Source organism: Cetobacterium sp. 2G large, from assembly GCF_014250655.1.
In the GTDB taxonomy this organism is placed as follows: domain Bacteria; phylum Fusobacteriota; class Fusobacteriia; order Fusobacteriales; family Fusobacteriaceae; genus Cetobacterium_A; species Cetobacterium_A somerae.
The window spans coordinates 173,015-230,685 of the sequence record NZ_JACHTH010000007.1; the positions used below are offsets into that span (position 1 = coordinate 173,015).

44 protein-coding genes and 2 riboswitches (2 of these 46 running past the window's edge) are annotated in these 57,671 nt (G+C 28.2%); of the genes, 22 read left to right on the forward strand and 22 right to left on the reverse strand.

Annotated elements, in window-relative coordinates; translation table 11 throughout:
- The 4 genes from murI to nagE all read right to left on the reverse strand — a co-directional run.
- Positions 1 to 629, reverse strand: the 5' portion of a protein-coding gene (murI, locus tag H5J23_RS11495; RefSeq protein WP_185892334.1) for a glutamate racemase. The gene continues 145 nt to the left of window position 1, outside the view; 629 of the gene's 774 nt are visible here — the first part of the coding sequence; it begins with the start codon at positions 627 to 629; its stop codon lies beyond the left edge, outside the window.
- Between the two features lie 19 nt (positions 630 to 648).
- Complete coding sequence (locus tag H5J23_RS11500) at positions 649 to 3,657, reverse strand: SbcC/MukB-like Walker B domain-containing protein (protein WP_185892336.1); 3,009 nt, start codon at positions 3,655 to 3,657, stop codon at positions 649 to 651.
- A complete protein-coding gene (locus H5J23_RS11505; RefSeq protein WP_023050311.1) occupies positions 3,644 to 4,819 on the reverse strand; it encodes an exonuclease subunit SbcD in 1,176 nt (391 codons plus the stop codon). The genes H5J23_RS11500 and H5J23_RS11505 overlap by 14 nt, the downstream gene beginning before the upstream one ends.
- A 117-nt stretch (positions 4,820 to 4,936) precedes the next feature.
- Positions 4,937 to 6,394 (reverse strand): N-acetylglucosamine-specific PTS transporter subunit IIBC, encoded by a 1,458-nt coding sequence (nagE, locus tag H5J23_RS11510; RefSeq protein ID WP_023050310.1) that lies wholly within the window; start codon positions 6,392 to 6,394, stop codon positions 4,937 to 4,939.
- A gap of 176 nt (positions 6,395 to 6,570) precedes the next feature.
- A riboswitch (Fluoride riboswitch) is annotated at positions 6,571 to 6,629 on the forward strand.
- Between the two features lie 39 nt (positions 6,630 to 6,668).
- On the opposite strand from nagE, the gene H5J23_RS11515 reads away from it, so the two are divergent.
- From H5J23_RS11515 to H5J23_RS11525, 3 genes are all read left to right on the forward strand, one after another.
- Positions 6,669 to 7,871, forward strand: coding sequence for a sodium:proton antiporter (locus H5J23_RS11515; RefSeq protein ID WP_185892338.1), 1,203 nt, complete (start codon positions 6,669 to 6,671; stop codon positions 7,869 to 7,871).
- A gap of 101 nt (positions 7,872 to 7,972) precedes the next feature.
- Positions 7,973 to 9,145, forward strand: a complete 1,173-nt coding sequence (locus tag H5J23_RS11520) for a betaine/proline/choline family ABC transporter ATP-binding protein (protein ID WP_185892340.1) — start codon at positions 7,973 to 7,975, stop codon at positions 9,143 to 9,145.
- On the forward strand, positions 9,142 to 10,695 hold the full coding sequence (locus H5J23_RS11525; protein WP_185892341.1) for a glycine betaine ABC transporter substrate-binding protein: 1,554 nt from the start codon (positions 9,142 to 9,144) through the stop codon (positions 10,693 to 10,695). Before H5J23_RS11520 ends, H5J23_RS11525 begins: the two co-directional genes overlap by 4 nt.
- A gap of 78 nt (positions 10,696 to 10,773) precedes the next feature.
- Here the strand turns inward: H5J23_RS11525 and H5J23_RS11530 are convergent, their stop codons facing one another.
- Positions 10,774 to 12,102 (reverse strand): NCS2 family permease, encoded by a 1,329-nt coding sequence (locus H5J23_RS11530; RefSeq protein ID WP_185892342.1) that lies wholly within the window; start codon positions 12,100 to 12,102, stop codon positions 10,774 to 10,776.
- A riboswitch (purine riboswitch) is annotated at positions 12,095 to 12,192 on the reverse strand. (Overlaps the previous gene by 8 nt.)
- A 294-nt stretch (positions 12,193 to 12,486) precedes the next feature.
- On the opposite strand from H5J23_RS11530, the gene H5J23_RS11535 reads away from it, so the two are divergent.
- Entirely contained in the window at positions 12,487 to 12,900 is a 414-nt protein-coding gene (locus H5J23_RS11535; RefSeq protein ID WP_185892343.1) for a hypothetical protein, read from the forward strand.
- A gap of 90 nt (positions 12,901 to 12,990) precedes the next feature.
- Here the strand turns inward: H5J23_RS11535 and H5J23_RS11540 are convergent, their stop codons facing one another.
- The 8 genes from H5J23_RS11540 to H5J23_RS11575 form a co-directional block, all read right to left on the reverse strand.
- Positions 12,991 to 14,388, reverse strand: coding sequence for a BatD family protein (locus H5J23_RS11540; RefSeq protein ID WP_185892344.1), 1,398 nt, complete (start codon positions 14,386 to 14,388; stop codon positions 12,991 to 12,993).
- A gap of 11 nt (positions 14,389 to 14,399) precedes the next feature.
- Positions 14,400 to 15,089, reverse strand: a complete 690-nt coding sequence (locus tag H5J23_RS11545) for a hypothetical protein (protein ID WP_185892345.1) — start codon at positions 15,087 to 15,089, stop codon at positions 14,400 to 14,402.
- Positions 15,082 to 16,044 carry a VWA domain-containing protein gene (locus H5J23_RS11550; protein ID WP_023050619.1) on the reverse strand — a complete coding sequence of 321 codons (963 nt, stop codon included), beginning with the start codon at positions 16,042 to 16,044 and terminating at the stop codon, positions 15,082 to 15,084. Before H5J23_RS11550 ends, H5J23_RS11545 begins: the two co-directional genes overlap by 8 nt.
- A gap of 11 nt (positions 16,045 to 16,055) precedes the next feature.
- On the reverse strand, positions 16,056 to 17,015 hold the full coding sequence (locus H5J23_RS11555; protein WP_185892346.1) for a VWA domain-containing protein: 960 nt from the start codon (positions 17,013 to 17,015) through the stop codon (positions 16,056 to 16,058).
- Entirely contained in the window at positions 17,008 to 17,715 is a 708-nt protein-coding gene (locus H5J23_RS11560) for a hypothetical protein (protein ID WP_185892347.1), read from the reverse strand. Before H5J23_RS11560 ends, H5J23_RS11555 begins: the two co-directional genes overlap by 8 nt.
- Entirely contained in the window at positions 17,712 to 18,542 is an 831-nt protein-coding gene (locus H5J23_RS11565) for a DUF58 domain-containing protein (protein ID WP_185892348.1), read from the reverse strand. The genes H5J23_RS11560 and H5J23_RS11565 overlap by 4 nt, the downstream gene beginning before the upstream one ends.
- A 9-nt stretch (positions 18,543 to 18,551) precedes the next feature.
- A complete protein-coding gene (locus H5J23_RS11570; protein ID WP_023050615.1) occupies positions 18,552 to 19,481 on the reverse strand; it encodes a MoxR family ATPase in 930 nt (309 codons plus the stop codon).
- 125 nt (positions 19,482 to 19,606) lie between these two features.
- Entirely contained in the window at positions 19,607 to 21,961 is a 2,355-nt protein-coding gene (locus H5J23_RS11575) for a bifunctional diguanylate cyclase/phosphodiesterase (protein WP_185892349.1), read from the reverse strand.
- 149 nt (positions 21,962 to 22,110) lie between these two features.
- Between H5J23_RS11575 and H5J23_RS11580 the strand changes: the two genes are divergently transcribed.
- Entirely contained in the window at positions 22,111 to 22,908 is a 798-nt protein-coding gene (locus H5J23_RS11580; RefSeq protein ID WP_185892350.1) for a Cof-type HAD-IIB family hydrolase, read from the forward strand.
- Between the two features lie 45 nt (positions 22,909 to 22,953).
- Here H5J23_RS11580 and H5J23_RS11585 read toward each other — a convergent pair whose 3' ends face one another.
- Together H5J23_RS11585 and H5J23_RS11590 are read right to left on the reverse strand one after the other, a co-directional pair.
- Entirely contained in the window at positions 22,954 to 23,457 is a 504-nt protein-coding gene (locus tag H5J23_RS11585) for an outer membrane beta-barrel protein (RefSeq protein ID WP_023050612.1), read from the reverse strand.
- 83 nt (positions 23,458 to 23,540) lie between these two features.
- Positions 23,541 to 24,812, reverse strand: a complete 1,272-nt coding sequence (locus H5J23_RS11590; protein ID WP_185892351.1) for an aldehyde dehydrogenase family protein — start codon at positions 24,810 to 24,812, stop codon at positions 23,541 to 23,543.
- Positions 24,813 to 24,952: 140 nt separating this feature from the next.
- On the opposite strand from H5J23_RS11590, the gene H5J23_RS11595 reads away from it, so the two are divergent.
- The 4 genes from H5J23_RS11595 (at position 24,953) to H5J23_RS11610 (ending at position 33,251) form a co-directional block, all read left to right on the forward strand.
- On the forward strand, positions 24,953 to 26,638 hold the full coding sequence (locus H5J23_RS11595; RefSeq protein ID WP_185892352.1) for a M3 family oligoendopeptidase: 1,686 nt from the start codon (positions 24,953 to 24,955) through the stop codon (positions 26,636 to 26,638).
- 116 nt (positions 26,639 to 26,754) lie between these two features.
- Positions 26,755 to 28,935: a TolC family protein gene (locus H5J23_RS11600; protein WP_185892354.1), complete on the forward strand. Its 2,181-nt coding sequence runs from the start codon at positions 26,755 to 26,757 to the stop codon at positions 28,933 to 28,935.
- Between the two features lie 12 nt (positions 28,936 to 28,947).
- On the forward strand, positions 28,948 to 30,033 hold the full coding sequence (locus tag H5J23_RS11605) for an efflux RND transporter periplasmic adaptor subunit (protein WP_023050608.1): 1,086 nt from the start codon (positions 28,948 to 28,950) through the stop codon (positions 30,031 to 30,033).
- 2 nt (positions 30,034 to 30,035) lie between these two features.
- On the forward strand, positions 30,036 to 33,251 hold the full coding sequence (locus tag H5J23_RS11610; RefSeq protein ID WP_185892356.1) for an efflux RND transporter permease subunit: 3,216 nt from the start codon (positions 30,036 to 30,038) through the stop codon (positions 33,249 to 33,251).
- A gap of 37 nt (positions 33,252 to 33,288) precedes the next feature.
- On the opposite strand, the gene H5J23_RS11615 is transcribed toward H5J23_RS11610, so the two are convergent.
- Both H5J23_RS11615 and H5J23_RS11620 read right to left on the reverse strand, forming a co-directional pair.
- Positions 33,289 to 33,954, reverse strand: coding sequence for a response regulator (locus H5J23_RS11615; RefSeq protein ID WP_023050606.1), 666 nt, complete (start codon positions 33,952 to 33,954; stop codon positions 33,289 to 33,291).
- A complete protein-coding gene (locus H5J23_RS11620) occupies positions 33,955 to 35,508 on the reverse strand; it encodes an ATP-binding protein (RefSeq protein WP_185892358.1) in 1,554 nt (517 codons plus the stop codon). It lies immediately after the preceding gene.
- 214 nt (positions 35,509 to 35,722) lie between these two features.
- On the opposite strand from H5J23_RS11620, the gene H5J23_RS11625 reads away from it, so the two are divergent.
- Together H5J23_RS11625 and H5J23_RS11630 are read left to right on the forward strand one after the other, a co-directional pair.
- Positions 35,723 to 36,766, forward strand: coding sequence for an AEC family transporter (locus H5J23_RS11625; protein ID WP_023050604.1), 1,044 nt, complete (start codon positions 35,723 to 35,725; stop codon positions 36,764 to 36,766).
- Positions 36,767 to 36,793: 27 nt separating this feature from the next.
- Positions 36,794 to 37,780 carry a 2-hydroxyacid dehydrogenase gene (locus tag H5J23_RS11630; RefSeq protein WP_023050603.1) on the forward strand — a complete coding sequence of 329 codons (987 nt, stop codon included), beginning with the start codon at positions 36,794 to 36,796 and terminating at the stop codon, positions 37,778 to 37,780.
- Between the two features lie 44 nt (positions 37,781 to 37,824).
- On the opposite strand, the gene dacB is transcribed toward H5J23_RS11630, so the two are convergent.
- Positions 37,825 to 39,309 (reverse strand): D-alanyl-D-alanine carboxypeptidase/D-alanyl-D-alanine-endopeptidase, encoded by a 1,485-nt coding sequence (gene dacB / locus H5J23_RS11635; RefSeq protein WP_255494414.1) that lies wholly within the window; start codon positions 39,307 to 39,309, stop codon positions 37,825 to 37,827.
- A 124-nt stretch (positions 39,310 to 39,433) separates the two neighbouring features.
- Positions 39,434 to 40,669: a serine/threonine transporter SstT gene (gene sstT / locus H5J23_RS11640; protein ID WP_185892360.1), complete on the reverse strand. Its 1,236-nt coding sequence runs from the start codon at positions 40,667 to 40,669 to the stop codon at positions 39,434 to 39,436.
- A gap of 154 nt (positions 40,670 to 40,823) precedes the next feature.
- On the opposite strand from sstT, the gene H5J23_RS11645 reads away from it, so the two are divergent.
- The 6 genes from H5J23_RS11645 to H5J23_RS11670 all read left to right on the forward strand — a co-directional run bounded on the left by H5J23_RS11645 (position 40,824) and on the right by H5J23_RS11670 (position 47,616).
- Complete coding sequence (locus H5J23_RS11645; protein WP_023050600.1) at positions 40,824 to 41,261, forward strand: ACT domain-containing protein; 438 nt, start codon at positions 40,824 to 40,826, stop codon at positions 41,259 to 41,261.
- A gap of 94 nt (positions 41,262 to 41,355) precedes the next feature.
- A complete protein-coding gene (locus H5J23_RS11650; RefSeq protein WP_185892362.1) occupies positions 41,356 to 42,318 on the forward strand; it encodes a biotin--[acetyl-CoA-carboxylase] ligase in 963 nt (320 codons plus the stop codon).
- Positions 42,312 to 43,622: a sodium:solute symporter gene (locus tag H5J23_RS11655; RefSeq protein ID WP_185892364.1), complete on the forward strand. Its 1,311-nt coding sequence runs from the start codon at positions 42,312 to 42,314 to the stop codon at positions 43,620 to 43,622. Before H5J23_RS11650 ends, H5J23_RS11655 begins: the two co-directional genes overlap by 7 nt.
- A 246-nt stretch (positions 43,623 to 43,868) precedes the next feature.
- Complete coding sequence (locus tag H5J23_RS11660; protein WP_185892366.1) at positions 43,869 to 44,594, forward strand: transporter substrate-binding domain-containing protein; 726 nt, start codon at positions 43,869 to 43,871, stop codon at positions 44,592 to 44,594.
- 328 nt (positions 44,595 to 44,922) lie between these two features.
- On the forward strand, positions 44,923 to 46,434 hold the full coding sequence (locus H5J23_RS11665; protein ID WP_185892368.1) for an ABC transporter substrate-binding protein: 1,512 nt from the start codon (positions 44,923 to 44,925) through the stop codon (positions 46,432 to 46,434).
- An 18-nt stretch (positions 46,435 to 46,452) separates the two neighbouring features.
- Positions 46,453 to 47,616 carry an amidohydrolase gene (locus H5J23_RS11670; RefSeq protein WP_023050595.1) on the forward strand — a complete coding sequence of 388 codons (1,164 nt, stop codon included), beginning with the start codon at positions 46,453 to 46,455 and terminating at the stop codon, positions 47,614 to 47,616.
- 37 nt (positions 47,617 to 47,653) lie between these two features.
- Here the strand turns inward: H5J23_RS11670 and H5J23_RS11675 are convergent, their stop codons facing one another.
- Complete coding sequence (locus tag H5J23_RS11675) at positions 47,654 to 49,711, reverse strand: BglG family transcription antiterminator (RefSeq protein WP_185892370.1); 2,058 nt, start codon at positions 49,709 to 49,711, stop codon at positions 47,654 to 47,656.
- Positions 49,712 to 49,875: 164 nt separating this feature from the next.
- On the opposite strand from H5J23_RS11675, the gene H5J23_RS11680 reads away from it, so the two are divergent.
- Entirely contained in the window at positions 49,876 to 51,774 is a 1,899-nt protein-coding gene (locus H5J23_RS11680; RefSeq protein ID WP_185892372.1) for a PTS fructose transporter subunit EIIC, read from the forward strand.
- A gap of 47 nt (positions 51,775 to 51,821) precedes the next feature.
- Here the strand turns inward: H5J23_RS11680 and H5J23_RS11685 are convergent, their stop codons facing one another.
- Positions 51,822 to 53,552, reverse strand: coding sequence for a solute:sodium symporter family transporter (locus H5J23_RS11685; protein WP_185892375.1), 1,731 nt, complete (start codon positions 53,550 to 53,552; stop codon positions 51,822 to 51,824).
- A 241-nt stretch (positions 53,553 to 53,793) separates the two neighbouring features.
- On the opposite strand from H5J23_RS11685, the gene H5J23_RS11690 reads away from it, so the two are divergent.
- The 4 genes from H5J23_RS11690 to H5J23_RS14230 all read left to right on the forward strand — a co-directional run bounded on the left by H5J23_RS11690 (position 53,794) and on the right by H5J23_RS14230 (position 56,720).
- Positions 53,794 to 54,513, forward strand: coding sequence for a GntR family transcriptional regulator (locus H5J23_RS11690; protein WP_185892377.1), 720 nt, complete (start codon positions 53,794 to 53,796; stop codon positions 54,511 to 54,513).
- A 17-nt stretch (positions 54,514 to 54,530) separates the two neighbouring features.
- On the forward strand, positions 54,531 to 55,982 hold the full coding sequence (locus H5J23_RS11695; RefSeq protein ID WP_185892378.1) for a sulfatase-like hydrolase/transferase: 1,452 nt from the start codon (positions 54,531 to 54,533) through the stop codon (positions 55,980 to 55,982).
- Positions 55,983 to 56,096: 114 nt separating this feature from the next.
- A complete protein-coding gene (locus H5J23_RS11700; protein WP_185892380.1) occupies positions 56,097 to 56,573 on the forward strand; it encodes a flavodoxin in 477 nt (158 codons plus the stop codon).
- An 18-nt stretch (positions 56,574 to 56,591) separates the two neighbouring features.
- Complete coding sequence (locus H5J23_RS14230; RefSeq protein WP_255494416.1) at positions 56,592 to 56,720, forward strand: hypothetical protein; 129 nt, start codon at positions 56,592 to 56,594, stop codon at positions 56,718 to 56,720.
- Between the two features lie 35 nt (positions 56,721 to 56,755).
- Here H5J23_RS14230 and H5J23_RS11705 read toward each other — a convergent pair whose 3' ends face one another.
- On the reverse strand, positions 56,756 to 57,671 hold the 3' portion of the coding sequence (locus H5J23_RS11705) for a 1-propanol dehydrogenase PduQ (RefSeq protein WP_185892381.1). The gene runs 203 nt beyond the window's last position; 916 of the gene's 1,119 nt are visible here — the last part of the coding sequence; its start codon lies off the right edge, out of view; the stop codon is at positions 56,756 to 56,758.

Here is a 57,671-nt window from a genome sequence, read left to right on the forward strand (position 1 = left end):
GATTTTGCAGTTTCTTTAGCTGGATCTACAATATTTCCAGTAAAATGCCTCTTTATATATTTTTCAATTAATGGATAATGAGTACATCCTAAAATAAGAGTATCAACATTTTCAGGGAGATTACTTAAATAACCTTTTATTAATTGATTACTCTCATTATTATCAATCCATCCTTTTTCAATCATTCCAACAAAAAGTGGACATTTAACTTGATAGATATTTAAATTTTTATCAATTCTATTAAACTCTTTTAAATAGATATCCATTTTAATTGTGGCAGGAGTAGCAATAACTCCTATATTTTTATTTTTTGTTACTCTTATTCCCTCTTTAACACCATTATTAACCACTCCCACAACAGGGATATGATATCTTTCCTTCATTATATACATAGCAGCTCCAGTAGCTGTATTACAAGCTATAACGATGGCATCAACTTTTTTTTCATAAACTAAGAAGTCTGAGACCTTTAGACAGAGCGCACGAATCTCTTCAATCTCTCTATCCCCATAAGGAGCATGTAAACTATCTCCAAAATAGATGATATTATCATAGGGAAACTCTTTTATAACCTCTTTTAATACTGAAACTCCCCCTACTCCAGAATCAAATACTCCAATTGTTCTCATTAAAACCTCACATTCATTTTTATATTAATTTTATTATACTACCTGATTCTCCAGGAATTGCTGGAGTAACTTCTAATCTTCTTGGAATTCTAATTTTTAAGTCTTCAACATGACTTATAATTCCTATTTTCATTGCATCTTTCCATCTAATCTCTTCTAGAATTTCAATAACCCTATCAAGAAGAGTGGCATCTAAAGTTCCAAATCCTTCATCTAAAAAGAAAAATTCAAGTTGTATTTTTCCTTTTAACTGCAGTTGGCTAGATAAAGCTAGTGCTAATACAAGAGATACAATAAAAGTTTCTCCCCCTGAAAGTGTTGAACACTCTCTAGTAAAGTTACTATTAAAAGCATCTACAATATTAAAATCACAGTTATTGTCAACTGTTAAAATATATCGACCTCTTGTAATTTTTTGTAATCTTTTAGATGCTTCATAAGCAATATAATCTAATTTTTTTCTAGCTAAAAATTTTACAAATTTTCTTCCTTCAAATTTTTTCTGAAGAATAATTATATCATCTTGTTTTAAAGTAAGTTTATCTATTTTTTCTAAAAGCTCTTTAGACTCTTGAGCTAGTTGTTCAAGTCTGTTTAAATCACCTTTGTGCTCTGTAATCTCTTTAAAAAGATTTTGCTCTTGAGTTGTTAAAGCTTCAAGTTTTTCTTCTAACTCATTCCATCTTTCTTTATTAAAAACTCTATTATCAATAGATTTTATTATCTCGTCTTTTAAACTTTGATATCTTATACTATCTATTTCATATAATGATATTTTATCCTTTAATATGTTTATTTTACTATCCTCTAAGATATGTTTTAATATGTCTTCAATAGACAAAAATCCATTTTTAGTAGCTTCTATTTTCAGCCACTCTTTTTTATCATTATAAGTATCTTTTAAATGATTATTCTTTTCTTCTAAACTAATTACTTCAAGAGAAAGAGTTTGAATAGTATTAAAATCCTTGAAGATATTATCTCTTACTTTTCGAAGAGATATATCTAAACTTTCCTTCTTATTAGAAACCTCACGATACTCTCTATCCATATTTTCTAGTAGGGTTTTTCTACTACTAATAAAATCTAAAGAATCACTTTCAAGTTTAAGTAAAGATATATTCTCTCTCTCCTCTAAAATTTCCTTTTCATATATAGTTAATTTTTCTTTAATCTTATTTAACTCACTTTCTTTTTGAGCTATATTAGATGAATAATTTTTTATATTCGATTTTAAAGTAGAAATTTTATTATTTAACTCTTTTTCATTTTCTAAAAGCTCTTTTTCTTTAACTTTTAAATCACCTATCATATTTTCTTTAATTTGAAGCTCATTTTTTAGATTATCTATATTATCTAATTCATTTAATTCACTTAATTTTTCAAGATGATAATTAAGTTTTGTATCTATTTCTACTATAGTTCGTTCTAACTGCTCCTTTGTTTTAGATAATTCATCTAAAATAGATGTGTCTATACTTTGAATCTCTTTAGCTGGATTTGGATGATCCTTTGATCCACAAACAGGACAAGATTCTCCATGGATAAGATTTTTAGATATTTCGAAAGCTTTACTTTCAAGATGCTGTTTGTTAATATTTTCTATTTTTTTCAAATAACTATCTAACTCTATTACTATTGAATCTTTTAAAGCCTTTTCTTTTTTAATCTCAGCCTCTAATTTATTTTTTTCTTTTAATTTTTCCTCTAATAATTTAATATCAGTGTTTAATTTTTTTATTTCATTTTCAAGAGAGATTAGCTTCTCTTTATCTATTTTCTCAAGATTTTGAAGATTATTATTTTCACTTTCCAGTGATACACTATCAATTTTTAATTTTTCATATAAAGATTTTAAATCAGAAGATATTGAGTCAGAATCCTTTAAAGTTTCTTCTAAAAGCTTTTCTTTAAACTTTAATGATCTAATATATTGATCTCCTTTACGTAAGTTATCAAGTTCAGTATAATCCACTTTTAAATTATCTAGTTCTAACATTAATTTGTCTAATTCAAGTTGTTTTTCTTTTTCTTGTTCTTTAAGAATTTCAAGAGCGGAGTTTAGATTCTCTAAAGTATTTTTTGATTTTAAAAGACTAGTCTGATTATTTAAAATACTTTCTTTAAGATTTGTTATTTCATCAATAATACTTTTGAAAGATTGTGCAACTTCGTGCTTACTTAAGATATTTTTACATAGATTAATATCCTCTTTGTCTAAATCTAATCTTTGAAGTTCATATATATATGACTCTAGTTTTTCAAATAAAACTTTTAGTTCTTTTAATTCATTATATTCCTGAGATAGTTCTTTTTTACTCGACAAAAGATTATTATATTCTTCCTCTTTAGTTGTTAAAGTGGTTTTAAGATTATTTATTGTTTCTAAGGAACAATCACCTTTTCCTTTAATTTGGTTTTCTAAAGAGGTGATCTCCTCTTTCAATTTATTATTTCTAATTTTTATTTTTTCAGACATTTTAGTTCCATATCTTTCTAAATCGAAGATATTTTCTAACATAGTCATTTTGTCAGCACCTTTTAATTTTAAAAACTCACTGAACTTACCCTGAGGTAAAACAACTGATCTCGTAAAATCATTTACATTTATACCAAAGAATTCATTTATTTTACTTTCTACATTTTTAACTGTATCAGCTATAACATCTCCATTTAAAATTAAAATGGGATTACTTTGTTCAAACTTCTCTTCACCCTTTCTAGAAAACTTTTTCTTATAACATCTAGTTATTTCAAAGATATCTTTTCCAAGTGCAAATTTAAAATAAACCTCTAAAGTATTACTATCTTGGTTTAAACATGGTCTTATATTTTTTCCTTTACTACCCATAGTTCTTGGTATTTCATCAAATATTGCAAAAATCATGGCATCTAATATTGTAGATTTTCCACTTCCAGTTTCACCAAAAATACCAAAAAGTCCAAGAGTTGTAAGGGCATCAAAGTCAACTACCTGCTTTTTAGAAAAGCTTTGCAATCCAGTTATTTCTAATCTAATTGGTCTCATTACTTTCTCCCTCCTCTAAAATTTCTAAGAAAAGTTTCGTTATGTTGTCATTTGGAGGTAATCCCATTGTTTCTTCTTTATAAAACTCAATAAAAGCCTCTTCAAGAGTTTGTTCGTTACAATTTGTAACTTCAATTTCTTTTGATTTTGTTTTTACGATTGGAACTATTTCTAAAATATTTTTATTAGATTTAATTTTTCTAATAACAGAATTTGTAAGAGGTTCTTCTAACTCTACATTTAAATAGATCCATTCGTTTTTATCGATAAGTTCTAGTGATTTATTGATAGCCTCATCTGCTCCAATTACATCATATTCTCTAATAGGCTTATAATTTTCTAAAGGTATTTCCTTTACAGTAGTTGAATCTTTTAATATATCAACTACAAAAACCTTTTTATCAAATTTATTTTCAGTTACCCTATACTCGATAGGAGAACCACAATAGTAAGCTTTTTTGTTTGCAAAGCACATTGGTTTATGAACATGTCCTAAAGCTATATAATCGACATCAGGTAAATCACTAGTAGAAATTGCACGTGAGCCTCCAAGTTCTAAAGCAACTTCACCCTCTCCCATAGATCCAGCCACATAGATATGAGTCATTACTACACTAGGTATATTTTCGTTATTGTAACGAACACCCTCTTCTAAAATCTCTTTGATTCTAGTATTGAACTTGACATCATCAAAAGTTTCATTTAAAGTAGCTTCACTTGGAAATGGAAGATTGTATATATATATTTTTTTATTGTTTTTTTCTATGAAAATTCCACCTGGAACAGAGTTGTAAATATTTAGAGTGCCGTATTTTCCGATATTAATTTCTTGAAATGCACTATCATAGATTATAACTCCATAGTCTTTAGCTAAGTGAGATACAGCAGTTAATCTTTGAGGATTATCATGATTTCCAGGAATTATAATAATTCCTACTTCACCATTTAAAGATAACTGTTTTATACTGTCAAAAAATAGCTTCTCAGCTTCAGCTGATGGATTATAAGTGTCGTATATGTCTCCCGCTAAAAGAATTAAATCAATGTTTTCCTCTTTTATAACTGTCTCTAGAGCATTAATAAATAGTTTTTGTTCTAATATTCTTGATTGTCCTTCAAGCTTTTTGCCTAAATGCCAATCAGAAGTGTGAAGTACTCTCATAAAAGCCCCTCCTAAATTATTTCTTCTTTAATACAGTGTATCACTGAATTTAGCAAAATTCAAATTTTAAGGTAAAATAAAAAAGGCTGTCTATAAGACAACCTTTTCATTTTAAAACTATTTTCCTGTCATTCTTTTTAAAGCATTAGCTACAAACTCAACTTGAGTTCCAACTATAATTTGAACAGAAGTTTTACTTGGTTTTAATACTCCAGCTACTCCTAATTTCTTAATTTCTACTTCATTTACTAATGAACTATCTTTAACATCAAGTCTTAATCTAGTGATACAGTTATCTATAGTCACTAAGTTATCAGTCCCACCTAAAAGTGGTAACATTCTTTCAGCTAACTCATCATTTGTAGAAGCTTTTGATGGAGCATTTTCCTCTTCAGAAGGATCAGCATCCTCTCTTCCAGGAGTCTTAAGATTAAATCTTGTAATGATAAAGTAGAAGATAAAGTAGTATAAGAAGAAGAATACAATACCTTGTATAACTAACATATACCATCCTGTAGCTAGTGGGTTTCTAGATGATAAAAGCATATCTATTAATCCAGCAGAGAATCCAAATCCAGCAATCCAGTGCATAGTAGCAGCTATAAATAAAGATATTCCAGTTAATATAGCATGAACTAAATATAATCCAGGTGCAACGAACATGAATGCAAACTCTAGTGGCTCAGTAACTCCTGTTAAGAAAGTTGCAAATCCAGCAGCAATCATGATAGATTTAATTTTATCTTTATTCTCTGGTTTAGCTGTTTTTACGAAAGCAACTGCTGCTCCTAAAAGACCAAACATCATAATTGGGAAGAATCCAGCTTGATACATTCCAGTAACTCCAGGGATTCCAGTTCCATTTGCAATTGATTGAGCTCCACCTAAGAATTTAGGGATATCATTGATTCCAGCAACGTCAAACCAGAATACTGAGTTTAAAGCATGGTGTAATCCAACAGGAATTAAAAGTCTGTTTAAGAATCCGTAGATTCCAGCTCCAACAGCTCCCATTCCACTGATTCCCTCTCCAAAGTTAACTAGCCCATCATAAATTGTTGGCCATACATACATTAAAAGGAAAGCAACTATAATCATAACAAATGATGTAATGATTGGAACTAATCTCTTTCCACTAAAGAATGATAAAGCCTTAGGTAACTCAACATCGCTAAATCTGTTATATAAAGCTGAAGAGATAACTCCAACTAAGATACCTATAAATTGGTTATTTATTTTACTAAATCCAACAGGTACATTGTCTATTTTCATAATTTGTCCAACAGCACCAGGTGATAATAATGTAGTAAGTACTAAGAAACCTACTAAACCTGTTAAAGCAGCAGAACCATTTTTGTCTTTAGACATTCCAAAGGCAACACCAACAGCAAATAATATAGGCATTTGATCTATTATCGCAGCCCCCGATTTAATTAAAAATGCAGCTAACGCACTATTTCCTCCCCAACCAGTTGGGTCAATAAAGTAACCTAATCCTAATAAAATTGCAGCAGCTGGTAAAACTGCAACAGGAACCATTAGTGCTTTACCTATTTTTTGTAAATAACTAAACATTTTTCCCTCCTAAATATATTTGTTTTTGAAATTTTATTTCTAACATATTTTATAATAAAAGAATTATTGTGTCAAGTACAATTCATATTTTAATAGAACATATTAGTTATATTGGATACAGTAAAATTATTTCTTTACTTTATTTGAAAATATGATATAATAATAAAAGATTAATTTAATAAATAGGCGATGGAGTTCGCCATTAAACGCGAAAGCTAATGACTCCTACTCTTTTTTAAGGGTAGGAGTCTTTTTTATTTCAAGGAGGAGAGAGATGAATTACTTTATTGTTTTACTTTTTTTTATTTTTTTAGCATTTTATTCAAATTATGTAGGGAAGATTTTTGAAAAGATTAAGTTCCCGTCTTTAATTGGAATGATGATTGCAGGAGTTTTAATTGGACCATATGGTTTAAATAAAACACCAGAGTTAGCTCTTGAATTAGCACCAATTTTAAAAGATATAGCTTTAATAATCGTTTTATTTATTGGGGGACTTGGTATAGGTGCAGATCAAATAAAAAAAATAGGTCGACCAGCTATATTGTTAAGTATTATTCCTGCAACTTTAGAAGGTTTTGCAATAGCATATTTATCAACTATTTTTTTAGGTTTTACTTTTATTCAAGGAGCTATTTTAGGGTTTATTATAGCTGCTGTTAGCCCAGCAGTTTTGATTCCATCTATGGTAAGTTTAATAGATAAAAATATTGGTCAAAAAAAATCTATTCCACAGTTATTATTAGTGGGAGCATCTGCAGATGATACAATAGCTATTACTCTATTTACATCTTTTTTAGCAATATATTTTCAAAAACTCGATGGTGGAACTTTTGATTTTAAAACTCAAATATTTCTTATACCAGTATCTATTATAGTTAGTTTAATAATCGGATGGTTAGTGGGATTAATTGGGAAATATAGTTATTTAAAAATAAATAATAATAAGATAAAAATAGCTATAGTCTTCATGCTTTGTTTAGCTCTTAGATTTATAGAAAATAAGTTTCATTTTTCATTATATAACTCATTATTGACAATAATGTCTCTAGGATTTTTTATTCGTTATTATGAAGAGGAAACGTATAAAGAGATTCATAAAGGGATGAATGAGATATGGAAATACGGAAAAATATATTTGTTTACTTTTGTTGGAATGGCTATAAATCCAGGATTAGTAGGTGGTTACTTTTTTATTGGATTAACAATTTTAACTTATTCTTTATCTATAAGATCAATTGGAGTTTTAATTGCTTTAATTGGTACAAATTTAACATACAGAGAGAGATTGTTTTGTGTTATTGCATATTTACCTAAAGCTACTGTTCAATCAGCAAAAGCTGGTATTCCACTTCAAATGGGAGTTGTTGGTGGAGAAGTAATGCAAGCTATAGCCATTTTAAGCGTTTTAATAACAGCTCCTTTAGGTGCTATAGGTATAAATTCTACATATAAAAAACTGTTAGAAAATTCTTAAATAAAAAAAACAAAAAAATAAAAAGGAAAAATAAGATTTTTAAGTACAAACACTGTATTAGGTTTTATTTTACAAAAATTTATATTTTGAGGTGATTGAGTATGATTGAGTTTAAAAAAGTTACAAAATCTTATGATAAAAGAACACTTATTTTAAAAAATATAGATTTTAAAATAAAAACTGGAGAGTTTGTCGTTTTAATTGGAGAATCTGGTTGTGGGAAAACAACAACAATGAAATTAATAAATAGACTTATTGATCCATCTAGTGGTGTTGTACTTATAGATGGAGAAGATATAAGTACAGTGGATCCAATAATTCTTAGAAGAAGAATTGGGTATGTTATACAAAAAGAGGGACTTATGCCTCATATGACTATTGGTGAGAATATAGAGCTCGTTCCTAAACTTTTAAAATGGGAAAAAGAAAGAAGAAAAAATAGAGCTTATGAATTATTAAATCTTTTAAATCTTGATCCTGAAATATACTATGAAAAATATCCTCATGAAGTATCGGGAGGTCAAAAGCAAAGAGTTGGAATAGCTAGAGCTTTGGCTACAAATCCTGATATAATTTTGATGGATGAACCATTTTCTGCATTAGATCCTATAACTAGAGAAAGTATTCAAGATGAAGTTTTAAAACTACAAAAAGAGTTAGGAAAAACTATTATATTTGTTACTCATGATATGGATGAAGCTATAAAATTAGGAGAGAGAATAGCGTTTCTAAAAGATGGAGAGATTTTGCAATTTGATACTCCAGATGAAATTTTAAAAAGGCCAGCTTCTGAGTATATAGAGCAGTTTATTGGAAAAGATAGAATTTGGAAAACTCCTAAAAAGTTACTTGTTTCAGATATAATGTCTAAACACTATTGGACAATTGAAAAAAGAAGTAATATCTCTAGAGCTTTTAATCTTTTAAAAACTCACGATACAGATTTTCTTATTGTTACTGAAACAGAGGGTGGAAGATATAGTGAACCTATTGGGATAATATTTAGAAAAAATTTGATTTATGCTATGGAAAATAATATTTTAAGAGTAAGAGATATTATGGATAAAGAGTTTACTACTATAGATAAAGATAGTAATTTACTGGATGTTTTAAATAAAATGTCTAGTATAAATGCAAAAGTTATACCTGTTGTTGATGATAGAAATAGATTAACGGGAGTTATAACAAATTTAGGACTGGTTAATGCTATTAGTAAAATAGCTCCATCTCCTGAAGTTGAAGAGGAATCTATAGGAGCGGGTGATGCTATATGAACTCATTTATAAAATATTTTATAGAAAAACTACCTGAGGTTCATGTTGCACTTATGCAGCATATAGAGATAACAGGTCTTGCTGTAGCTATAGCAATTATAATTGGGGTTCCAATAGGGATTTTTATAATTAGAAGTGAACGACTTTCTAAAGTAGTTTTAACTATAGCTGGAATATTTCAAACAATACCTAGTTTAGCATTATTTGGTCTGATAATTCCTATTATGGGAATCGGAATAAAGCCAGCAGTATTTGTACTTTTTTTATACTCGCTATTACCAATTATAACAAATACGTATATTGGAATAAAAGGTGTAGATAAATCTACAATTCAAGCTGCTATTGGTATGGGGATGACTAATTTCCAAGTTTTGACTAAGGTTAAATTACCAATTGCTGTAGCAGTTATAATGGGTGGAATTAGAATTTCAACTGTTGCTACAATAGGCACAGCTACAATTGCAGCACTAATTGGAGCTGGCGGATTAGGAGAACTTATATTTAGAGGAATATCTACAAGTAATAACAATTTGGTTTTAACAGGAGCTATTCCAACTGCTATTTTAGCTTTTGTAGCAAATTATTTTTTAGGAGTTTTGGAAAAAGTATTGACTCCTAGTGGAATGCTAACAAATCCGAAAGAAAAAAAGAAAAATATAAAAATTTTAAAAATAGTTTTAGCTATTTTAGTACTAGGAATTGGATTTAGAATATATGAAAATAATAAAAATAGAGGTATTCCAACAATTGTTGTGGGACATAAAAATTATAATGAGCAAAGAATTTTAGGTGTTATGATGTCTCAAGTAATAGAAGCTAAAACTAATTATAAAGTAAAAACAGTAGAGCTTGGAACAGGAACAGTTATATTTGAGGCTATTAAAAGTGGAGATATTGATGTGTACCCTGAATATACAGGTGTAGCATACGCAGCTTATTTAGGAAAGAAAGAGAAGGCAGATGCTAAAACTGTATTTGATATTATAAAATCTGAATATTTAGCAGATCACAATTTAGATATTAGAGAACCTATGGGATTTGAAAATACATATGCTTTTGCTATGAAACCAGAAGTAGCTCAAAAGTATGGAATAAAAACTATTAGTGATTTAAAAAGATATGCAAATAATATGGTTTTGAGTGGTCCTCATGAGTTTATGGAGAGAGAAGATGGACTTTTAGGAATACAAAAAGCTTACAATATAAGATTTAAAAGTATTTTGTCTATGGATCAGGGATTGGTTATTAACTCTTTAGTTTCAGATAAGATTGAGGTTGCTTTAGTTTATTCTACAGATGGATTGATAGCTAAACATAAGTTACTTCTTTTAGAGGATGATTTAAAGTTTTTTCCACCTTACGAAGTTGTAGTTACAATGAGAAAGGGGTTTGAAAATACAAAAGGAGATGTTATTGAAGCGTTAGACTCTCTTATAGAAGCTTTAAATGAAGATGAAATGCAAGAGTTGAATCTTTTAGCAATTGAAGGAAATGAACCTATTGAAAATATTATCAACAAATTTCTCCAAAATAAAGGTATTATAAAATAATAAAAATAAAAGAAAGCTGAAGAGTTTTAATTCTTCAGCTTTTGTAATTTTATTCAATCTGATATTTGATTAATTTTGTTATAAGAATATAAAATATCCTAATAGTGGTAGTGTTAAAATTAACACAGGTATATTTAATTCTTTATATCTTCCAGTTAATACCTTTATAATTACATGAGATATAATACCCATGCTCATTCCAGATGCCATGTTATCTGTAAATACAGTAAACATAATTGTAATAACAGCTGGAACAAATTCAGTCATATCGTCCATATCGATAAACTTCATACTTGTCATCATAAGGATACCTATAAAAATTAATGCTGGTGCTGTTGCAGCAGATGGAATTATATAAACAATTGGTGTTAAGAAAATTGTAAATATAAAGCAAATTCCTGTAGATATTGCAGTTAGACCTGTTCTTCCTCCCTCTTCAACTCCAGCTGCTGACTCTAAAAATGTTGTTATTGTTGTAGAACCAAATAATGCTCCAACAATAGTTGCTATAGAATCAACTAGGAAAGGTTTATCTACTTCTGGTAAATTACCATTTTCATCTAAAAGTCCAGCTTGTGCTGAAACTCCTAATAAAGTCCCTAGAGTACAGAAGAAATCTCCTACGAAAAATGTGAATATTAAAGGTAAAAATGCAAATTTTAATGCTCCCATTATATCAAGTTTAAAAGCTATACTAGATATTGATGGTGGCATAGAGAAAAAGCTCTCAGGTATTTGAGTTATCCCCATTGGAATTCCAAGTAGTGTAGTAATCACTATACCAATTAAAACTCCACCTCTAACTTTATTTAAAACAAGTGCAATTGTAATAAAAAGTCCGATTAAAGATAATATAGTATTTGGATTATAGATACTTCCCATAGATATAGTTCCATTAGAAATTGTCATTATTTGACCATTTTTAAATCCTACCATAGCTATAAAAAATCCAACAGCTACTCCTATAGCAAACTTTAAGTTTTTAGGAATTGCTTCTACAATAAGTCCTCTTAATCCGAAAACTGTAAGAACTAAAAAACCTATTCCAGATAAAAATACCATTCCCATAGCTGTTTGCCAATTAACCATTCCTCCAGCGACTAGAGTATAGGCGAAAAATGCATTTCCTCCCATAGCTGGTGCCATAGCAAATGGTCTATTTGTATAAAGACCCATAACGATAGAAAAAGCAGCTGATAGCAGAGCAGTTACAATAGTAACAGCTTTAACATCCATTCCAGCAGCACTCATAAATAAAGGCTGAACTATTAAGATGTATGCCATCGTCATAAAAGTTGTAATTCCAGCAGTTATTTCTGTTGAAATTGTAGTGTTATAATGGCTAAGTTGAAAGTAAGAATCAATAGCCCTTAGCACACCATTATTCTTTTGTTTAATGTTTTCCATTACTCCTCCTAATAATAAGCCATTTACGGTGGCTTGTAGAAACTCCTGACCTTATTACAGGATTATATCAGTGATAAAAATACAGACTATTGTACTATATTTCACAAAATTTGTCAACTTTTTTGTTTTTGAGTATTTAAAATATAAAAATATAAATAATAGTGAGTTGTTTTATTCGCTTATTTTTAATAAAATTAATGATAAGTAAAAATAATAATTACAATAAATTAAATCGCATTATAAAACTACATATAATGCCTCTTATCTGAAGTTTTATTAATTAAAAATAATTATTATTTTTAATAATATTGAAAATATTGTAAGTTTTTATAAAATATGAGATAATAATATGGTATAAAACATATAATAAGGAGGTTTTTAGCTATGTATAATGTTACAAGAGATATGTTAATTGAAATTTTAGAAGGATATATTAAATTAGCAAAAAAATTAGATGGAGAGTTAGTTGTACTAAATAAAGTTGACGATGAAGCTGATGAGTTTTTAATTGAAAATATAAAAGATTTTAATCTTATAAAAACAAAGAAAAACGATTTACTAGAGATTACTATTTACGTTGATGATGAAGATGAGGTATATGAAGAATTTGTTATTGGCGATGGAAGTGATTATTCAAAAGTACAAAAAAATATTTATGAAAAATTTCCTAAGTATTTCAAAGTAGGATCTTTAGAAAATAAGTCCGATTCAAAAAAATCTGGAAAAACAAAAGAAAACCAGGTTAATAAAGATTCTCAAAATAATCATTTTCAAAAATTTATGAAAAAAAATAAATAAGTTTATAATAAAAAGAGCAACTCCAATATTTTTTTACTTTGGAATTGCTCTTTCATTTTTTATAAAAAATTATTTTTTATAATTAATAATTTATCTTTTTTTAACGTTTTTATACTTCTTTCTGTCTAATACAAGGTATATTATTGTAATCAATTCTATCAAACATAGAAGAGAAACAATTCCAAAAGCTAATTTATAGATATTTTTAGCTGAAGTTTTCTCTGTTTCAAGAAGTTTTATATTAATTTCTTGTAAATTGTTAGTTAAGTTTCCAGAAGAAGTAGTTTCATCTTTATTTACTGAATTATTATTTTCCATATTTTTTTGTATAGGTCTATTATTAGATGAGTTATCTATTTGAAGTTTTTCTCCTGTAACTTTTATTTCTTGTGATGGAATTATTAAATTTTCATATTTTTCTGTTTTAGTATTAAAATATGGAATAACTATTTCTGGAGTTTTTTCAATACCTCCATTTTTAGGAATAAATGCTACTTCAAATGTTTTTTCATTATAATAATTCTCACCTTTGATCTCTTCACTATAATTTTTAACGCTTTGGAAAATATTAAAATCATTTTGGTTTTCAATAGGTAAATTTTCGAGTAAAGCTAGATTACCACTACCAGATAGAGTTAAATTTAAAGTGATAGCTTGTCCAACATTAACCTCTTTATTTTTCCAGTTCTCTTTATAAGTAAGAGTCCCTACAATATCTTTAAAATTTTTAGGTGTATCTACAGGTAGGGGTTTAATATCTATTTTTAAATTATCTCCACCAACTAAAGTTGTATTTTCGTAGAAAAAATCTCTTGTAGGTTCTCCAACTTTAACCTCACTTGTTACGATATTTTTTTCACCACTACTATTAGCTTGTAAGATTCCTTTAAATATGTTAAGTTCAATGGCTTGTTTTCCTTTATAATCTATTTGATTTTGTATATAACTATTGTTATTATATTTAGTAATATCTTTTACTGAAAAATCTTGGAAATTTGGTGCTTTAACTTGAGAAAAAGAACTAATGTTAACAGTACTTATAAAATTCTCTTGAAAAGGTATTTTTTCACCAAAATAATAACTTTTTTTAGGTATATCTACTTGTAAAGCAAATCTATCTTCCATAACTTTATCTAGTTGCTTATTCTCTCTTACATCTATTTGAAGAGCTTTTTCATTACCTTTTTCAGTGATAACTTTTAGTGTAAATTCACCATCTTTCTTTGGCTTTAATCTATAAACATCACTTTTAACTGATGTTGTTTTTCCATTGATTACATTATAACTGTTACTAGAACCTTTGGATAAAACATCAAAATTTTCCAAGCCTTCTATTTTGTATCTTTCTTTATCTTCATTTACAAATGAAACTTCTAAATTAAAAACTTCATATTTTGAAGGAGATAAATTAGAAGAGTTTAATATTAATTCAGAAAAAGTTAATTTACAAAGCATTAACATTATTAAAAATAAATTAATTTTTTTCATTCTGCTCTCCTCTACCATCTATTTTCACTATTTTTATTTTCGCTTGTGTTTAAAACTCTCTCATTATTCTTAAAAGCTTGCTTTTCGTTTCCTTCAAGTCTTTGCATAATACTTCTTAACTCCTCTTCTTTTTGCTTCATAGCTCTCTCCTCTGGAGTTAACTCTTTTTTCTCATTACTATTTTGTGAGTCACTTTTATTTTCTTGATTATCTTGCTGATTTTGTTGATTTTGCTGTTGCTTCTCATCATTCTTTTGATTTCCATCTTGCTTCTGATTATTCTGTTGATTATCTTTTTCATCTTTATTATTTTGCTCATTTTTTTGCTGTTCATTTTGTTTATTATTATCTTGTGAATTATTTTTATTTTGTTGATCTTGTTGCTGGTTTTGCTGTTCATTTTCATTATTTTTTTGATCTTGATTTTCTTGTTTGTTATCCTGTTGTTGATTTTGTTTTTCTTCTTCAACTTTATTTTTAATAATTTCAAAATTCTTTTTTATATTTATATCCTCATTTGTATCCATAGCTAATTTATACTCTTCTAAAGCTTCTTTAGTTTTATTTTCTTTTACTAATGAGTTACCATTCATAAATTTTAAATATCCAGGTTCTTCAATTGCTTTATCTCTTTTCAATTTTAGAATCCCAAATATAATTAAAAATATTCCTAGAAGAAGAACTAATATTTTTCTAAACATATTCTCCCTCCTTCTCTTTTCTTCTTAAAAAATATCCAATAAGTATCAATAAAAGTCCTGCTCCCAATGGATATTGATAATACTGTTCATAAATATTTAATTTTTCATCTCTTTGAGAGGTTTTATCTAGTTTACCAATATCAGCAATTAACTTTTGATAATTGCCTGTATTCAAGTTATTTAAAGAATAATATTGTCCACCACTCTCTCTAGCTAACTCTTTTAAAAAATTATCATTCAATTTAGATACAACTATATTTCCACTGTTATCTTTTATAAATCCATTATCTATTGGAATTACACTTCCTTCATCAGTTCCAACTCCAAAGATAAAAGTCTTAATGTGATTATCTTTAACATACTTTAAAATTTCAGGATTTCTCTCTCCACCATCTGAAAAAATAATAACATTTTTATCTTTTGCATCTGTTTTTTCAAAAGAGTTATTTGCTAATTTTAAAGCTTCTAAAAGCTCTGTTCCACCACCTGAAATAAGCTTACTATCTATTGCATCAATATAATTTATTGCCATAAAATAATCATCAGTTAAAGGCATTTGAACATAAGCACTATCAGAAAATGGAATAATTCCAACTCTATCTCCCTTAAGATTATTTAAAATCTCTTTTAACTCTTTTTTACTTATTTCCAATCTATTTGGATAAGTATCTTCAGCTAACATAGACTTAGATATATCCATTAGAACATATAGGTCACTTCCTTGAATTGCTATTTTTTCCTCCTCTTTTAACTTTTGTGGTGAAAGTAGTGCTATAAATACTAAAATTCCACCTAAAGAAAGAAAAAGTGTTTTAACAATCATAATGATAGTATCCTTTTTCCAACCTATTCTCTCTAATATTTTCTCTCTTTTTCTTACTCCTAATATTAAAAATAAAACAGTTAAAATAGGGATAACTACAAATTTAATACTAGCTGTGTTTCCAAACTCCATAACTATCCCTCCTAAGGTATTCTTATATATTTAAAATATTCGAAAAATACACCTAATAAAAATAAAACTAAGGCAATTTTTAATAACTCTTCAAAATATTCTGTAATATCATAGATACTTCTACTATCTATTTTACTTTTTTCTAAGTTATTTATTTCATTAAAAATATTTTGAAACTCTTTCGAATCACTAGCTCTAAAATATTTTCCATTTGTTTTTTCTGCAATAAGATTTAAAAGATTTTCATCAAGTTCTTTATTTTCAATATATGAAGTTCCAAAAAATCCTGGAATCGCTATCTCTTTCGCTCCAATTCCAATAGTATAAACTTTTATTCCTAATTCCTTAGCTACTTCAGCAGCTCCTACAGGACTCATTTCACCAGAGTTATTTTCACCATCTGTCATTAATATTATGACTTTAGATTTTGAATCAGAGTCCTTTAATCTATTTAATGCTACTCCTAATCCCATACCAATAGCAGTTCTATTATTACTTGTTATATCATCAGTTGTTATATTTGAAATCATATTTTTTAATACACTATGGTCAAATGTCAATGGGACCTTTGTATAAGCTTCTCCTCCAAATACAACTAAAGATAATCTGTCATTTGGTCTTTTATCAATGAACTCTTTTAATAACTCTTTAGACTTCTCTAGTCTATTGGGGTTAAAATCTCTAGCTTCCATAGATTTAGAAAGGTCTAAGGCTATTGCTATATCTATTCCATCTTTTTTTACAACTTTACCCTCTGTTGTAAGCTGAGGACGAGCCAAAGCTAAAATCATAAATACAGTTGATAAATACATAAAAATTCGTCCTAAAAGATGTTTTTTACTTCCTTTTGAATATTTTTTAATAATTTGTATCCCTGGAACCCTAATAGCACCTTGAGATCTTTTTCTAAAAAAAAGATAGGTAACTATAGGAATCAGTACTAATATATATGGCATCTTAAAGTTATACACTGTTCTTTTTCTCCTTTCTTAATCTCTCTACTATTTCAAAGGTTCTCTTTTTATATTCTAAATAATCACCGTCTCTATTGGGGGCAAACTTTAAATAATCCATATTTTTAATAAAATCAATATCCTCTTCAGTTATAGGATAGACAATTTTATATTCTCCTCCTAAAAAATTAGTTCCGTACATATTATCTATATATCTACGTAGTTCTAAACTAATTTTCTCTTTCCAGTTAGATTCATTGACTTTAGACATCCCTTTTTTAAATATAATATATGGATCTTTAGCTCTATCTACTAAATGCATAAAAAATGCTGTTATAACCGCAATTATACCTGCTATAGTTGCTAAAATCCCCATATGAGGATAATCAGTTTCTATATATGTATTATTAGGATTTGAAAGAGCTTCATAAATCTCTTTTTCAGAAGGTTCTATTGTTGAAACTACATCTATCTTCAGTTTCTTATCTCCAATTTGGATTTCATTTTCACCAACTTTATATGTAGAAAATGTTACAATATAAGAACCATCTTTACCCTTCTCTAAGGATGATATTTTATAATCTTTTAAAGCTTTTTCAATTTCACTTTTGTTAATAACGCCCTCTATTTTTAGAGTGATTTTATCACCTATGTTATACTCTTTGCCAAAAGATAGTAGAGAAAGTAAAAGAAAAATACCAATAGCTATTTTTTTCATCGCACTCTCCCTCTATTAAAGAATTTTGAAATTTCTTTTACATAATCCTCTCCAACGTATAAATTAATTCCATTGGAAATATTATTTATATTTATATCACTACTATTTTCTTTATAATTTTCAACAACTATTTGTTCTCCAGTTTCAGCATCTTCTAAAGTAAAAATAGCTCCAATAGGAAGTGATTCATATTTTTTATCTCCAATTCTTACAGGTATAATTTCATGTCGTTGAGATAGTATTTTTAACTCTTTTTCATAGTTATCATCTAAAAAGTCTGATATTAGGAAAATAACTGATCTTCTTTTAAAAACTTTTCCAAAGTATCTTAAGGCCATAGCAATGTCTGTCCTATCTCCTTTAGGATTAATCGTCAATAAATTTTCAATTATAGACAATGTATGTTTTTTCCCCTTTTTTAATGGAATAACTCTTTCAATTTGATTAGAAAAAAACAGTGCTCCTACTCTATCACCATTTTTATTAGCACTAAATGCCAAACTTCCAACTAATTCTGTTATTAGATCTAATTTCTCTTTAAATCTATTAGATGCAGATATATCTACTAATAAAAAAACAGAAAGTTCCCTCTCCTCTACAAACTCTTTTACGTATGCTTTCCTTTGTTTAGCAGTAACCTTCCAATCTATTTTTTTTACATCATCTCCTGGAGCATATCTTCTAATATCAGAGAACTCCATTCCATTTCCTTTTAAACAAGATTGATACTGTCCTGCAAAAATATTATCAGATAAAATAGTAGCTTTTATTTCGATATTTTTTATCTTTTTTAAAAGTTCCTTTTTACTTTCTAATTTATTATCCATAGCCTCTCCTTATGGTAAAATAACTGTTTTTAGTATATCATCTATTATATCTTCTACCTTTTTATCCTCTGCTTCAGCTTCATATGTTAAAATAAGTCTATGACGTAATACATCATAAATAACCTTTTTTATATCCTGTGGCATTACAAAATCTCTTCCATCTAAAAATGCAGCAGCTTTAGATGCTATAACCAAACTTATACTAGCTCTAGGTGAAGCTCCACAAGCAATATAATCAGAATGTTCTCTAGTTTTAAATACAATATCTAAAATATATTTTTTTAACTTTTGATCTATAACAACTTTTTTAATTGTTTCTTTTATCTCTTCTAAATCTTGTAGAGATACAATTGTATTTATTGGGATATCTGAAAACTCTTTTTCACCTGTCAATAAATCAAGTATCTCCATCTCCTCTTCGTATGTTGGATACTCTATCTTTACTTTCATTAAAAATCTATCTTGTTGTGCTTCTGGTAATGGGTATGTCCCATCTTGCTCTATAGGGTTTTGAGTTGCTAAAACTATAAATGGTTTATCTAATTTAAATGTTTCACTAGCAATTGTAACTTGTTTTTCTTGCATAGCTTCTAAAAGAGCAGATTGAACTTTTGCAGGAGCTCTGTTTATTTCATCAGCTAAAACTATATTAGCAAATATAGGTCCTTTTTTTACACTAAAATCTCCAGTTTTTTCATTATACATCTCTGTTCCTACAATATCACTTGGTAATAAATCCGGAGTAAACTGAATTCTTGAAAAACTTAATCCCAAAGTCTCCGCTATTGTATTTACTGTTAGTGATTTTGCTAATCCAGGAAGACCTTCTAATAGAATATGGTTTCCTGTTAAGATTCCAATAAGAATTTTCTCCACCATGTCCTTTTGTCCAATTACCTTTTTAGAAATCTCATTTTTTAAAGTATTAATTCTTTCCATACTTTCCTCCTAAATTTTATTTAACATTATAATTTATTATACGGCGTTTTTGTTAAAATCCCTAAATTTTTTGACGAAAAAAAAAGAGTAAAAGTTTTATACTTTTACTCTTCAAAATTAATTTTTTATTGTAATACAGTTGCTTCAATTATATGCTTTGGTAGTGGCTTAGAAAAAAGGTATCCCTGAATAAAGTCTGCCTTCATATATTTTAATAAACCTAAATCCTCCACTGTTTCAACTCCTTCTGCAACAACCTTTAAATTTAAAGCGTGGGCAGTATCTATACAAAGCTTAACTAAAGTTCTGTATTCTTCGCTATCTTTCATACCCCAAATAAAACTTTTATCAATTTTAATATTAGAAAGAGGTATCTTTACAAGATAACTAAATGAAGAGTATCCAGTTCCAAAATCATCTAAAGAGATTTTAATTCCAATATCTTTAAGTTCTTTTATTTTTAGAATATTTTCTCCTATATTTTGTAATAATACAGTTTCTGTAATCTCTATTCCAACATAACTAGGATTAACTTCTGTTTCAGTTATAATTTTTTTAATAGTCCTAACAAAGTTATGCTTCATTATTTGAACTGCTGAGATATTAACAGAAACTATTACTTTTTTTTCTCTATTTTCATTTATTTTTTTAGCAAAAGAGAAAGCACTTTTTATTATAAACTTTCCAATTTCATCTATTAAAGTAGATTTTTCCATAATATTTATTATGTCTACTATAGGTACTTTTCTATATTTATCATTATTCCATCTAAGGAGTGCTTCTAATCCCACAAGTTCTTTACTGCATGTGTATTGAGGTTGATAGTGAAGTTCAAGTTCATCTTTATCTAAAGCGTTTCTTAAATCTTGTTCTATCTCCTCATTTAAACATCTTTTTTTATCTAAATCACGATTATAAAAAACATATTGATTTTTTCCTTGATCTTTGGCTTTATATAGTGCTAAATCCCCTTTAGTTAAAAAATTATCTATTGTTTCTTCACCAGTATTACCAGTAACAATTCCAATACTTGCAGATAATTTATTAAATTTCCGTTTTTTACCACTTAAAAGATTAAGGATTTTTTCTGCCATATCTGTGGCTAATTCCTTATTCAGTTTTCCTTCCCAAACAATTACAAACTCATCTCCACCAATTCTAGAAACGAATCCATCTCTACAAATCGTCTGTAAATCCTCTCCAAATTCAATTAGGATTTTATCACCATGCTGATGACCAAAACTATCGTTTAAAGATTTAAAGTTATCTAAATCCATAAACATAATTGTTACATCAGAATACTTTCTAACTAATTGACTTTCTACATAGTTATATAGCCCTCTTCGATTAGCTAGTCCAGTTAATGAGTCTGTATAAGCCATTCTTTTTATTTTAGCTTCCTGACTCTTCATCTCTGTAACATCTCTCATTGTACAAACAATACCTATAACCTCACCAGATATATCAATAATTGGTGATTTGAAAACTTCAACTATTTTTTCTCCATTTTTTGTTTTTAATGTTCTCACTAAAGATATATTACTTTTATTGTGAATGACATCTTTATCTTCAATTTCAATACTTTCTTTATGCTCTTTGCCTAAAAAATCCTCTTCTTTTAATGAAATATAAGAAAATCTATTAACATCAGTTAACTTATAAAATGTTGAATTGTTTTGTATAATATCTCCGTTTCTATTTTTGGTAAATACAGCAAAAGGCATATTTTCCAATAGAATATCAAATTTTACATCTTTATTTTTTAAATCTGTTATATCTTTTGCAATCCCCATTGTTCCTAAAATATTATTTTTTCTATCTACAACAGGAACTTTGTAGATATTAAATTGTTTATAACCTTTTTTACCTGGAATTATTTCATCGAAAACAAGTTGCTTTCTCTCTGTCATAACCTTTAAGTCATATTGACGACAATTTTCCCCAATCATGCCATCCCATACGAACTGATCCCCTTTTCCTCTTATTGTTTCAAAGTCTTTTCCACAATGTTCTTTAAACTCGTTATTAACAATCATGTACTCACTATCTTTATTTTTAAACCAAGCCATATAAGGAATATTATCTAATAAAGTATAAAACTTTAATCTATTTTCTTCTGCTTCTTCTTTAATTAAAAGATTTTCTTTTAGTTGGTCTAAAACTAACCTAATCTCTTTTAAAGAATATGGTTTTAAAAGAAAGTTTCCTGCTCCTCTTTTTATATAGTCTGAGGGTCTCTCTTCTTTTAAAATGTTGACTGATACAATTATTCTATCTGCTTTTTCTTTAAAGTATTCAAATACATAGTCATTATAGCTATCAAACACTATAAAGTCATAGATTTTAAAGTTAGATTTTAAATAGTCTAAGATATTTAAAAATTCAAAATCATAATCTTGCAGTAGATGTAATCCTAACTCTTCAAGGGATATTTTTGTACTTTCACTTTCATGTAAAATTAAAACCTTTGATTTTTTCATTTAACTTCCTTTACTCCTGATTTTTTTACGTTGTTACATATGTTTTTTAATATTTTAACATATTTTATAGTTATTGAAAATAATTAATATTGAAATTCCAATCTTTTGATACTATAATAATAAATATAAAAAGAGTTTAGGGGGAATGTATGTATAAGTTAATAGTTTCTGATTTAGATGGGACTTTAGTAGACAAAAACAAAAATGTTTCTGAATATACAAAAAAAATTGTAACTTTATTAAAGGAGAGAGGAATTGAATTTATAATAGCTACAGGTAGAAGTTATAAAGGAGCTAAACATATTTATGATACTTTGGAATTAAATGGCGAAATTGTCTGTAATAACGGAACTACTATTTATAATAATAAAGGGGAGTTAATTTTCCAAAGAACATTGGATTCTAACATAGTCAATGAAGTTTTTAAAAAATCTTTAGAAGAGGATTGCGTATTTTTCGCTACGTATGGAACTCAAGTATATATAGGAGAGGGAACAATTGATAAAGCCAATACTTTTTTATACAATCCACTTGAAGATCCTATTGAAATAAATTTAGAAAATATTAATCTATATACTTTTGAAAAGATAGTTTTAATGGATAGAGATGGTGAAAAGTTAAAGCATTTATCATCTTACTTTAACAAATACGATGAAGTGAACGCCTTTATATCTCAAGAGGACTATCTTGATATCGTTCACTTTGAAACATCTAAAGGAAAAGCTCTTGAAACGATAGCTAAATTAAAAAATATTAGTTTAAAGCATACAATTGCCTTTGGAGATGCTTTTAACGATTACGAAATGCTTAAAGTTGCTGGAAAAGGACTTGTTATGAAAAATGGTTTTGAAGACTTAAAAAAAGAGTTCGATACATTAGATTTAACAAATGATGAAAATGGAGTTGCAAAATATTTATCTACTTTATTTTCTTTAGAAAATATTTAAAATATAAAAAGGGAGTTTTAAAAACTCCCTTTTCTTATTTTTATTTTAGAAGAAGTTATATCCTAATGTAAAGCTAATTTGCTCTAAATTATCATTCCCTCTTTTATCTCCATCTATTTTTGTAACAGAGTATAATATTTCACCTTGTAGTGCGAATATATCCATACCTACTCCAGCACCATAGAAATATTTTCCATCAGGATTTGAATTAGATACGCTATCACGAGTATATAAAACTTTTCCAACTTTTCCAACTAAGTATGGTTTTACTCCAACTGGGAATAGATTCATTTTAATTAGTCCATAAGCTGGTACTGTTTCAATATCTGTTCCTGAAGTTTTTCCATTATAAGCAATTCCCACTCCTACATCTGCTAAAAGTAAAGTTTGAGTAATTTCTAATCCTAATGTTGGCGCGTAGCTTTCAAAACTCTTATCCTCTTTGTTATAAGAACCAGCGTTTGTTATAGCTCCTAATCTTAAATGTGCATCCATTGAAAATGCTGCTGTACTTGCTGCTAAAAATAAAGCGATTAATCCTTTTTTCATGTTTTCTCCTTAAATATCTTTCTAGTATCATATATATTGTATAATATTTTCTTAAGAAGCACTACTTTTATTTTTACTTTTATTTATTTTTTTATTTTATTTAAAATTAGATTAATAACTTTTCTTAGCATAGATATTTTTATACCACTTCCTTCAAAAATTGGTTTATAGTGAGTAAATGTATCAAATGTATATTTACCATGATACTGTCCAAGTCCACTGTAACCTACTCCACCAAAAGGAACTCTTTTATCAATAATTTGCAGCATAGTACTATTTATACATACACCTCCTGCTTTTAACCCTTTTGTAGATAAATTACCTTTATCACTTCTAAAAATGTAAAGAGCTAATGGAGCAGGTTTTAATCTTAAATCCCAATAAACTTTTTCTAAACTTTCATATTCAACTAAAGGAAGAATTGGACCAAAGATTTCTTCTTGAGAAATAGGATCATCATCTTTAGGATTTAAAACTATTGTAAATGGAAATAATCCTTTATTTTTAGTGTCGTCATCTATTTTTCCATTTTGATAGATTATATTTTGATTATTTAACAAATTTTCTAATCTTTCAAAGTGCTCATTATTTATTATTTTTCCTTGAACATCTCCATTTTTTCTAATATACTCTCTAGTTAATTCTACAAATTGATCTTTCAATCCCGTTGGTAGATAAATATAATCAGGAGCTACACATGTTTGGCCTCTATTAAAAAATTTACCCCAAATTATTTTCTCTACAGCGTCTTGCAAACAATGTTCATCCTCTATTATAACAGGTGATTTTCCTCCTAGCTCTAGTGTCACTGGTGTTAATGTTTCAGCCGCTTTTAAATATACCTCTTTTCCAACTTTTGTACTACCAGTAAAAAATATATAATCAAACTTTGAATTTAAAAGCTCTTTTGTTGTTTCTCTATCTCCTAATACAACAGAAATATCTTCAACACCACTTTCTTCAATTATTTTTTTTATTATTTCACTTGAAAATTTAGAATTTTCAGATGGTTTTAAAACAACTTCATTTCCAGCAGCGATAGCACCTATCAAAGGAATAAAAGTTAAATTAAAAGGATAATTCCATGGAGAAATAATTAAAACTTTTCCGTAAGGCTCAGGTTGAATAATTGTTCCACAACCTATAAAATTAAAAAAGCTTTTAATTTTTTCAGGTTCACTCCATTTTTCTAAATTCTTTAAAAAATAGTCAAATTCAGATATAACTGGGTAATACTCTGATAACCTACTTTCTTCAAAATTTTTCCCTAAGTCTTTATATAAGGCATCTGTTACTAAATCTTTATTTCTTTCAAAAGATTTTTTTAATTTCTCTAACTTGTCTATATTTTTCATATACATACCCCCTTTCAAAAAATTTATTTTTGTCTTTATACAATATTATATGTATTTTTCCTTTAAAAATTTTTTTGTTGATGATATGTAGATTTTCCTCTATAATAGAGTTATTTTTAAAATAAATAAAGGAGGAATTTATGAAATTTAAAGATTTTAAATATGAAAGACCTAATTATGATTTAATTAAAGAAACTTTAACAAATCTAATGGAAAACTTAAAAGCTTCAACTGATATTCAAGAACAAAAACACTTAATTCACGAAATTAATGCCATAAGAAACAATATATCATCTATGTCTAGTATTGCTAATATTAGACACACTATAAATACTGAGGATAAATTTTACGACGATGAGAATGAATACTGGGATGAGATTTCACCTTTTTATCAAGAGTTAGATACCAACTTTTATAAGATTATGGTAAATCATAGTAATAAAGATAAACTAATATTAGAATATGGAGATCAACTTTTTAAATTGATGGAAAATAGTTTAAAAACATTCTCTTCAGATATTATTGAAGATTTACAAGAGGAAAATAAAGAAGTTTCTAAGTATGTAAAACTTTTAGCTTCTGCTAAGATATTATTTGATGGAAAAGAAAGAAATTTATCTGGGATGACTCCTTTTATTCTTTCTAAAAACAGAACTATAAGAAAAGCTGCTCAAGAAGCAAAATCAACTTTTTTTATTAATAACGAAAGTAAATTTGATGAAATATTTAATAACCTTGTAAAAATAAGAGTAAAAATAGCTGAAAAGTTAGGATTTAGTAATTTTATAGAGTTAGGATACTTAAGAATGAATAGAGTAGACTATAATGCTGAAATGGTAGATTCTTTTAGAAAGCAAGTTGTTGAAAGTATCGTTCCATTAGCTTCTGCTTTATATGAAAAACAAAAAACAAGATTAGGATTAGAAACTCTTAAGTATTATGATGAAAAATTTGAGTTTAATGATGGAAATCCAACTCCTAAAGGAGATTCAAATTGGATTATTGAGCAAGGAAAAAAGATGTATCATGAACTTTCATCTGAAACCACTGAGTTTATTGACTTCATGATTGAAAATGATTTGATGGATTTAACAACTAAAAAAGGGAAAGCTGGAGGGGGATATTGTACTTTCATTCCAGATTATAAGTCACCTTTTATTTTTTCAAATTTTAATGGAACAAGTGGCGATATTGATGTTTTAACTCATGAAGCTGGACATGCTTTTCAAGTTTATAGATCAAGTTGGATTGAAATTCCAGAGTTATTATGGGCTACATATGAAAGTTCTGAAATACATTCAATGAGTATGGAGTTTTTCACTTGGAATTGGATGGAAAATTTCTTTAAAGAGGATACAAATAAATATAAATATTTGCATTTAAGTAGTGCTATTAAATTTATACCTTATGGAGTTTTAGTTGATCATTTCCAACATAAAGTTTATGAGAATCCTAATTTAACTCCAGCTGAAAGAAAATCTATCTGGAGAGAGCTCGAAAAAACTTATAAACCTCATTGTGATTACTCAGAAAATCCATTTTTAGAAAAAGGAACATGGTGGTTCCAACAAGCTCATATATTTGAAGTACCATTTTATTATATAGATTATACATTGGCTCAAATTTGTGCTTTACAATTTTGGCAAAAAATGAATAAAAATTATCAAGAAAGTTGGAAAGATTATTTAAATCTTTGTCATGAAGGTGGAACAAAATCATTCTTAAATTTATTGAAAGTTGCTAAATTAAAATCACCTTTTGAAGATAATTGTGTAGAGGATATAATGGAAGATGTTAAGAATTATTTAAACAAATTTCAATTTTAATATATTATAGGTCTAAAAGAAGTATTTTTATACTTCTTTTTTTATTTTCAAAAGGATTTTTTTACTTTCAACAGAATATGATAATGATACAACTAATTTTTTAAGGGAGGGTCCTTATGGGAAAACTACTTTTTTTACTTTTTATTTTCAATTTTTCTTTATTCGCCAAAACTCTTGATGTTGGAGTTATTTTAGAAAACCATTCTCAATGTTCAGAGACTGCTTTAGAAATTCTTAAAGATGAATTAAATAAAAATTTTGCCGGTACAAATTTTTCTCCAAAAATTACAGAAAAGTTTTACCTGACAAACCACAATATTCAAGATGGTATAAACAAACTAAATAAAAATCCTAAAATTGATGGAGTTTTTATTTTAACTTGTGCACCATTAGAAAATATATCTAATCTACAACAAAATAAGTTTTACTCAGTTCCTTTAGGTTTTGGAGACAAAGGTAAAAATATTCCAAAAAATTTAAATTACATCTATAGTAATCTTAATTTAAATGATTATTTAATGCCTTTTAAAGAATTAAACGGAGTTACAGAGGTCGATGTTCTTATCTCTAATATGAATTCTAGTAATTTAAATAAGCTTGCTCAGCATACTAATATTCCTGGTGTTAAAATTAATGTTCTTAGAGCTAGCAAGGAGAATTTAATTAACGCAATTGATAAAAAAGTTCCTTCTTTTCTTATTGATTTCAACGAAGAATTAAAACCATATGCATATTCTGGATTGAATTTGAATAAGGAATTTAGAAAAAGATTAAGAGCAGCTTCTTTAAACTATATGTTTTTTAAAACTAAAAAAGATATGAGTACAATCGTTGAAGTTAACGCTCCAATCAAAGATATATATTTAAACTCTGAAGTAGCAACAAAAATTGATATTTATCCTAATCTTATTTTCCTTCAAGATTTATCACAAATTAATAATCCAGAAATGGCAAATCCTAAGCTGACACTTAAAAATGCTGTAAATAGAGCTCTTAACTCTAACTTAGATCTTCTTCAAGTTAGACAAAACATTATGACTAGCTACTATAATGTTAAGGTTACTAACTCTAAGCGTTTACCACAATTGTCAGCTAATGCTAATTATTCAGCTTTAGATGATAGATCACCTAATTTTAAACAAGGATATCCTACAAATAGTGTAGCTTCTTATTTACAACTTTCGCAAGTTATATTTAGTGATCAAATCAATGCTAGTGTTTATATTGATAAGTTATCATTAGATTCTAATAGAAAAGCATTTGAGCAACAAAAATTAGCTACTATATATTATGTAGCTTCTACATATGTTAATATTCTTCAATTAAAAGCTCAATTAGCTATTCAAGCAAGTAACTACGATCTTTTAAGAGAAACTTTAAATGTTGCTAAAATTAATTACAATGTTGGTGCTGGTGGATTGCAGGATGTATACAGATTACAATCAAATGTGGCTGGAGCTCTTTCAGATATTTCTAGTGTTAAAGGAGAGATTCGTTCTCAAGAGATATATTTAAATAACCTTTTAAATTATCCAGAGGGAAATACGTATACTTATGAAACTCTTGATGAACTTGCTCCATACTTCTTATTAAGTGAAAATTTAGGTAAGAACTTTACATTTGGTTCTGAAAAATCTAAAAAAATAGAGAAATTTTTAGTAAGCGGTGCTCTAACAAACTCAAATTCATTAAAACAACTTGATAATACTATTAAAAGTAAAGAAAGAGAGCTTGTATCAAATGAAAGAGAACGTTATATTCCAACTGTTACTGCTTCTGGAAATTACTATAAAAATAATATGATTACACCTTGGGGTAAAAATTCAAATGGAGATTTCCCAGATGAATATTGGCAAGCTGGAATTAATGTAAGTTTACCTCTTATTAGTGGTGGAGAGATTTACTATAATGGACAGGCTATAAAAAGTGAGTTAAAAGCACTTGAGTTTAATAAACTTTCTTCTCAAAATCAATTAGCTCAAGAAGTTTTACAAACATACACAAATCTTTTAACTAACTTTGTACAAAGTTATACAACAAAAATATCTTCAGATGTAGCTAAGAAAAATTTAGATATCGTAACTAACCTATATACAGAAGGAACAACTACGTTAACTGATTTTTTATCTGCTCAAAATAATACTTTGAGTCAAGAGTTAAATCATGTAATTGAAAATTTTAATCTAATTAACTCTACGCTAAAACTTGAATATCTTTACGGTAAGTCATCTCTTACTATGGAACCATCTGAAAGAAAAGTTTTACTGCTTAAACTTCAACAAGAGTTAGATAATTAGGAGGGATAAATTATGAAAAATAAATTTTTAGTGGTTACACTATTATTAGCATTATTAGCGTGTGGAAAAGAGAAATCGAGTTCTACCGAAGAGGTTAAATCAGTTGTTTATGAAAAAGTAGAAAAAAAAGAGTATAGCGTTAAGCGTGCTTACTCAGGTACAGTTAATACTGAAGCTCTTTCAAATTTAAGTTTTAGAGTTTCAGGAACTATAAATAATCGTATTGCCCAGTTGGGTGATACTGTTAAAACTGGACAAATTTTAGCTACTTTAGATCCTATAGAGTATCAATTAAATTATCAGCAAGCACTTTCTAATCTAGATAAAGGAAATGCAAATTTAGCTGAATCTACTGCAAACTTTAAAAGATCAGAAGCACTTTATCTAGAAAACAGTATCTCAAAAGCATCTTATGATAGTGCAACAGCTAATTATAAATCTGCAATATCTTCTGTTAAAGCTCTTGAAGATGCAGTTAATCTAGCTAAAGTTAATTTGAGTTATACTATGTTAACAGCTCCTAGCGATGGTACTATAGGACAGGTAAAAAGTGAGGTTAACCAAAATGTATCTTCTAGCACAGTAGTTTTTGTTCTAAATACTTTTGGTGAGCGTTATGTAGAGTTTAATGTTTCTCAATCTGTTGTTGGAGATTTAAAATTAGGAGAAGAGGTTCAGATTGAAATAACTTCTCTTAATAATTTAAGTATAAAAGGAACAATTACTAATATTGGAACACTTTCTGTTGGTTATGGTGGAACTTATCCTGTTAAAGCTAAAATTGTTGATCCTTTAGATACTGTAAAAGTTGGTATGACAGCAAAAGTTATCGTTACTACAGATAATACTAATAAAGTTATCGCAGTTCCTTTAACAGCTATTTTAACAGCTCCTAATGGAGAAAAATATGTTTATGTTGTTACAAATCTTGAAAATAATATTGGTATAGTTAAGAAACAACTTGTTACATTAGGAAATACTACAGAACAAGGTAGTGAAATTGTTAGTGGATTAACAGACGGCGATTATGTTGTTACAAAGGGAAGTAGTGTCCTTTTAGAAGATCAAAAGGTTTCACTTTTAAAAGGAGCTGAATAGCCATGAAATTAACCGAACTAGCAATTAAAAATAAAGTCACAACCTATTTTTTAATAGTTATTCTACTTATTGGAGGATACTTATCTTATGATAAATCCGAAAAAGCTCAAGACCCTGGATTTACAATAAAAGTAGCTCTAATTACAACTAACTGGCCAGGAGCCACAGCGAAACAAATGGCAGATTTAGTTAGTAAAAGAATCGCTGATCAAGTACAAAATATGGATTCTTTATGGTATGTAAACTCAACTAATACAGATGGACAATCAAATGTTTATGTTAATATTAAAGCTGAATACAAAGATATTCAGCCTGTTTGGACAGAACTTAGAAATAGAATCAATACATTCGTTGTTCCTAATCTTCCACAAGGAGTACAAGCTCCTCAGATAAATACATTTTATGGAGATATCTATGGAACTCTTCTTGCAATTGGTGGAGAAGGTTATACCTATGAGGAGCTTTATGAAACTGCTTATCAATTAAAGGAAGTTTTATTATTTAATGTTCCTCAAATTGGTAGTATTGATATTTCAGGTATTCAAAATGAAACTGTATATATTGATATTGATAATAAACTTTTATCTCAAACAGGACTTACTTTAGAAAATATTATAAATACTTTAAATAGTTCAAATGTTATTATTAAAGGTGGAAATATTGTTATAGATCAAAATAGACTTAAAGTAACTCCTAGTGGTAACTTTAAAAATATCGAAGATATAAAAGATACCATCATAACAAGTCCAAATGGTGACTCTAGTATATATTTAAGTGAAGTTGCCAATATTTATAAAAGTTATCAAGATCCTTCAACATACTCTATAGATTTTAATGGTAATAAATCCCTTGTTCTTGGAATATCATTAGGTTCTGGAGAAGATGTTTTATTAATGGGAAAAGGTATTCAAGAGACTTTAAAAACTTATAGAAATTCTCTTCCAATAGGGCTTGAAATTGGAGAAATCTATTATCTTCCAGACTTAGTTCAAACAAATGTAACAGCTTTTATAGTTAACTTATTTCAAGCGGTAACAACAATTGTATTAGTAATGCTTGTTTTCTTAGGACTTAGATCTGGACTTATAGTTGCTGCACTAACTCCAACATCAATAGCATTTACTCTTATTGGGTTATTTTGGTTTAACTATGGTATCAATCAGATTACTCTTGCTGGACTTATTATAGCTCTTGGTATGCTTGTTGATAATGCCGTTGTTATGTCTGAAAATATAACCGTTTTACTAGAAGAAGGAAAGCCTAGGATGCAAGCATGTTTAGAGTCATCTAGAACACTTGCTATTCCTCTATTTGTTAGTTCATTAACAACTATAATGGCCTTTTCTCCAATTATTTTAAATAAGGAAAACATGGGAGAGTATGTTGGACCTTTAACAATTGTTGTTATGCTAGCTCTTATGAGTTCTTGGTTAATTAACCAGACTTTTATTCCTTTATTATGTTATGACTTTATAAAATTAAAACCTGGTGAAAAACAAAACCTTAATAGTAAACCATATGTTTTATATAGAGAGATTTTAATCAAAGTTTTAAAAAATAAAAAAATTACAATTATTTTAACAGCTATATCTTTTGTTTTCGGAATTTGGTTACTTGGTCTTGCACCGGCAAACTTTATGCCTGGTTCAACTGACCCTGTTATGTCAACATATATAACTCTACCAAAAGGAACTGATGTTAATCAAACAAGAGCAGTTGTTGAAGATTTAAATAAATTTATTGAAAAAAATTATAGTACTGGTCCCCAAGAACCTCTTCCTCCAGGACTTTGGGATTATTTAACAACTGGTGGAACTACAAAAACATATGATAAAGCTGGTGTTTTAAGCTGGGGATCATTTATCGGTGGAGGTGCTCCTAGATTCTCTACAGGATATTCACCACAAACACAGCTTCCTGAGTACGCTTACATCATGTATAATCTTACAGATTACAGATTAATTCCAAAACTAAGTCAAGAAATTAATGAGTATCTTTTAAATAAATACCCTGATATTGACGTTGTTTCTAAAGGATTAGGAAGTGGAGTTTCTCTTGCTAAAGATTTAGGATATGTTTTTGCTTCTCGTGATATAACTCTTTTAAAGAAAGTAGCTGAAGAGGTTAAAACAAAACTAACTTCTCTAGATGGGACTTACGCTGTATCAGATGATTGGGGAATTGAAGTTCCTAAAATATTTATTGAAGTAGATACTGAAAAAGCTCAAATGGCTGGCTTTACTAATGATACCATTGGGACTTATTTAGAGTATGTTCTTCAAGGTTATAATGCTAGTGTTTATAGAAACTTTGATGCTCCACCTCAAAGTACTATTATTCCAATAGTTTTAAGAGGTACTGACCAATACAAAAATGATTTAAACTCTATACAATCTATTGAAGTTGTAAACTCAAAAGGGCAAGCTGTTCCTTTAAAACAAATTGCTAAAATATCTTTAGAATACTATGACAGCTTAGTTTCTACTAGAAATATGGCTTATTCTATAGAAATTGATGCTGCTATAAAAGATTCTACTACTCCTCTTGAAGTTAATAAAAAGTTTATGCCTTGGCTAAATGAAAAACTTAAAGAGTGGGGACCTGATGTTAAATATTATTCATCTGGTATTATGCAAACATCTGATGAAAACCAACAAGCTTTATTTGCTCAAGTTCCAATAGCAATTTTAGGAATGTTCTTCCTAGTTGTTGCACAATTTAACTCTATGAGAAAAGGTTTAACTATTATGCTTGTTATTCCTCTTTCTATATTAGGAGTTGCCATTGGACTACTATTAACTAATACTGACCTTGGATTTATGGCAATGATTGGTATTATAGCACTTGCTGGAGTTGTTCTTAACCATGCTATTATACTAGTGGATAAAATGACCATCGAAAAGGATGATTTAGGTCGTAGTGATCAAGATGCTGTTGTCTTTGGATGTCAATCAAGACTTAGACCTATTTTTCTAACTGTTGCTACAACTTTAGTTGGATTACTACCATTATATTTCTTTGGTGGACCACTTTTCCAACCAGTAGCAGTTGTTCTTATATTTGGTCTTGTTACAGATACATTCTTAGCTCTTGGAGTTATTCCAGTTATTTATGCACTTTTCTATAAAATTGACTTTGCTAATTATGCATATGATGAAAGTCGTCTAATAGAAAATAAACCAACTGAAAATACTGAAAATAAAGATATTCAATCATAATGAAAATGCCTAGCTACTCAGCTAGGCATTTTTTACTTTACATTTTTTTATACACATATTGTGGTCTACCAATATTTCCATAAATTATATTTTCTTTTATATAATCTATTTTTTCTAAGTAATCTAAATATTTTTTTATAGTTACATTACTCATTTCTGTTAGTTCACAAATCTCTTTAATGTTAAACTCTTTTCCATTTAAACTATCAATTTTATTCATTATTCCATTAAGAGTTTTTTCATTTAAACCTTTAGGTAAAATTTCAAAGTTTTCCTTTTTAATAATATTTAATCTATCTAAATCCTCTTGTACTATTTTTTTCTCATTAAAGAGCTCATTTTTATCATGGAATTTTTTAATAGCACATTTAAATCTTTCAAAATCAAATGGTTTTATTAAGTAATCTAAACATCCTAAAGATAATGCTTTTTTTATATCCTCACTACCATTAGCAGATGTAATCATTATAATATCTACTGTATATCCCTCTCCTCTAACAGCTTGTAAAATTTCTAGACCACTTTCTCCTCCTAAAAAAATATCCATTAAAATTAAATCAACTTTAAATTTTTGTAAATATTCAAAAACTTCCTGTTTATTTATAGCATGTCCAACTATTTCCAATTGAGATATCTTTGAGATATATTCCATATTTATCATAGCCACCATTGGATCATCTTCAACTACTAAAACTTTCTTCAACTATTTCACCACCTTTACTTTAAAAAACTTCCACTTTTCATTTTGTTCAAATTCAATTGTTCCGTTGTATAATGATATTTTGTTTTTTACGATACTTAATCCTACACCACGTAAATCTCCCTTTGTAGAAAATCCTCTTTCATATATTTTAGAAAAATATTCTTGGGGAATTTTTTCTCCATTGTCCCAAACTTCAAGTTCAATCTTTTTATTTGTTTCTATTATTTTTATCTTAATTATTTTTTCGATAATATGAGTTTCCTTAAATGAATCCATAGAGTTTTCTATTAAGTTACCTATTATTGTGCTTATATCTTCAATTATAGGACTTTTATTCTCAGTTGAAACTTGTGACTGAGAATCTATTATAAACTGTATTTTTCTCTCTTTACAAATTGCATCTTTTCCTAGTAACATCGCTTTTAAAAAGGAGTTTTTAATATTTGTAAATTTTTTAAAATCATATTCATTTAAATTCTGTATTTCAAGAATATATTTTTTTGCCATATCTATTTTTTCAAGATTTATAAGTCCTAAAATAACATGTAATCTATTTTTAAACTCATGAATGTTAGCTCTCATTCCATCAACTAACTGATCTATACCTGTAATCTCTCTAGCGTATCTATTAACATCATCCTTTGTTTTTATAAGTAATATTGTTCCATAGTATTCAGATAAATTATATATTGGTAATATCTTTATATAGTAGTACTCATCTTCTATAACTACCTCTATATTTCTAGCAGTATTTTCTTTTTTTTCTAAATAAATACTTACCTTTTCTAAAATTAATTTTGGAGATAACTTCCCATATTTTTTAGAAAAAACACTATTCACCTTAAGTATCTCATTCTTTGTATTTAAAGCTATTAAACCAGATTCTAAATTATCTATTATTAATCGTTCTTCAACATATAGTCTTCCAATCTCTTCTGGATCTAATCCAAATAGACTCTTTCTAACACCATTTGCAAAAGTTATTGCCAATATAAAAGCTAATCCAAAAGCTTCTATAAATAATAAGCACAACATGACAACTGTATTCTTTTTCATATCTGAGATTGCAGTATAGTATTTTCCTACCATTACAAACCCTATGACCTCTTTGCTATTAACATCATATATAGGCTCAAATCGTCTAAAAGTAATACCCATTGATCCCATCATTTTAGAAAAATATCCTTCTCCTTTTTTTATATCATCCCATTGAACAGGATTTACAAATTTTTGTCCTATTTGATTCTTGTCTAAATGGGAGTATTTTACCCCCTCTATATTTGCAACTACAATAATATCTATATCTCTAAATATATCTGTTAGTGAATCAACCTTTTTTTCAATTTCACCACCTTTATAACTTAACTGTAAATTTTTTCTTATTTCATTACTACTGCTAACAACTTTAGCTGCTTCTAAAAGATTTTTTGTTATGTTATTTTCATCATTTTTTATTTTTTCATTAAAAAATATTGCATATGAAAAAATAAGGGGTATTAAATTTATTATTAAAACCCAAACCATTATTTTATTTTTAAAATTTAATCTCTTCATAACTGTTATATTAACATATAAAAAAGAGTTAGTACAATTAATTATTATACAAATTTAGATAACTTTTTTGCCTATTTTTTTATCAATTTTAACTTTTTCCACTTAAAAAAGTTAAAAAACTATTTATAAAGTTTAAAAAATTGTAAATTCTTTTAAAAGGAACTATATTAGTTATTGAGTACATAATTGTTAAATTTTATTTTAGGAGGAATTTATGAATTTCAGTGAAATTATTTCAAGTATTTTGAAGAACAATAGTATTGTTGGTGCTATATCTTCATCTGTTTTAATCATTCTTTTTGGATTTTATCTTAGAAAAACTAATGTTTTAAAAGATGGTACATCTAAAACATTAAGTGACGTTATCCTATCTGCATCTTTGCCAGCTTTAGCTTTTAACTCTTTTATGCAAGATATAAATAAAAATAGTTTAGAGCAAGGTATCAATCTTTTAATTTGGGGATTCGCTATATATATCTTATTGATATTTTTAACAAAAGTTTTATACATCCAATATAAAGGTGATAAAAAATCAGTTTTAGAAGTATTAACTATATTTGGATCTACTACTTTCTTTGGTATCCCAATTATTGCTGCTGTTTATGGAGAAGTTGGAGTTATGTATGCTTCTATTTTTAATATAGCATATAGAGTTTTCCTTTATTCATATGGATATATTAAAATGTCTGGTATTAAAGTAGATAGAAAAAATGTCTCTCAGATGTTTTTAAATCCAATTGTTTTAGCTACATTTTTAGGTATGTTCGTTTGGGTTTTCCAAAGCTCATTACCTCAAGTATCTATTGGTGATAAAAGCTACGCTTTCTTAAGAATTGATAAAACAGCATTTTGGCTATTTAAACCTATGACTTATCTAGCTGCTCTTTGTTCTCCATTAGCTTGGATTTCTATTGGTGCAAAATTAGCTGATATTTCTCTAAAAGAAGCTTTCTCTTCAAAAGATTCTTGGATTTACAGTTTTGTTAAAGTTTTAGGGGTTCCTGCTATAAATATAGTTGCTTTATATATTTTAAATGTTACAAATATTTTACCAATATCTTTTGTAGGATTAGCTACTGTTGTTATTATGATGGCAACACCTACAGCTACTGTTGCTGCAGCTTATGCTATAAAATTTGATAAAGAGTCACTTATGACATCAAATTGTTCTTTACTATCTACAGTATTTAGTGTAATATGTATGCCATTATGGATTGTAGTTTTAGAGGTTATTAAATCTTTACAGATATTTGGATAGATTAAACAAATTTATAGGAGGTTTATAATGAAATTAATATGTTTTGGTGTTAGAAAAGTAGAACGTGATTTTTTTATAAAATTAAATAAATTCGGATACGAATTAACTTTAGTAGAAGAACTATTAAATGATGAAAATATTCATCTAATAGAGGGACATAAAGCAGTTATGTTAAGAGCTAATTGTCCAGCAAATAGAAAAAACTTAGAGATAATTAAAGGGTATGGTGTTGAATACCTTCTAACTAGAACTGTTGGTTATAATCATATCGACTTAGATGCCGCTAGAGAGATGGGATTTAAAATGGCTAGAGTTCCTACTTATTCTCCAAATGCTATTGGTGAACTAGCAATTACTTTTGCTATGAACTTAGTTAGAAAAGGAACTTATATGATAAATAGAAGTAGAGAAAAAAACTTTACTGTAGATGAATTTATGTTTAGCAGAGAGATTAGAAACCTAACTGTAGGTATTGTTGGAACTGGAAAAATTGGACTAACAACTGCTAAGCTTTTTAAAGGACTTGGTTCTAAAGTTATTGCTTATGATATCTATGAAAATGAAAATGCTAAAGATATTTTAGAATATGTTTCAATGGATGATTTAATTAAAAATGCAGATATCATAAGTTTACACTGTCCATATATAAAAGGATCTAATGATAATTTAATCAATGATGATCTTATTAATAAAGCTAAAGATGATGTTATTATAATAAATACTGCTAGAGGAGAACTTCAGGATGTTGAAGCTATCATAAGAGGATTAGAAAGTGGTAAAATCGGTGGCTTTGCAACAGATGTATTCTCTAACGAAAAAGAGTTTTTCTTTAAAAATATGACTGGTAAAGAGATTGATAAAAATGTTGAAAAACTTTTAAATCTTTATCCTAAAGTATTAATAACTCCACATATTGGTTCATACACTGATGAAGCTTTAACAAATATGATTGAAATATCTTATGAAAATCTTGATGAGTTTATTCAAAAAGGAATTTGTGAAAATCAGTTATAATAATTTAATAGAAAAGCTATGAAGATTAAACTTCATAGCTTTTTTTAAAAGACACTATTTAATAGTTTTTCCATCTGCTTTCTTAATTCACTTCTCTCTCCATTCCAGTGATTAACCACAATGGCAAAAGCATATGTTCTTCCATTTTTTTCTACATACCCAGCATACGATTGTATTCCACTCATACTTCCACTTTTAACTCTAACTTTTCCTTCTAAAGGTGTATTTCTTAAAAATAAAGCTACTGTTCCATCTTTTCCCGCAACAGGTAAAAGATTTTCTAAGCCATCTTTAGAATGAGATAAAATTTCTACTAATAGTTTTGCTGAAATCGTATTTCCTCTTGATAAACCACTTCCATCTCTCATAGTTAAAGAGTGAACGTCAATTCCTTTTTCTTCCCAAAATTTTTCTATCTTCACACCTTTTGTTTTCTCTATTAATTGATATAGATGCTCTGTATAATGATTATCACTTCTAGTTAATAAAACTTTAACTATTTCAGATATTGGTGGTGATTTTGTTACTGCTATAACTTGTGGATTTCTCGGTCTTTGTGACGTTAATCTAGCTGTTTTGATATTTCCATTTACTTTTATGTTTTCTCTTTTTAAATAATACGAAAAATATTGTCCTAAAAATAATCCTGGATCAGGAATATCACTTTGAATTGTTAATCCATTTTTATTTTGTGGAACTACTCCAAAAATTCTTCTTTTATTCTCTAAAGGTATACCTCTTACGTATATATCCTTTTTCCCACCTGGCATTACTACACTTTGATTATCAAATGTTAATCCTTGAATCTCTGGTTTAGTTTTTATCACTTCAGGCTTTTTACCAGAGATACCTGTATTTAAATAAAGAGTATATATATTATCAAATACACTTATTCCATAAGTCCCTTGACCATAATTTGTGCCCATATCTTCCCAAAGCCATTTTCCAGGAATTCCTTCATATCCAAATAAATCATCTAACACAATTATATTTCCATTAATAGACTTAATTCCTGCTTTTTTAACTGCATCAGTCCAATTTTTTAAAAATTCCTCTCTATTTATAGATATCCCATCTGAACCTAAGGTAGGATCACCTCCTCCTTGAATATATATATTTCCAGTTAAAACTCCATCTTTAGATATCTTTCCATCATATAAAACTTTAGTTTCTAAAACAGTATCTGGACCTAGTACTTCTAAGGCTGTTGCTGAGGTAACTATTTTTAAAACAGATGCTGGAGTTAAAGCTGTCTCTCCTCTATAATTATCAATAACTGCTCCACTTTTCACATCCATAGCATAAAAACTTAAATTCCCATGCTCTAAAACTCTTGAATTAACAAACTCACCCACAGCTTTTGATTTTGCTTTGACAGGTAAAGTTGTCATGGGTATCATTGGTTCTTCTACTATTTTATCTGGAACAACTGGTATTTGATAGCTATCTCTATTCTCAGATTTTTCTATGCTACTACAACTGGCCAATAATGTTGTAATTAACGCTAAACAAATATATTTTTTCTTCATACACCACCTCTTATAAGACTTTTTTATATCCTACATCATTTAAAGATTTTTTTAAAGTATTTTTCTAATTAATTATTTTTTAAACAATATAAAAAAAGCTTAGAAAAAATCTAAGCTTTTGATTTTATACTTTGCTAACCTCTACTTCTCTTCCCTCTTTTCTCCACTGTGAATATTCTGCAATACTTGTAAATAAAACATCTGTAGATGAATTTAAAGCTGTTTCACATGAATCTTGAAGAACTCCTATAACAAACCCTACTCCAACAACTTGCATTGCAATATCATTAGATATCCCAAACAAGCTACATGCTAGTGGAATTAAGAGTAATGATCCTCCAGCTACACCTGAAGCTCCACAAGCACTTACAGCTGAAAGAACACTTAGAACAATTGCTGAGAAGAAATCTACTTGAATTCCTAAAGTATGTGCTGCACTTAAAGCAAAGACAGATATTGTAACTGCTGCTCCTGCCATATTTATTGTTGCTCCAAGAGGAATAGAAACTGAATACATATCTTTTTCTAAACCTAGCTTCTCACAAAGATTCATATTTACTGGAATATTCGCTGCTGAACTTCTTGTAAAAAATGCAGTTAATCCACTTTCTTTCAAACATGTAAATACTAATGGATATGGATTTTTTTGAATCATTATAAAAGCTATTATTGGATTAACGATAAGAGCTACTGTTGCCATACATCCTAGAAGTAAAAGTAAAATCTTTCCATATGATAGTAATCCACTTCCACCACTAGCTTCTATTGAACTAAATATTAATCCCATAACACCAAATGGAGTAAACTCTATGATAAGTTTTACAACTTTTAAAAGAGCTTTAGAAATATCAACTACTACCACTTTTGTTTCTTCTTTAGCTTCTTTCAAAAAGATACCAAATAATGAACTCCAAAATAAGATGCCTATATAATTTCCATTAAAAAGAGCTTTTACTGGATTATCTATTAAATTTAAAAGTAGAGTTTTTAAAACTCCAACTATATTTTGTGGAGCTGACTCCATATTTACATTAGATACAAGGGATAGGGTAACTGGAAATAAAAAACTTCCTATTACTGCAACTAAACTAGCTAAAAAAGTTCCCAATAAATATAATATCACTATTGATTTTATATTTGTTTTCTGACCTTTTTTATGCTGAACAATCGCAGATATAACTAAGAAAAATACCAATATTGGAGCAATCGCTTTTAGAGCACCTACAAATAAATCTCCAAAAATTGTTATCCAACTCATGCTATTTGGGGCAATATATGCTAAAGCTACTCCAAATAATAATCCTATAAAAATTCGTTTTACCAGGCCTAAGCCGCACCATGCTTTAAATACTTTCTCCATTTTTACCATCTCCCTGTCTTTATTTTAGAAACATATGTTTGTATATAGGAGACAATATAGCATATTATTTTTTAGAATACAAGTTTTTTTTATAGACATTTTTTTTTTTTAAAGTTATACTATCTACAAATGTATATAAATTGGGAGGTTGCAAATGAATGGAAAATTTTTGGTTGTAGATAAATCTATCCTTCCAGATTATCTGGAGAAAGTTATTGAGGTTAGAAACTTACTAGCTGAAGGTAAAGTCCAAAATGTTAGTGATGCTGTTAAAATTGTCGGAATAAGTCGAAGTACTTATTATAAATATAAAGATTTTGTATTTTTACCATCTGATAATGCTTTGGGAAAAAAAGCTTTAATATCTCTTATGTTAGAGCATGAAAAAGGCGCTTTATCTGAAGTTTTAAATTTTTTATCATCAGTTAATTGTAATATAATTACTATTAATCAAAATATTCCAATTAATAACGTCGCTTCTGTAGTTATATCTTTTGAGATATCTTCAACTTCTCTTCCTCCAGAAGATGTTGTTCATGAACTAAAAAAAATTAAATATGTTAAAATGTCTAGACTTCTAGCATTTGAATAAAACCAAAATGTCAACTTCAAACAAACAATAAAGTTGACATTTTTTCAATTCCATAATATTATATATTGAATACTGTATACAATTAGGAGGAAAAATGACTACTAAAGAAAAGATTATCTCTATGTTAGAAGAAAACAAAGGTTCTTATCTTTCAGGAGAAGATATTGGAATTCAATTAAATATCTCTCGTGCAGCAGTTTCGAAAGCTATTAAAGAACTAAAAAATAATGGTTATACAATTGACTCTGTAAATAGAAAAGGGCACTGTATTCCTCACAAGAGTAATACTTTATCCTTAATAGAAATCAAAAAAAATCTTAAATACAATAATGACATTATTATAAAAGATTCTGTTTTCTCTACCAATTCAGAGGGAAAAAATTATCTAGTAAATAATCCAGAGCATGGAACTGTCATAGTTGCTAATGAGCAAACAAATGGTAGAGGACGAAAAGGGCGAAGTTTTTTTTCACCTAAAAATACTGGAATATATATGAGTATTATTTTAAAACCAAAAACTTTACTTCTGGAAAACTCTTTTAAGATAACCATTGCTACAGCAGTTGCTGTTTCTAATGCAATCGATGAAATCTGTAATAAAGATACTCAAATAAAATGGGTTAATGATATTTTCTTAAATAATAAAAAAATATGTGGAATCTTAACAGAAGCTATAACAGATTTTGAAAGTGGCTCTATTGAAAACATTGTTCTAGGAATTGGAGTAAACTTTAATACTTTAAACTTTCCAGAGAATCTTTCTCATACTGCTGGATCGATTTTTCTAGAGGATATTACTCCTATTAACAGAAATCAATTAATTTCAAAAATAATAAATAATCTTATGGATATTATAGAAAATTTAGATGATTCAGAAATTATTAAAATCTATCGTAATAAATCATTTTTAATTGGTAGAGATATTATTTATTATGAAAAAAACAGTCCTATTCAAGGTGTTGTTATTGATATTGATGATAATGGGCATCTTATTGTTCAAGATTCCAATAAAATTATAAAAGTTTTAAAATCAGGGGAGGTTAATTTTAAATGGTAGAAAATTTATTTTTAAATTTATATTTTCTAGGTATTTTAGCAATTGGGTATAACTCATTTAAAAAAATTAAGGATAGTTCACATTTTTTTATAGCGAACAAGGAGGCTGGTGTTTTCCAAGTTACAGGTAGTTTATTAGCTACAGTTTTAGGAAGTTCAGCTATACTAGGAAATGTTGCTGCTACTTATTCTATTGGGTGGGCTGGAATTTGGCTTCTTTTTTGTGCTGCATTTGGTCTTTTTACCCTTTTACCTTTACTTAAAAAATTTGAAAAATTTAAAGGTTATAATCTTCCTGAACTCTTAGGAAGTTTTTATGGAGATGAGGTTCGAATTTTAAGTTCTTTTATTATTTCCATAGCTTGGATTGGAATTGTTGCTGCTCAAATTATGGGTGCTGCTCAAATTATGGAGATTATAAGTAATTTTTCTTATTTTCAAAGTGTTATTATAAGTGGAGTGGTTTTTATTATATATACGATACTAGGTGGACAACTTTCAATTATAAAAACAGATTGTTTTCAATTAATTTTTATTTTATTAGGTATTGTTCTATGCTTTTTATTTTTACCAAACATAGAAACCACTTACGTAGTACCTCAACTAATCAACGAAAAATTTAGTTACATCGATTTATTAATTTTAGTACTAACATATTCATCTACATTTTTAGTTGGTCCTGATATTTACTCTAGAATTTTTTGTGCAAAAGATAGTACTGTTGCTAAAAAATCTATTATTATTAGTATTATTATTTTAATACCTTTAGCTTTTATTTTAACTAAAATAGGTATATTTGCTGCGGGAGCTTATCCAAATTTAACTAATGGTCAATCTCCATTACTACATGTTGCAGCTAACACTTTACCAAAACCTATAAGTCTTCTTTTATACTTTGGTTTGCTTTCTGCTATAATTTCTACTGCTGACACTTGTTTGCTAACTGGATCATCTATATTTACAGAGATTTTTACTAAAAATTTAAAAAATATAAGATCAATTAAACTTACAAGAGTTTTCATTGGAGTATTTGGGTTATTTAGTATCCTAGTTGCTCTTAAACTCAAGTTTATATTAAGTTCTCTATTATTAGCTTTATCTGTTTATTCTGGTGCACTTATAATTCCATGTTTTGCAGGAATTTTGGGATATCGATTTAAAAAGTTCTATGTTCTAAGTGCAATTATAATGGGAGGAGCTACAGCTTTATTTGGAAAAATCTATGGTGGTAATCATTCAAATTATATTTTAATTCTTGCATTTTGCATCAATGCTATAATTTTAACAATTGGCAGAAAAAAATAAAAAATATATTTTGACAAAAAAAATTTTATATGATAATATCACTTAAAATAATTTTTTAAGGAGATCAGTTATGTTTTTAAGGAACGAAAGAGAAATTTTAAAATTTTATATTTTGGATAAACTATCTCTTTTGTTATGGAAAATATGACTACATTTTATTAATATTTTAGTCTTTTATTTACCGAACTAATTTGAGTTAGTTCGGTTTTTTTTATACAAAAATTTATTTTAATGGAGGGTATTATTATGAAAAAAATTATTACTTTAATCATGGCAAGCGTTTTATCAGTATCTTTATTTGCAGAAAAACTTTATGTTGGTACCAATGCTGAGTTTGTTCCATACGAATATCTTGAGAATGGTAAGTTAACAGGTTTTGATGTTGAACTTATGGAACTTATTGGACAAAAAGCAGGATATGAAATTGTATGGAAAGATATGTCTTTTGATGGCCTTATTCCTGCTCTACAAACTGGAAAAATTGATGCTATAATCGCTGGTATGTCTCAAACAACAGAAAGACAAAAAGCAGTAGATTTTTCAAATCCATATTTATATTTTAAATCTGAGCATCTTGTTTTAGTTAATAATAAAAGCTCTTTAAACAATAAAGAAGAACTGAAGAATAAGATTGTTGGTGTGCAATTAGGTTCTCTTCAAGAGGAATTTGCAACAAAATTAGGTGCTAATGTTAGACCGTACAACTCATTTTTAGGCGCTCTTATGGATTTGGAAAACAATAAAATTGATGGTGTTATTATAGCTGATAAAACTGGATACGAATATTTAAAGTCTATGAAAACTCTAAAAATACTTGATAAAATTACAGATAATTACCCTGGTGCATCTATCGCTTTAAAGAAGGGAAGCTTAGAAAAAGTTGAGAAAATTAATAAAATTTTAGAAAATTTAAAAAACACTGATGAATATAATAATCTAGTAATTAAATATTTCCCTGAAAAAAATAATTAATTTTTTTATTGACATTTGATTTTTTTTTATTTATACTTAACAAAATAAAAAATTTAAGGGAGGTTACAAAATGACACTATTTATATTTAGCTTTAGTTTCTATCTATTTCTGCTGCTGCTAGCATTTATTTTTATACTAGATAAAAACTATATTTTCAATTGGCTAAATATAAATTCACAAGTAAACTCTTTTAAAAAATTAAAAATGAATACTATTTATTTTCGTAGTCTTCTCTTTCTCTAATTTTTGATTTAATTTAAAATAGTTGTGTTTATAACAGCCAGAAATGGCTGTTTTTTTTATATAAAATTTTAAGGAGATGATTCTATGAAAAACATTTGGTTTATTTTTACTATTTACCTTTCTCTATTCTCTACTAATACTTTCAGTAAGGTAGAGAGCCAATTTAAAGACACCCTTGTTATTGCCCAAAGATCTGATGTGAAAACTTTAGATCCTCAAAAAAGTATTGATACTGTTTCAAATAAAGTGATAAACCTTATGTTTGAATCTCTTCTTACTTTAGATGAAAATTTAAATATAACACCACAAATTGCCACAAGTTGGGAGCAAGTTGACGACCTAAATACCATTTTTCATCTAAGAGAAGACATCACTTTTCATAATGGAGAAAACTTAACATCTGAAGACGTAGTATTTTCATTAAACCGAGCTAAATCTTCTGCACAAGTTGGATATAATTTTACACCTATTATAAATGTTCAAGCTATTGATAGGTATACAGTGCAAATAACAACTGATAAACCTTTTGGTGCTATGCTTAAATATTTAAGTAGTGTGGGAGGAGCTATTGTTAGCAAGAAAGCTGTGGATGAGCTAGGATCTAATTTCTCACAAAATCCTATTGGAAGTGGTCCATATAAATTTAAAGAGTGGATTCCAGGAGATAAAATTATCATAGAAGCGTTTAATAATTATTACGGTGAAATTCCTAAAAACAAAACTCTTATTGTTAGAAGTATTCCTGAAGTTACAAATAGAACCATTGCCCTTGAAACTGGCGAAGTTGATATTGCCTTTGATATTGGAATCATGGATAGAGAAACTATTAAAAATAGTAATGATTTGGAATTGCTTGAAGTAGAGGCTCCATCTACTCTTTACCTAGGCTTTGACAATACAAACCCATTATTTCAAAACAAAAAACTTAGAGAAGCTATTGCTTATGCAATTGATAACGAATCTTTAGCTGAATTTGTTTTTAGAGGAGCTGCTCTTTCTGGAGACTCACCTATTCCTCCAGTTATAGATGTTTATAATCCAAATGTTAAAAAGTATCCACAAGACATAACTTTGGCTAAACAACTTATGAAAGAAGCTGGATTTGAAAATGGACTTAGCATTGAACTTTGGACATCAGCACAATCAACATGGATAGATATGTGTACTATTATTCAAGATCAATTAAAAGAGATTGGAATAACTGCTGAAATTAAAATTTTCGAGTGGAGTACATATGTAACTATAACTTCTCAGCCAAACAAAGCTTTATATCTTCTTTCTTGGAACATCTCCTCTGTTGATGGAGATCCTGCTTTATACCCACTTTTCCATTCAAAGGAAAAAGGAATGTCTGGAAATAGAAGTTTTTATGACAATAAAGAGATTGATTCTTTATTGTTAGAAGCTAGAACTACTGTTGATCAAAACAAAAGAAAAGATCTTTATTTTAAAGCACAAGAGATAATTCAAAACGAATTACCACACTATACATTAGTATATCCTCATTATAATTTAGGGGCTAGAAAAGCTGTTAAAAACTTAGTTTTACAAAAGAATGGTTTCACTGACTTAGCAAAAACATACGTATTAAAATAAATTTATTGGGAGGTTTTTATGAAAACAAAGGAGTTGGCTAAAAAATATAAAGATTATGTTATCTCTATGAGAAGGGAGTTTCACAGATTTCCAGAAGCTAGTCTTGAAGAGTATCGAACATCTAAAAGAATTAAAGAGGAGCTTGAAAAATTTGGTATTGCAGCTGAAATTATAGGGGACACTGGGGTAGTTGCAACTATTTCTGGTAAAAATAATGGTAAAACTGTGGCATTAAGAGGTGATATTGATGCTCTGTCCGTAACAGAGGCAACAAACACCTCGTATAGCTCTGAAACTCCTGGACTTATGCATGCATGTGGTCATGACACTCACGCTGCAATGCTTCTAGGAGCTGCTAAAATTTTAAAAAATATGGAAAATGAGCTAAATGGAAATGTTAAACTAATTTTTCAACCAGGAGAGGAAGTCGCTCGTGGAGCTTTAAAAATGGTAAACTGTGGTGTTTTAAACAATGTTGATAATATCTTTGGAATGCATATATCTTCTGACCTCCCAGCTGGAAGTGTTTCGGCTGATGCTGGTCCTAGATGTGCATCTGCTGATATTTTTTCCATAAAAATTACAGGAAAAGGTGGACATGGAGCTCGTCCTGATCAATGTGTCGATGCTGTTGTTGTGGCTTCTGCAATTGTTATGAATCTACAATCTATTGTAAGTAGAGAATTCTCTCCTTTAGAACCTGTGGTTCTTACTGTTGGATCAATTGTTTCTGGAAGCCGTTTCAATGTTATCGCTCAAACTGCGACTTTAGAGGGAACAACTAGATGCTATAACCTTTCAATCAGAGAAAATTTTCCTAAGATAATCGAAAGAATAGCTAAAAGTACTGCTGAAGCATATCGAGCAACTGCTGAAGTTACTTATACTCTTGGTGTTGGACCTACAATTAATAATTCAACATATTCAGATTTAGCTAAAACTTCTGCTAGTAAATTAGTTGGAGAATCTAATGTAATTTATAGACCTCCTTCAACTGGTGGAGAAGACTTTTCAGAATTTTCAAATAGAGTTCCTGGAGTTATGGTAAATCTTGGAGCTAGAAATGAAGAAAAAGGTATTATCTATCCACATCACCATGAAAAGTTTGATGTAGATGAAGATGTTTTTGAAATTGGAAGTGCTTTATATGCTCAATATGCAATTGATTATCTAAATCAGTAAAGAAAAAAAATCCCTTCTTAATTTTATAGAAGGGATTTTAATTTATATCTCTATTTTTTCCTAAATTTGATAGAAACTCATATTTTTTTATAATATCGATTACTTTCTTTTTACTTGGATTATTTTCTAATTTTTCTAGAAATTTATAATTACTAACTAAATCTAGAAAATTAGATAGTGCATCTAAATGCCCGTTTTCGTCTTGAGAAGTAAAAGTTAGCATAGTTTTCACAGGGGTTTCCTCTGGAAAAAGTATATCATTTCTAAAATTCATTAAAACCATCTTACTTTTAAAGACATTTCCATTATTTTTACTATGTGGGAGAGCCACTTTATTACTCATTACCATATAAGGACCAAACTCTTTTACTCTTTCTATTATATTTTCAATATACGTTATATCGCAAATTTCATTTTGAATCATTATCTTTCCAGCCATTCTGATAGCTTCTTCCCAACTTCCACACTCTACATCTAAAATAACCTCTTCTAACATATCTGATAACTTTGGCTCATCTTCATGAATATCATTTATTAAAATCTCATTCATCAATAGAGACAAATCTTTTATCAAGATATTTTCATTTTTTATTACTCCACTTCTTTTAAAAGTTTCTAATAGATCTGATAAAAAAATTCTACTTTTTCTTTTACTTAATCCAATATTTTCAAGTAATACAATATCCTCTTTTGATAATATTGTATTTATAGTTATACAGGGTTTTTTCAGGTCAACTTCATCCATATTGATTGTTCCTACAATAAGATCTATGCTATCTAAACTATAATCTTTTAATCTATAAAATGGAATAACTTCTACAATATTTACTGAAAAATTTTCATTTATTTGCTGCGATAATAACTTTGATGTTCCGTATCCTGAACTACAAACTACTAGTATATTATTTTTTTTGTTTTCAAGTTTATTTACTCTATCTAGAGCAGCTTTAAAATGAATAGCTAAAAAAGCAATTTCATCTTCAGTTATCTCTAAATTTATAAAATTCTTTAATGGTTTGATAGATTTTTTAGTTCCCATAAATATTGGTTTGTATAGTTTTAAAAAATCTTTTAAAATACTATTTTCTAAAATTTGTTTATTTTTTAATCTATGAATAGTTGGTTTCAAGTGATTAATAATTCCTTTTAATAGTACTTTATCTTTTGATAAATCCACACCCATATTTTCAGAAAAAATTTTAATTATTTTTTTAGCTATTATATCAATCTCTATCCAAAATTTATAACTACTATTTTCAGCTGAATAACAATGACTTCCTAAAAAATAATCTGTTAATCGTACCTTTTCATTTAAATTAACTTTTATTTTATATTCCTTCTCTAAAATATCTAAAAATTTATTTATTACTTTATACTCTTTTAACCCTTGAAAAAAAACTTGATTTTCAACTTCCAATATGGATTTTCCTTTTTTTAATCTATCTATCATTATTAAAATATAATAATAAAGATTTGTATATGGTTCATCTGATATTATATGTTTTGTATTATCTATTATTAAATTTAAAAACTTCTCTATTTTTTCTCTATCTATTTCTGCGTAATATTTTTCAATAATATTTGAAAAATAAATCTCTTTTGAATAGGTTAATATAAATTTCAATTGAGCCTTTCTAATATTCTCCTCAGTTCCAGCTAAGATTAAACCTTTTTGTATTTCAATCTCTAATTTCAACTCATTTAATTTTAATTTTTCTTTAACTGCTTTTAAAATATTTTTTACACTAGTTCTACTAACTCCAAGTTCATCTTCTATATTTTTTAAATTTATTCTTTCTAAAAATAAAACTTTAAACAATATAATTTCATCTTTATACTCTGTTAAATCTATACATCTTATAAATTTATCAATTACTATAGGTAAAATATCTAAATTTTTATATTCAACTTGACCTTTTTCCACCTTTTCAATTTGAGGATAGTTGTTACTTTTTAATATTTCATTTATTTTATCTATATCATACCTAATACTTCTTTCATTTATGCATAAAAATTCTGAAAGGAGTTTATAACTGATTTTTCCATTATATTTTATAAAATACTTAAGAATTTCTAGCTCTCTTTTAGTCATCATTACTCCCCCTTTATTTTTTCTAATTTTATCATAATTTCTACATTTTTTCTAATTTTAAAACATATGTGGGCAAAAAAAATCATTTTTTTTTGAAAAAATATGATTCTATTCTTTTTATTTTCAATCTGTTATTATAAAAGAAAAATAAAACTTAGGAGGTTTTTATGAATTTTAGTAATTTAATCGACAAAAATTTAATTGTTTTAGATTTAGATTCTTTAAACAAAAATGAAGTTATTGAAAAATTAGTGGATTTACTTGATGAAAATGGTGCTCTTATCAATAAAAATGAGTTTCTTGAAGCTGTTTTACTTAGAGAAACTAAGTCTCCAACTGGATTAGAGGATGGCTTAGCTATTCCCCACGGAAAGTCTCCTTCTGTTAAAACTCCTAAAATTGCTGCTGCAAGATTAAAAAATAAAATTAAAGATTGGGAGTCTGTTGACGAAAGTAATGAAGTAGACCTTATTTTTTTAATAGCTATTCCTGATGCTGAAAAGGGAACAACACACATTGAAGTTCTTTCAAATCTTACAACTCTTTTCATGGAGGATGGATTTATTGAATCTCTTAGAGACGCTAAAAATAAAGATGAATTTTTAAATATTATTTTAAAAAACGATAAATCAGCACCTTTAAAAACTGAAACTATAAATAAAAAAGAAAAATCATTTGAAAAATCAACTGAGGAGAATAAATCATTTAAGTTTCACTTAAATAAACTAAAAGAACATCTTCTTTTTGGAACTTCACATATGATTCCATTCATTGTTGCTGGAGGAGTTTTACTATCTCTTGCTGTAATGTTATCTGGAAAAGGTGCTGTACCTGAAACTGGATTTTTAAAAGATATGGCTGATATGGGTATAGCTGGACTTACTCTTTTTACAGCTGTTCTTGGTGGATATATTGCTTACTCCATTGCTGATAAACCAGGTTTAGCACCAGGTATGATCGGTTCATGGATAGCAGTTCAAAATTATAAAACTGGATTCTTAGGAGCTATTATCGTTGGATTTATAGCTGGTTTCATTATCAACCTTCTTAAAAAAATCAAGCTTCCTGACAGCATGAAATCTTTGGGATCTATATTTATCTATCCTTTAATTGGAACATTTATAGTTTGTGGTATTGTAATGTGGGGAATAGGTATTCCAATAGCTGCTATGATGACAAGTATGAATACTTGGCTTGCTAGTATGGCTGGTAGTGGTAAAGTTGCTCTTGGAGCTATTCTTGGTGGAATGACAGCCTTTGATATGGGTGGACCTATTAATAAAGTTGCTACACTTTTTGCTCAAACTCAAGTTGATACACAACCTTGGTTAATGGGTGGAGTTGGAATAGCGATTTGTACTCCACCTCTTGGAATGGCTTTAGCTACTTTCTTATCTCCTAAAAAATATACAAAAGATGAAAAAGAAGCTGGAAAAGCTGCTGCTATAATGGGATTAATTGGAATTAGTGAAGGGGCAATTCCTTTTGCTGCTGCTGATCCTATGAGAGTTTTACCTGCTATAGTTGCTGGTGGAATTGTTGGAAATATTATTGGATTTTTAATGAACTGTATCAATCACGCTCCTTGGGGAGGATGGATTGTTTTACCAGTAGTTGAAGGGAAGTTTGGGTATATCCTTGGAACTATTTTAGGAGCATTAACTACAGCTTTAATTGTTAATACTTTAAAACCTGTCGCTCCTGAAACTTTAGAAGAAGAGATGGAAGAGTTAAATTATGAGGGTGTAGTGGATGAAGGTGAAGCTGATGTTTTAGCTATAACATCTTGTCCATCTGGAGTTGCTCATACATTCTTAGCTGCTAAAGCTTTAGAAAAAACAGCTGCTAAGATAGGTATTAAAATAAAAGTTGAAACTCAAGGAGCTAACGGTATTGTAAACAGAATTACTCAAAAAGATATAGAAAATGCTAAAGTTGTAATCTTTGCACATGACGTAGCTATAAAAGAACCTCAAAGATTTAAAAATATAAAAACATTGGATGTTAAAACAAAAGTAGCAATTCAAGACCCTAAAAAATTAATTGAAGATAGTTTAAATATTTAATTTAAAAGAAGCCAACTAGAAAAAATTTTAGTTGGCTTCTTTATATTTTATATATTATTCTTTTCTAAAGATACTTGATCGTTTTCATTCACATTATTTTTAACTGATGATCTAGATTTCATTATTATAAAAACTCCACCAGCTGCAAGAGTAAAGTATACAACATTAATTACTGTTAAAGAATTTCCACCTGCTAATCCAACTTTTGATAAAATCGTATATACATATGCTAATCCTAACATTAAAATATATGATACTGGAATAGCATATTTCCAATTTGATAAATCTACATGAGATTTATTTTCTTTTGGTAGCTCATAAGGAATCTTTCTTTTCATAAAACTACCTAATATAACCATAAGAATTATATCAAATACAAATAATCCACCCATTACATGAACAAAGTTAAGATTTATTTTAAATATCCAAACTAAAGAAAAATACAGTGTTACATGAGCTATTACTGTTATTCTTGCTGCTAAACCATTTATTGTTTTGTTTAAAAAACCAACTGCTACAAGAGCTATTATAGGAATATTAAAGAATCCAGCAAATCTTTTTAAAAGTAAAAATAATCCATCTGATCCAGATTGTAACATAGGAGCAATAATCATTGATATAATAGCTATTACTGTTCCTGATATTTTAGCAACTCTTATTAAATCATCATCTGAAATATTCTTTTTAAATATAGGTTTATAAAAATCATAGCAGAATAAAGTTGCTGCACTATTTAAGAAAGAATTAAAAGTACTTAATATTGCCCCAAATAAACATGCCGTAAAAAATCCTAATAGTGGCTTTGGTAAAACTTCTCTTACAAGAGTTGGGTATGCTAGATCAATATTATTTAAAGAGTTTCCAAATATATGAAACGATACTAACCCTGGTAAATTTAACATAAATGGTAGTGTTAATAAAAATACTCCTGCTATCAAAATACCTTTTTGTCCTTCAGCTAAACTTTTTGCTCCTAAAGCTCTTTGAATAATTGCTTGATTTGTAGCCCAGTAAAAAAAGTTAACAATCATTATTCCCGTGAAAATAGTCGTCCAAGGAACTGGATCAGTTGCTGCTCCCCAAGCGTTTAATTTATCATAGTGAGTTGTTGTTATTTTAGTAACTCCATCTAAAATACTTCCATCTCCTAAGTATTTTAAAGCAAAGAATGGAATCATTGCTCCACCTATAATTAAAGCTAATCCATTTAATGTATCTGACACTGCTACCGCTTTTAAACCACCAAATATAGCATATATTCCTCCAATTATTCCTATTAGCCATACAATAACCCAAATAGACATATTAAAGCTTATATTAAAAAGACCTGGAATATCAAACATCTGTGAAAAAGCTATTGCTCCTGAATATAATGCTCCCGGAATTAAAATAAATGTATAACCAACCATAAAAAGAAATGACATCATCTGTCTTGTTTGTCTATCATACCTAGCTTCAAAAAATTCTGGAATTGTTGTAAATCCACCTTTTAAATATCTTGGTAAAAGATAAAGTGCTAAAACACATAGCGGAATAACTGATTGAACAGTCCATGCCATAATTGAAAAGTTACTAACATAAGCTGACGCATTTGTTCCTATTAGTTGCTCTGTTGATAAACTTGTTAAAACCATTGAAAATCCAATAACTACTCCTGACAGTCCCCTACCTGCCAAAAAATATCCTTGTGCTGAGTGTTCTTCATCCTTAGTTTTTAAATAAGATATGAAACCGATTAATGCTGTGACAAATACAAAACTTAAAATTGTCATTAACATACTTACACCTCCCATTTTTTATTACTTTATTTATACATTCTTTTTGAAAAACAAACAATATCTTAATTTTAACCACTATTTTTTTATAAAAAATGTAATACTCCAAACTTCATATTAAATAGATACTTCTTATAAAGTTGTTATATTTGTTATGTTTATAAAAGACAAATAATTCTTGAAAAAAAATCATTTATATGATAAAAAATGAGCATAACAAATAATACAAATTTTAATGCTCGAGGTGAGTAAAATAAAGAAAAATAACAGTCATTATGAAAAAATTTATAAAGAGCTAAAAAAAAGCATCGAAAAGGGAAAAATAAAAGAGTTTGAAAAACTTCCTACTGAGATGCAATTATGTGAAAATTACGACGTAAGTAGAATCACTATTCGTAAAGCTCTCGAAAAACTTGAGCAAGATAATCTTATACAAAAGATTAGAGGAAAAGGAACATTTGTTACACCAATGCCTATCGTTCAAAATAAGTCAGGTTTAAATAAACTTTTTGATGATATAAAAAAATCTGGTAAAACACCATACTCCAAAATTTTGTCTATTGGAATTTTTTCTCCAACAGAGGAAATACAAGAGCAAATGGAGATTACAACTGAAAATGTTCTTATCATTGAATGGGTTAGATATGCTGATAATGAACCTATACTTTATGAAAAAATACATTTTTTAGCTGAAAAACTTCCTGGATTAGAAAAAATGGATTTATCTGATAAAAAACTTTATGATATTTTAGAAAAAAAATATGGAATAGTTTTTGAAAAAGGAATTGAAAAGTTTAGACCTTGTATATTAAATGATGATTTACAAAAACTTATGAAAATCAAAAATTGCAATTTAGGTATGGAAATTGAAAAAAAACTATGGTTCAATAATAAAATTTTTGAATATACTTTAGCATACATAAGAGGGGATAGATTTATATATACGACAGAATATAAAAAATAAGTTTAAAGGAGTAGTAAATGGAAAATATAGCAATTATTTTATTAGATCAAATTCGTACTGATATGTTAGGGTGTTATGGACATAATATTGTTAAAACTCCTAATATGGATAAGTTAGCTGATGAGGGAGTTATTTTTGATAGAGCATATACTCCTGCCTCTGTTTGTTGTCCAGCAAGAACATCACTTTTCACAGGGCAAATGCCAACAAATCATAAAATAATTAGAAATGTTGAAAAAGCTGAGGTACAAGATCCTAGCTTAAATAATCCAAATATAATTTCAGACTTAAAAGACCATAAAAAAATATATATTGGAAAGTGGCATGTTGGAGGAAATATTTTACCTAAAGATTTTGGATTTATTGGTCATAATTTCGATGGATATGGATATCCTGGAAGTAATGTTTATGAAAACATGGTTTTTGACCAAGGACCTAAAAAAGAGGATAGATATGTAAAATGGTTAGAAGAAAAAGGATTTGAAACGCCTAAAGTTACAGATGAATATTTCGGAGAAAACCCTCATCTTAGAGTTCAAGAACTTTGTGGAAAACTTCATTGTCCTAAAGAAGCCACTCTACCATTCTTTGTAATTGACGAAGCTAAAAAAGAGATTTTACAAGCTAAAAAAGAAGGAAGACCATTTTTTATTTGGATGAACTTCTGGGGACCTCACACTCCATGTGTAGTTCCAGAACCTTATTACTCTATGTATAATCCTAATGATGTAATCCTTGATAAAAGTTTCTATGAACCTTTAAAAAACAAACCAAACCACTATAAAAACATCTCTCAAATGTGGGGAATGTGGGATGCTAGTGAAGATAGATGGAAAGAGGTTATAACTAAATTCTGGGGATATATAACTCTTATTGATGATGCTCTTGGGGAGTTCTTCCAATTCCTAAAAAATGAAGGACTTTATGATGATATATTTTTGACAGTTACTGCTGATCACGGAGATGCTATGGGAGCTCATAAGATGATTGAAAAAGGGGAGTTTATGTTTGAAACTACCTATAGAATTCCAATGATTATAAAAGATCCTAAATCTCCTAGAAAGGGAGAGAGAGAAAATGCCATGGTTTATTTACATGATTTAACTCCTTCATGTAGTGATCTTATCAATGGTAATTATTCTGATTTCTTCGATGGAAAATCTCTTCTTCCATTACTAAGAAACGAAGCATATGATAAAAGAAATGGAATTTTAGGACAACTTTCTGGTCACTTCGTATCTTTTGAACAAAGAATGTGGAGAAATGAAAGATATAAAATTGTTTTTAATGCAACTGATCTTTGTGAGCTTTATGATTTAGAAAAAGATCCTGAAGAGATTAATAACCTATTCTATGATGAGCAATTTAAAGATCTTAAAAAACAAATGTTAAAAGAACTTTATTGTGAAATGGTTGAAATTAAAGATCCCCTAGCAAATTGGCTTTATAGAATCATTAACTATCTATAAAATAATTTTTAGAAGAGTTTTTTTAAACTCTTCTATTTTTTTATTTAAAAATATATTGATTTTCAAAATATTTTATTATATAATCATATCAACAATAATTAAGGAGGTTTATTTATGAATATTGGTGTATTTTATGGAAGTACTACTGGAGTTACTGAACAAGTTGCTGAAAAATTAGGAAGTTTATTAGATGCAAAAGTATTTCACGCAGGTGATATCGAAAAGATTTTAGAATTTGATACTGCTATATTAGCAACATCTACTTGGGGAATAGGAGATATACAAGATGATTGGATTGGACCTTTGGAAAAATTAAAAAGCTTAAATTTAACTGGAAAAAAAATTGGAATTGTTGGAGTTGGAGATCAAGAAGCTTTCTCTTCTAGTTTTGTTAATGGAATGAGGGATTTATATGTTGCTGCAACTGAGGCTAACGCAACTATTGTTGGATCAACTTCAACTGATGGATACTCTTTTGATGAATCGACAGCTATTGAAAATGGTAAGTTTATTGGTTTAGTTATTGATGAATCAAATCAAAGTAATTTAACAGATGAGAGAATTGAAAAGTGGGTTGTTAATTTTAAATAATTTATGGGGAGTGATTATATGTCAAAAAATAGATTTATCGAACTTTTGAATAAAGAAGAATCTTCTGTAACAGATGATGAAAAAAATGAACTTCAAGAGTTTTTAAAAGAGATGAAAAAAAGTAGTTTTAAAGGGGCAAGTAATTAATATAAAATGGCGTGAATATCCACGCCATTTCTGTATTATTCTCCAAAATAAATTTTCAATAAAAGTTTTATATAATCCTCATCAGTCAATCTATTGGGATTATACTCTGTGCATATATCTCCTTTTATATCTTCTAATATCTCTGGAATTTTAATTTTAAACTCTTCAAAGTTTATACCTAAATCTTTCAAAGATTTTTCTATTCCTAAATTTTCCTTTAGTTTTTTTACAAATCCATTAAATAGATTTTTTCCATTTTCGTCATCAGTTGGATTAAAATCTAAAAGCTTTGCAAGTTCACTATATTTCTTCCAAGCTTTTGTATTAACTTCAATTATATATGGCATTATTATAGCGTTAGCTCTTCCATGAGATATATGAAACTTTGCTCCAATAGAGTGTGCTACACTATGGTTAATACCTAATGATGAGTTATTAAAAGCTATCCCAGCCATACAAGAAGCATACTGCACATTTTCTCTTGGAAGCAGTAACTGTGGATTGTTAAAGTGATTTACTAAATTCTCTTTAATAATTTTTATGGCTTCTTTAGCTGATGAATCTGTAAATGGTGTTGCTATTGTAGAAACATAAGCCTCTAGTGCATGAGTTAAAACATCCATACCCGTATCTGCAATTATCTTAGATGGAAGTGTTTTCATAAACTCTGGATTTAATATTGCTAAATCTGGTAACATCTCCTCATTAGCCAGTGCAATTTTTTTATCCCCTTTAGTTATAACACTATATGATGTCACTTCTGATCCTGTTCCACTTGTTGTTGGTATTGCAATAAAGTATGGCTTCTCTCTTTTTATTTTCAGCTCATCTTCTATTTTCAAATTAAAATATAAAATACCTTTACAAGCATCTATTGGCGAACCACCACCTAAACCAATTACACACTGAGGAGAAAAATAAACAATCTCTTTTAATCCTCTTTCAACTATT

What these genes read in the sequence shown, in the direction of transcription:
- H5J23_RS11500 (WP_185892336.1), bottom strand. Translation starts at nt 3,657, where the DNA reads ATGAGACCAATTAGATTAGAAATAACTGGATTGCAAAGCTTTTCTAAA.
- H5J23_RS11505 (WP_023050311.1), bottom strand. Translation starts at nt 4,819, where the DNA reads ATGAGAGTACTTCACACTTCTGATTGGCATTTAGGCAAAAAGCTTGAA.
- nagE (WP_023050310.1), bottom strand. Translation starts at nt 6,394, where the DNA reads ATGTTTAGTTATTTACAAAAAATAGGTAAAGCACTAATGGTTCCTGTT.
- H5J23_RS11515 (WP_185892338.1), top strand. Translation starts at nt 6,669, where the DNA reads ATGAATTACTTTATTGTTTTACTTTTTTTTATTTTTTTAGCATTTTAT.
- H5J23_RS11520 (WP_185892340.1), top strand. Translation starts at nt 7,973, where the DNA reads ATGATTGAGTTTAAAAAAGTTACAAAATCTTATGATAAAAGAACACTT.
- H5J23_RS11525 (WP_185892341.1), top strand. Translation starts at nt 9,142, where the DNA reads ATGAACTCATTTATAAAATATTTTATAGAAAAACTACCTGAGGTTCAT.
- H5J23_RS11530 (WP_185892342.1), bottom strand. Translation starts at nt 12,102, where the DNA reads ATGGAAAACATTAAACAAAAGAATAATGGTGTGCTAAGGGCTATTGAT.
- H5J23_RS11535 (WP_185892343.1), top strand. Translation starts at nt 12,487, where the DNA reads ATGTATAATGTTACAAGAGATATGTTAATTGAAATTTTAGAAGGATAT.
- H5J23_RS11540 (WP_185892344.1), bottom strand. Translation starts at nt 14,388, where the DNA reads ATGAAAAAAATTAATTTATTTTTAATAATGTTAATGCTTTGTAAATTA.
- H5J23_RS11545 (WP_185892345.1), bottom strand. Translation starts at nt 15,089, where the DNA reads ATGTTTAGAAAAATATTAGTTCTTCTTCTAGGAATATTTTTAATTATA.
- H5J23_RS11550 (WP_023050619.1), bottom strand. Translation starts at nt 16,044, where the DNA reads ATGGAGTTTGGAAACACAGCTAGTATTAAATTTGTAGTTATCCCTATT.
- H5J23_RS11560 (WP_185892347.1), bottom strand. Translation starts at nt 17,715, where the DNA reads ATGAAAAAAATAGCTATTGGTATTTTTCTTTTACTTTCTCTACTATCT.
- H5J23_RS11565 (WP_185892348.1), bottom strand. Translation starts at nt 18,542, where the DNA reads ATGGATAATAAATTAGAAAGTAAAAAGGAACTTTTAAAAAAGATAAAA.
- H5J23_RS11570 (WP_023050615.1), bottom strand. Translation starts at nt 19,481, where the DNA reads ATGGAAAGAATTAATACTTTAAAAAATGAGATTTCTAAAAAGGTAATT.
- H5J23_RS11575 (WP_185892349.1), bottom strand. Translation starts at nt 21,961, where the DNA reads ATGAAAAAATCAAAGGTTTTAATTTTACATGAAAGTGAAAGTACAAAA.
- H5J23_RS11580 (WP_185892350.1), top strand. Translation starts at nt 22,111, where the DNA reads ATGTATAAGTTAATAGTTTCTGATTTAGATGGGACTTTAGTAGACAAA.
- H5J23_RS11585 (WP_023050612.1), bottom strand. Translation starts at nt 23,457, where the DNA reads ATGAAAAAAGGATTAATCGCTTTATTTTTAGCAGCAAGTACAGCAGCA.
- H5J23_RS11590 (WP_185892351.1), bottom strand. Translation starts at nt 24,812, where the DNA reads ATGAAAAATATAGACAAGTTAGAGAAATTAAAAAAATCTTTTGAAAGA.
- H5J23_RS11595 (WP_185892352.1), top strand. Translation starts at nt 24,953, where the DNA reads ATGAAATTTAAAGATTTTAAATATGAAAGACCTAATTATGATTTAATT.
- H5J23_RS11600 (WP_185892354.1), top strand. Translation starts at nt 26,755, where the DNA reads ATGGGAAAACTACTTTTTTTACTTTTTATTTTCAATTTTTCTTTATTC.
- H5J23_RS11605 (WP_023050608.1), top strand. Translation starts at nt 28,948, where the DNA reads ATGAAAAATAAATTTTTAGTGGTTACACTATTATTAGCATTATTAGCG.
- H5J23_RS11610 (WP_185892356.1), top strand. Translation starts at nt 30,036, where the DNA reads ATGAAATTAACCGAACTAGCAATTAAAAATAAAGTCACAACCTATTTT.
- H5J23_RS11620 (WP_185892358.1), bottom strand. Translation starts at nt 35,508, where the DNA reads ATGAAGAGATTAAATTTTAAAAATAAAATAATGGTTTGGGTTTTAATA.
- H5J23_RS11625 (WP_023050604.1), top strand. Translation starts at nt 35,723, where the DNA reads ATGAATTTCAGTGAAATTATTTCAAGTATTTTGAAGAACAATAGTATT.
- H5J23_RS11630 (WP_023050603.1), top strand. Translation starts at nt 36,794, where the DNA reads ATGAAATTAATATGTTTTGGTGTTAGAAAAGTAGAACGTGATTTTTTT.
- dacB (WP_255494414.1), bottom strand. Translation starts at nt 39,309, where the DNA reads ATGAAGAAAAAATATATTTGTTTAGCGTTAATTACAACATTATTGGCC.
- sstT (WP_185892360.1), bottom strand. Translation starts at nt 40,669, where the DNA reads ATGGAGAAAGTATTTAAAGCATGGTGCGGCTTAGGCCTGGTAAAACGA.
- H5J23_RS11645 (WP_023050600.1), top strand. Translation starts at nt 40,824, where the DNA reads ATGAATGGAAAATTTTTGGTTGTAGATAAATCTATCCTTCCAGATTAT.
- H5J23_RS11650 (WP_185892362.1), top strand. Translation starts at nt 41,356, where the DNA reads ATGACTACTAAAGAAAAGATTATCTCTATGTTAGAAGAAAACAAAGGT.
- H5J23_RS11655 (WP_185892364.1), top strand. Translation starts at nt 42,312, where the DNA reads ATGGTAGAAAATTTATTTTTAAATTTATATTTTCTAGGTATTTTAGCA.
- H5J23_RS11660 (WP_185892366.1), top strand. Translation starts at nt 43,869, where the DNA reads ATGAAAAAAATTATTACTTTAATCATGGCAAGCGTTTTATCAGTATCT.
- H5J23_RS11665 (WP_185892368.1), top strand. Translation starts at nt 44,923, where the DNA reads ATGAAAAACATTTGGTTTATTTTTACTATTTACCTTTCTCTATTCTCT.
- H5J23_RS11670 (WP_023050595.1), top strand. Translation starts at nt 46,453, where the DNA reads ATGAAAACAAAGGAGTTGGCTAAAAAATATAAAGATTATGTTATCTCT.
- H5J23_RS11675 (WP_185892370.1), bottom strand. Translation starts at nt 49,711, where the DNA reads ATGATGACTAAAAGAGAGCTAGAAATTCTTAAGTATTTTATAAAATAT.
- H5J23_RS11680 (WP_185892372.1), top strand. Translation starts at nt 49,876, where the DNA reads ATGAATTTTAGTAATTTAATCGACAAAAATTTAATTGTTTTAGATTTA.
- H5J23_RS11685 (WP_185892375.1), bottom strand. Translation starts at nt 53,552, where the DNA reads ATGTTAATGACAATTTTAAGTTTTGTATTTGTCACAGCATTAATCGGT.
- H5J23_RS11695 (WP_185892378.1), top strand. Translation starts at nt 54,531, where the DNA reads ATGGAAAATATAGCAATTATTTTATTAGATCAAATTCGTACTGATATG.
- H5J23_RS11700 (WP_185892380.1), top strand. Translation starts at nt 56,097, where the DNA reads ATGAATATTGGTGTATTTTATGGAAGTACTACTGGAGTTACTGAACAA.
- H5J23_RS14230 (WP_255494416.1), top strand. Translation starts at nt 56,592, where the DNA reads ATGTCAAAAAATAGATTTATCGAACTTTTGAATAAAGAAGAATCTTCT.